General features: G+C 72.8%; 55 protein-coding genes (2 of these 55 cut by a window edge). 22 read left to right on the top strand and 33 right to left on the bottom strand.

The features are described from left to right. On the top strand, positions 1–505 hold the 3' portion of the coding sequence (locus CG747_RS30325; protein WP_100605036.1) for an aldehyde dehydrogenase family protein. It extends 356 nt beyond the left edge of the window; 505 of the gene's 861 nt are visible here — the last part of the coding sequence; the start codon falls outside the window, past its left edge; it ends in the stop codon at positions 503–505. Positions 506–623: 118 nt separating this feature from the next. Here CG747_RS30325 and CG747_RS30320 read toward each other — a convergent pair whose 3' ends face one another. After that, entirely contained in the window at positions 624–1,052 is a 429-nt protein-coding gene (locus CG747_RS30320) for a hypothetical protein (RefSeq protein WP_100605035.1), read from the bottom strand. Between the two features lie 180 nt (positions 1,053–1,232). Between CG747_RS30320 and CG747_RS30315 the strand changes: the two genes are divergently transcribed. Beyond that, positions 1,233–1,877: a uridine kinase gene (locus CG747_RS30315; protein WP_100605034.1), complete on the top strand. Its 645-nt coding sequence runs from the start codon at positions 1,233–1,235 to the stop codon at positions 1,875–1,877. Between the two features lie 164 nt (positions 1,878–2,041). Here CG747_RS30315 and CG747_RS30310 read toward each other — a convergent pair whose 3' ends face one another. Beyond that, on the bottom strand, positions 2,042–2,860 hold the full coding sequence (locus CG747_RS30310; protein ID WP_100605033.1) for a SigE family RNA polymerase sigma factor: 819 nt from the start codon (positions 2,858–2,860) through the stop codon (positions 2,042–2,044). Positions 2,861–3,119: 259 nt separating this feature from the next. Between CG747_RS30310 and afsQ1 the strand changes: the two genes are divergently transcribed. The 5 genes from afsQ1 to CG747_RS30285 all read left to right on the top strand — a co-directional run bounded on the left by afsQ1 (position 3,120) and on the right by CG747_RS30285 (position 7,043). After that, positions 3,120–3,797: a two-component system response regulator AfsQ1 gene (gene afsQ1, locus CG747_RS30305; protein ID WP_180985761.1), complete on the top strand. Its 678-nt coding sequence runs from the start codon at positions 3,120–3,122 to the stop codon at positions 3,795–3,797. Positions 3,798–3,910: 113 nt separating this feature from the next. Continuing rightward, on the top strand, positions 3,911–5,539 hold the full coding sequence (locus CG747_RS30300; protein ID WP_308303813.1) for a HAMP domain-containing sensor histidine kinase: 1,629 nt from the start codon (positions 3,911–3,913) through the stop codon (positions 5,537–5,539). Beyond that, positions 5,536–6,168 carry a hypothetical protein gene (locus tag CG747_RS30295; protein ID WP_100605030.1) on the top strand — a complete coding sequence of 211 codons (633 nt, stop codon included), beginning with the start codon at positions 5,536–5,538 and terminating at the stop codon, positions 6,166–6,168. The genes CG747_RS30300 and CG747_RS30295 overlap by 4 nt, the downstream gene beginning before the upstream one ends. A gap of 67 nt (positions 6,169–6,235) precedes the next feature. Beyond that, complete coding sequence (locus tag CG747_RS30290; protein ID WP_180985760.1) at positions 6,236–6,787, top strand: VanZ family protein; 552 nt, start codon at positions 6,236–6,238, stop codon at positions 6,785–6,787. A 46-nt stretch (positions 6,788–6,833) separates the two neighbouring features. Next, positions 6,834–7,043 (top strand): PspC domain-containing protein, encoded by a 210-nt coding sequence (locus CG747_RS30285; protein ID WP_100605028.1) that lies wholly within the window; start codon positions 6,834–6,836, stop codon positions 7,041–7,043. Between the two features lie 103 nt (positions 7,044–7,146). Here CG747_RS30285 and CG747_RS30280 read toward each other — a convergent pair whose 3' ends face one another. Both CG747_RS30280 and CG747_RS30275 read right to left on the bottom strand, forming a co-directional pair. Next, positions 7,147–7,431 carry a hypothetical protein gene (locus CG747_RS30280; RefSeq protein ID WP_100605027.1) on the bottom strand — a complete coding sequence of 95 codons (285 nt, stop codon included), beginning with the start codon at positions 7,429–7,431 and terminating at the stop codon, positions 7,147–7,149. 141 nt (positions 7,432–7,572) lie between these two features. Continuing rightward, positions 7,573–8,766: an adenosine deaminase gene (locus tag CG747_RS30275; RefSeq protein ID WP_100605026.1), complete on the bottom strand. Its 1,194-nt coding sequence runs from the start codon at positions 8,764–8,766 to the stop codon at positions 7,573–7,575. Positions 8,767–8,869: 103 nt separating this feature from the next. On the opposite strand from CG747_RS30275, the gene CG747_RS30270 reads away from it, so the two are divergent. After that, positions 8,870–9,637 carry an alpha/beta hydrolase gene (locus tag CG747_RS30270; protein WP_100605025.1) on the top strand — a complete coding sequence of 256 codons (768 nt, stop codon included), beginning with the start codon at positions 8,870–8,872 and terminating at the stop codon, positions 9,635–9,637. A gap of 39 nt (positions 9,638–9,676) precedes the next feature. On the opposite strand, the gene CG747_RS30265 is transcribed toward CG747_RS30270, so the two are convergent. Then, positions 9,677–10,693 (bottom strand): LysR family transcriptional regulator, encoded by a 1,017-nt coding sequence (locus tag CG747_RS30265; RefSeq protein WP_374701837.1) that lies wholly within the window; start codon positions 10,691–10,693, stop codon positions 9,677–9,679. A 63-nt stretch (positions 10,694–10,756) separates the two neighbouring features. On the opposite strand from CG747_RS30265, the gene CG747_RS30260 reads away from it, so the two are divergent. Next, on the top strand, positions 10,757–12,079 hold the full coding sequence (locus tag CG747_RS30260; RefSeq protein ID WP_100605024.1) for an MFS transporter: 1,323 nt from the start codon (positions 10,757–10,759) through the stop codon (positions 12,077–12,079). Positions 12,080–12,264: 185 nt separating this feature from the next. Here the strand turns inward: CG747_RS30260 and CG747_RS30255 are convergent, their stop codons facing one another. The 11 genes from CG747_RS30255 to CG747_RS30205 form a co-directional block, all read right to left on the bottom strand. Further along, on the bottom strand, positions 12,265–13,542 hold the full coding sequence (locus tag CG747_RS30255; protein WP_100605023.1) for a thymidine phosphorylase: 1,278 nt from the start codon (positions 13,540–13,542) through the stop codon (positions 12,265–12,267). A gap of 110 nt (positions 13,543–13,652) precedes the next feature. Beyond that, positions 13,653–14,054, bottom strand: a complete 402-nt coding sequence (locus CG747_RS30250; RefSeq protein ID WP_100605022.1) for a cytidine deaminase — start codon at positions 14,052–14,054, stop codon at positions 13,653–13,655. A 58-nt stretch (positions 14,055–14,112) separates the two neighbouring features. Next, the gene (locus CG747_RS30245; RefSeq protein ID WP_100605021.1) at positions 14,113–15,393 is read right to left on the bottom strand and encodes an ABC transporter permease; all 1,281 of its coding nucleotides are present in this window, start codon (positions 15,391–15,393) and stop codon (positions 14,113–14,115) included. Continuing rightward, the gene (locus tag CG747_RS30240; protein ID WP_257980850.1) at positions 15,390–16,571 is read right to left on the bottom strand and encodes an ABC transporter permease; all 1,182 of its coding nucleotides are present in this window, start codon (positions 16,569–16,571) and stop codon (positions 15,390–15,392) included. The genes CG747_RS30245 and CG747_RS30240 overlap by 4 nt, the downstream gene beginning before the upstream one ends. A gap of 50 nt (positions 16,572–16,621) precedes the next feature. Continuing rightward, positions 16,622–18,136 carry an ABC transporter ATP-binding protein gene (locus tag CG747_RS30235; protein ID WP_180985759.1) on the bottom strand — a complete coding sequence of 505 codons (1,515 nt, stop codon included), beginning with the start codon at positions 18,134–18,136 and terminating at the stop codon, positions 16,622–16,624. 181 nt (positions 18,137–18,317) lie between these two features. Further along, positions 18,318–19,355 carry a BMP family protein gene (locus CG747_RS30230; RefSeq protein ID WP_100605018.1) on the bottom strand — a complete coding sequence of 346 codons (1,038 nt, stop codon included), beginning with the start codon at positions 19,353–19,355 and terminating at the stop codon, positions 18,318–18,320. A gap of 204 nt (positions 19,356–19,559) precedes the next feature. Beyond that, on the bottom strand, positions 19,560–20,774 hold the full coding sequence (locus CG747_RS30225) for an amidohydrolase (protein WP_100605017.1): 1,215 nt from the start codon (positions 20,772–20,774) through the stop codon (positions 19,560–19,562). 204 nt (positions 20,775–20,978) lie between these two features. Next, the gene (locus CG747_RS30220) at positions 20,979–22,073 is read right to left on the bottom strand and encodes a hypothetical protein (protein ID WP_100605105.1); all 1,095 of its coding nucleotides are present in this window, start codon (positions 22,071–22,073) and stop codon (positions 20,979–20,981) included. A gap of 151 nt (positions 22,074–22,224) precedes the next feature. Further along, a complete protein-coding gene (locus CG747_RS30215) occupies positions 22,225–23,184 on the bottom strand; it encodes an N-acetylneuraminate synthase family protein (protein WP_100605016.1) in 960 nt (319 codons plus the stop codon). A 46-nt stretch (positions 23,185–23,230) separates the two neighbouring features. Further along, positions 23,231–24,466 carry an acylneuraminate cytidylyltransferase gene (locus tag CG747_RS30210; RefSeq protein WP_100605015.1) on the bottom strand — a complete coding sequence of 412 codons (1,236 nt, stop codon included), beginning with the start codon at positions 24,464–24,466 and terminating at the stop codon, positions 23,231–23,233. A gap of 104 nt (positions 24,467–24,570) precedes the next feature. Next, positions 24,571–25,887: a DUF6716 putative glycosyltransferase gene (locus tag CG747_RS30205; protein ID WP_100605014.1), complete on the bottom strand. Its 1,317-nt coding sequence runs from the start codon at positions 25,885–25,887 to the stop codon at positions 24,571–24,573. Positions 25,888–26,144: 257 nt separating this feature from the next. Here CG747_RS30205 and CG747_RS30200 point away from each other — a divergent pair, with 257 nt between their 5' ends. From CG747_RS30200 to CG747_RS30190, 3 genes are read left to right on the top strand one after another with little or no spacing between them, the layout of a single operon-like run. Beyond that, positions 26,145–27,122: a glycosyltransferase family 2 protein gene (locus tag CG747_RS30200; RefSeq protein WP_100605013.1), complete on the top strand. Its 978-nt coding sequence runs from the start codon at positions 26,145–26,147 to the stop codon at positions 27,120–27,122. After that, entirely contained in the window at positions 27,122–28,483 is a 1,362-nt protein-coding gene (locus CG747_RS30195; RefSeq protein WP_100605012.1) for a polysialyltransferase family glycosyltransferase, read from the top strand. The genes CG747_RS30200 and CG747_RS30195 overlap by 1 nt, the downstream gene beginning before the upstream one ends. Further along, positions 28,483–29,667 carry an acyltransferase gene (locus tag CG747_RS30190; RefSeq protein ID WP_100605011.1) on the top strand — a complete coding sequence of 395 codons (1,185 nt, stop codon included), beginning with the start codon at positions 28,483–28,485 and terminating at the stop codon, positions 29,665–29,667. Before CG747_RS30195 ends, CG747_RS30190 begins: the two co-directional genes overlap by 1 nt. 42 nt (positions 29,668–29,709) lie before the next feature. On the opposite strand, the gene CG747_RS30185 is transcribed toward CG747_RS30190, so the two are convergent. Next, the gene (locus CG747_RS30185) at positions 29,710–30,390 is read right to left on the bottom strand and encodes a TetR/AcrR family transcriptional regulator C-terminal domain-containing protein (RefSeq protein WP_100605010.1); all 681 of its coding nucleotides are present in this window, start codon (positions 30,388–30,390) and stop codon (positions 29,710–29,712) included. A 38-nt stretch (positions 30,391–30,428) separates the two neighbouring features. On the opposite strand from CG747_RS30185, the gene CG747_RS30180 reads away from it, so the two are divergent. Then, positions 30,429–32,027 (top strand): FAD-dependent monooxygenase, encoded by a 1,599-nt coding sequence (locus CG747_RS30180; RefSeq protein ID WP_100605009.1) that lies wholly within the window; start codon positions 30,429–30,431, stop codon positions 32,025–32,027. An 81-nt stretch (positions 32,028–32,108) separates the two neighbouring features. Here the strand turns inward: CG747_RS30180 and CG747_RS30175 are convergent, their stop codons facing one another. Together CG747_RS30175 and CG747_RS30170 are read right to left on the bottom strand one after the other, a co-directional pair. Next, positions 32,109–32,630: a hypothetical protein gene (locus CG747_RS30175; RefSeq protein WP_257980846.1), complete on the bottom strand. Its 522-nt coding sequence runs from the start codon at positions 32,628–32,630 to the stop codon at positions 32,109–32,111. A gap of 122 nt (positions 32,631–32,752) precedes the next feature. Further along, entirely contained in the window at positions 32,753–33,958 is a 1,206-nt protein-coding gene (locus CG747_RS30170) for a helix-turn-helix domain-containing protein (protein ID WP_100605007.1), read from the bottom strand. A 408-nt stretch (positions 33,959–34,366) separates the two neighbouring features. On the opposite strand from CG747_RS30170, the gene CG747_RS30165 reads away from it, so the two are divergent. Beyond that, positions 34,367–35,089 carry a GntR family transcriptional regulator gene (locus CG747_RS30165; protein ID WP_100605006.1) on the top strand — a complete coding sequence of 241 codons (723 nt, stop codon included), beginning with the start codon at positions 34,367–34,369 and terminating at the stop codon, positions 35,087–35,089. 119 nt (positions 35,090–35,208) lie between these two features. Here CG747_RS30165 and CG747_RS30160 read toward each other — a convergent pair whose 3' ends face one another. Both CG747_RS30160 and CG747_RS30155 read right to left on the bottom strand, forming a co-directional pair. Further along, complete coding sequence (locus CG747_RS30160) at positions 35,209–36,636, bottom strand: gluconate:H+ symporter (RefSeq protein WP_100605005.1); 1,428 nt, start codon at positions 36,634–36,636, stop codon at positions 35,209–35,211. A gap of 163 nt (positions 36,637–36,799) precedes the next feature. Next, positions 36,800–37,315, bottom strand: a complete 516-nt coding sequence (locus CG747_RS30155) for a gluconokinase (protein ID WP_100605004.1) — start codon at positions 37,313–37,315, stop codon at positions 36,800–36,802. A gap of 190 nt (positions 37,316–37,505) precedes the next feature. On the opposite strand from CG747_RS30155, the gene CG747_RS30150 reads away from it, so the two are divergent. Next, positions 37,506–38,216 carry a FadR/GntR family transcriptional regulator gene (locus tag CG747_RS30150; RefSeq protein WP_100605003.1) on the top strand — a complete coding sequence of 237 codons (711 nt, stop codon included), beginning with the start codon at positions 37,506–37,508 and terminating at the stop codon, positions 38,214–38,216. A gap of 21 nt (positions 38,217–38,237) precedes the next feature. On the opposite strand, the gene CG747_RS30145 is transcribed toward CG747_RS30150, so the two are convergent. Together CG747_RS30145 and CG747_RS30140 are read right to left on the bottom strand one after the other, a co-directional pair. Beyond that, positions 38,238–38,450 carry a hypothetical protein gene (locus CG747_RS30145; RefSeq protein WP_067347577.1) on the bottom strand — a complete coding sequence of 71 codons (213 nt, stop codon included), beginning with the start codon at positions 38,448–38,450 and terminating at the stop codon, positions 38,238–38,240. Positions 38,451–38,504: 54 nt separating this feature from the next. Then, complete coding sequence (locus CG747_RS30140; protein WP_100605002.1) at positions 38,505–40,085, bottom strand: methylmalonyl-CoA mutase; 1,581 nt, start codon at positions 40,083–40,085, stop codon at positions 38,505–38,507. A gap of 100 nt (positions 40,086–40,185) precedes the next feature. Here CG747_RS30140 and CG747_RS30135 point away from each other — a divergent pair, with 100 nt between their 5' ends. Continuing rightward, on the top strand, positions 40,186–40,527 hold the full coding sequence (locus CG747_RS30135) for a peptidoglycan-binding protein (RefSeq protein WP_100605001.1): 342 nt from the start codon (positions 40,186–40,188) through the stop codon (positions 40,525–40,527). 197 nt (positions 40,528–40,724) lie between these two features. On the opposite strand, the gene CG747_RS47485 is transcribed toward CG747_RS30135, so the two are convergent. The 3 genes from CG747_RS47485 to CG747_RS30120 all read right to left on the bottom strand — a co-directional run bounded on the left by CG747_RS47485 (position 40,725) and on the right by CG747_RS30120 (position 44,757). Then, entirely contained in the window at positions 40,725–41,789 is a 1,065-nt protein-coding gene (locus CG747_RS47485; protein WP_146022172.1) for a hypothetical protein, read from the bottom strand. Continuing rightward, positions 41,789–42,526 (bottom strand): RNA polymerase sigma factor, encoded by a 738-nt coding sequence (locus CG747_RS30125; RefSeq protein ID WP_100605000.1) that lies wholly within the window; start codon positions 42,524–42,526, stop codon positions 41,789–41,791. Before CG747_RS30125 ends, CG747_RS47485 begins: the two co-directional genes overlap by 1 nt. A gap of 521 nt (positions 42,527–43,047) precedes the next feature. Continuing rightward, positions 43,048–44,757 carry a glycoside hydrolase family 20 protein gene (locus tag CG747_RS30120; protein WP_100604999.1) on the bottom strand — a complete coding sequence of 570 codons (1,710 nt, stop codon included), beginning with the start codon at positions 44,755–44,757 and terminating at the stop codon, positions 43,048–43,050. Positions 44,758–44,961: 204 nt separating this feature from the next. On the opposite strand from CG747_RS30120, the gene CG747_RS30115 reads away from it, so the two are divergent. From CG747_RS30115 to CG747_RS30095, 5 genes are all read left to right on the top strand, one after another. Next, positions 44,962–45,723, top strand: a complete 762-nt coding sequence (locus CG747_RS30115; RefSeq protein ID WP_374701836.1) for a 2-oxo-4-hydroxy-4-carboxy-5-ureidoimidazoline decarboxylase — start codon at positions 44,962–44,964, stop codon at positions 45,721–45,723. A gap of 182 nt (positions 45,724–45,905) precedes the next feature. Then, the gene (sdhC, locus tag CG747_RS30110) at positions 45,906–46,286 is read left to right on the top strand and encodes a succinate dehydrogenase, cytochrome b556 subunit (protein ID WP_016574684.1); all 381 of its coding nucleotides are present in this window, start codon (positions 45,906–45,908) and stop codon (positions 46,284–46,286) included. A 6-nt stretch (positions 46,287–46,292) separates the two neighbouring features. Next, positions 46,293–46,769 (top strand): succinate dehydrogenase hydrophobic membrane anchor subunit, encoded by a 477-nt coding sequence (locus CG747_RS30105; protein ID WP_100604998.1) that lies wholly within the window; start codon positions 46,293–46,295, stop codon positions 46,767–46,769. 32 nt (positions 46,770–46,801) lie between these two features. Next, positions 46,802–48,556 carry a succinate dehydrogenase flavoprotein subunit gene (gene sdhA / locus CG747_RS30100; protein WP_100604997.1) on the top strand — a complete coding sequence of 585 codons (1,755 nt, stop codon included), beginning with the start codon at positions 46,802–46,804 and terminating at the stop codon, positions 48,554–48,556. Further along, complete coding sequence (locus CG747_RS30095; protein WP_100604996.1) at positions 48,556–49,329, top strand: succinate dehydrogenase iron-sulfur subunit; 774 nt, start codon at positions 48,556–48,558, stop codon at positions 49,327–49,329. The genes sdhA and CG747_RS30095 overlap by 1 nt, the downstream gene beginning before the upstream one ends. Before the next feature lie 103 nt (positions 49,330–49,432). On the opposite strand, the gene CG747_RS30090 is transcribed toward CG747_RS30095, so the two are convergent. After that, entirely contained in the window at positions 49,433–49,870 is a 438-nt protein-coding gene (locus CG747_RS30090; RefSeq protein WP_100604995.1) for a MerR family transcriptional regulator, read from the bottom strand. Positions 49,871–49,944: 74 nt separating this feature from the next. On the opposite strand from CG747_RS30090, the gene CG747_RS30085 reads away from it, so the two are divergent. Beyond that, on the top strand, positions 49,945–50,766 hold the full coding sequence (locus tag CG747_RS30085; protein ID WP_100605103.1) for an alpha/beta fold hydrolase: 822 nt from the start codon (positions 49,945–49,947) through the stop codon (positions 50,764–50,766). Positions 50,767–50,834: 68 nt separating this feature from the next. Here CG747_RS30085 and CG747_RS30080 read toward each other — a convergent pair whose 3' ends face one another. The 6 genes from CG747_RS30080 to CG747_RS30055 all read right to left on the bottom strand — a co-directional run. After that, entirely contained in the window at positions 50,835–51,344 is a 510-nt protein-coding gene (locus tag CG747_RS30080; RefSeq protein WP_100604994.1) for an FBP domain-containing protein, read from the bottom strand. A gap of 70 nt (positions 51,345–51,414) precedes the next feature. Then, positions 51,415–52,848: a hypothetical protein gene (locus CG747_RS30075; protein ID WP_100604993.1), complete on the bottom strand. Its 1,434-nt coding sequence runs from the start codon at positions 52,846–52,848 to the stop codon at positions 51,415–51,417. 62 nt (positions 52,849–52,910) lie between these two features. Further along, a complete protein-coding gene (locus CG747_RS30070; protein WP_100604992.1) occupies positions 52,911–53,222 on the bottom strand; it encodes a hypothetical protein in 312 nt (103 codons plus the stop codon). Between the two features lie 167 nt (positions 53,223–53,389). Continuing rightward, positions 53,390–54,148 (bottom strand): serine hydrolase, encoded by a 759-nt coding sequence (locus CG747_RS30065; RefSeq protein ID WP_100604991.1) that lies wholly within the window; start codon positions 54,146–54,148, stop codon positions 53,390–53,392. A 99-nt stretch (positions 54,149–54,247) separates the two neighbouring features. Continuing rightward, positions 54,248–54,991 carry an isocitrate lyase/phosphoenolpyruvate mutase family protein gene (locus CG747_RS30060; protein WP_100604990.1) on the bottom strand — a complete coding sequence of 248 codons (744 nt, stop codon included), beginning with the start codon at positions 54,989–54,991 and terminating at the stop codon, positions 54,248–54,250. Further along, a protein-coding gene (locus CG747_RS30055) for a carboxymuconolactone decarboxylase family protein (protein WP_100604989.1) crosses the window boundary here: on the bottom strand, positions 54,988–55,251 show its 3' portion. Its footprint extends 186 nt past the window's final position; the window shows 264 of its 450 coding nt (coding positions 187–450); its start codon lies off the right edge, out of view — the gene reads right to left on this strand; its stop codon occupies positions 54,988–54,990. The genes CG747_RS30060 and CG747_RS30055 overlap by 4 nt, the downstream gene beginning before the upstream one ends.

Here is a 55,251-nt window from a genome sequence, read left to right as displayed (position 1 = left end):
GGGCTGGTCCGACAAGGTCGCCCAGATCGCCGGGTCGTCGAACCCGGTGGCGGGGCCGTACTTCAACCTCTCCGCCCCGGAGCCGACCGGTGTGGTGGCCGTGGTGGCGCCGCAGGAGTCGTCGTTCCTGGGCCTGGTCTCGGTGCTCGCCCCGGTGATCGTCACCGGCAACACCGCCGTGGTCGTCGCCTCGGAGCGGGCCCCGCTGCCGGCGCTGTCGCTGGCCGAGGTGCTCGCCACCTCCGACCTGCCGGGCGGGGTGGTCAACCTCCTCTCGGGCCGGACCGCGGAACTGTCCGCTCCGCTCGCCGCCCACCAGGACGTCAACGCCCTCGACCTGACCGGCGCCGACGCCGGCCTGGCGACGGAGCTGGAGACCGCGGCGGCCGACAACCTCAAGCGGGTGCTGCGCCCGCGGGCCGCGGACTGGTCCGCCGACCCGGGCACCGAACGGCTGCTGGCCTTCCTGGAGACCAAGACGGTGTGGCACCCGATGGGTGTCTGACCCGACTCCGGGACGGACGAACGGCGCGGGACCTCGCCCTGGTGGGCGGGGTCCCGCGCCGTTGCGCGGGAACGGGCCGGGGGCGCGAGGTCGGCGGCCCCGTCAGCCGGTCGGCCGGTCAGCCGGGCAGCACCCGCATCGCGGTGCCGGTCACCGGCAGGTCCCGCAGCGCGCCGCCCTTGGTCACCGGGTCCGTGACCTGCGTGGTGCTCACCGGCTTGAAGTCGGCGACCTGGGTGCCGATGCCGTTGGCCAGCGGATCGACGCCGGTGTTGGCCATCGGGTCCAGCTTGAGGTCCTTGACGGGCCCGAGGCCGCGGCCGGTGGAGTCGGTCATCGCGTGGGCCAGCGCGTGCCCCACGACGCCGTCGTCCGCCACGGGCTGCCGCGGGGGCGTGCCGCCGGCCGTACCGCCGGGAGCGGGGGCGGCCGCGCCCGCCGCCGCCGCGCCGCCCGTGAGCGCGACGCCGGCCGCGGAGATCACCAGACCGGCGCGCAGCAGACCGCGGGGGACGCGGCTGGGCTTGGGACGTGCGTGGGAGGGCATGTGAGCCACCTGCCTGTGGATCGGAGCGGAGCGGAATTGCGTTTCGCCACCGGCTGCGCGGGCGGGACACGAACCCTCCGCGTAACCGTTTGACTCCGCAGCGTAGTTGAGCGGTGGCGGGGGTTCCACCTCGCGCGCCAGGGGTACCCCCCACGGCGCAATGCCCGACAATGAGTGCCCGTGAACTCCCATTCGCCCACCCGGCCATCGTCCGCCCGCGTCCTCCTGCTGACCGGCCCCTCCGGCTCCGGAAAGACGTCCCTGGCCACCGCGACCGGTCTGCCCGTGCTCAACCTCGACGACTTCTACAAGGAGGGCACGGACCCGACGCTGCCTCAGTTGCCGGACGGCGGCGGCGCGGACTGGGACTCCCCGCTGTCCTGGGACGCGGGCGCCGCGGTCGCGGCCATCGAGGAGCTGTGCCGTACGGGGCGGACCGCGGTGCCGGTGTACGACATCGCGACCAGCGCCCGGACCGGCGCCTCGGGGCTGGCGCTCGACGGGGCGCCGCTGTTCATCGCGGAGGGCATCTTCGCCGCCGACGTCATCGACCGGTGCCGGGCGGCGGGGCTGCTGGCCGATGCGCTGTGCCTGCGCGGGCGGCCCACCACCACCTTCCGGCGGCGCCTGTCCCGGGATCTGCGCGAGGGCCGCAAACCGGCGGTGTACCTGGTGCGGCGGGGGCTGCGGCTGCTGCGCGGCGAGCGGACGATCGTGGCCCGGCACACCGCGCTCGGCGCCCACCCGTGCGCGAGACCGGAGGCGCTGGCCCGGATAGCGGCGGCGCGGACCGGGCGCCCGGTGGAGGCCGCGGCGCGGCGCTGACGGACCCCTGCCGCACGGCGGACCGGCGCACCCGGCACACCCGGCGCAAACGGAAGAGCGGGTTCGGGCAGACCCCCCGGCCACCCGAACCCGCTCGTTTCCCCCGTATCCCCCGATATCCCCCGTGTTCCCCCCGTACCCCCCTCGGGCCTTACCCCCCGTCCTCAGGCGACCAGTGCGCCGAAGGACTCCTGCTCGTCACGGCCGAAGCTGAGGACCTCGTCCTCGCGCAGCCGGCGCAGCGAGCGCCAGATGCTGGACTTCACCGTGCCGACACTGATGTTGAGGATGTCCGCGATCTCCGGGTCCGTGCGGCCCTCGTAGTAGCGCAGCACCAGCATGGTGCGCTGCGCCTCGGGCAGCCGGGCCAGCGCCTGCCACAGGACGGCGCGCAGCTCGGTGCCGCGCATGGCGTCCGCGTCGGCGGCGGTCTCGGGCAGTTCCTCGGTCGGGTACTCGTTGAGCCTGCGCCGGCGCCAGGCGCTGATGTGCAGGTTCGTCATGGTGCGGCGCAGGTAGCCGCCGAGCGCCGCCTTGTCGCTGATCCGGTCCCAGGCCCGGTAGGTCGAGAACAGTGCGCTCTGCAGCAGGTCCTCGGCCTCGTAGCGGTCACCGGTCAGGTGGTAGGCGGTGGCGTACAGGGAGGCGCGGCGCTCCTGGACGTAGGCGGTGAAGGCCGCTTCGGCCTCGGCCGCTTCCACCGCGGTGCGCCGGTCCCCCGTCTCCCTGTACTCCGCTCCCCCGTCGGCGCTCTCCTGGCCCTTGTCTCCCCCGTCGGGCCCCGTGGGCACCACCATCGCGTCGATGGCCACCATGTACGGCGGCCGCTGACGCCCGGTGCGAGCGCACCCCCGCCCGCCCCCGAGCCCTCGGCTCCGCTCGGGCAGGGAGGTGCCCCCCTCGGCACCGGACTTCTCCCGCCCGATGTCGTGGAGGCGCGTGACGACTGCGCCGGAAGTGGTGCCGTGCAGTGTGTTCTTCATCGTGCTGCCCCCCGTCGGTCGAGCCAGTTCGTTCGGTGTGCCGCCGGTCGGGATCCCACCTCGGCGGTGTTGATCTCTCCCGGCTGCCCAAAAGACTGCCAACCCAGTTTCATCGCGTTGTCCGTCGTCTGTCACAGACGTGTCACAGGGGCGATCACGGCGCGGCGTGGCTCCGCCGGGACGGCCGGTCGGGCCCGTCGGGCGCCGTCGGACGGCCATCGGTCGATCTACCGGCATCCCATGCGCCAGAATGGCGGGTGTGCCTTTCCTGTTGCTGATCGAGGACGACGACGCCATCCGCACGGCCCTCGAACTCTCGCTGTCCCGCCAGGGTCACCGTGTGATGACCGCGGCGACGGGCGAGGACGGCCTGAAGTTGCTGCGCGAGCAGCGGCCGGACCTGATCGTGCTGGACGTGATGCTGCCGGGCATCGACGGTTTCGAGGTGTGCCGGCGGATCCGGCGGACGGACCAACTGCCGATCATCCTGCTCACCGCGCGCAGCGATGACATCGACGTGGTGGTGGGACTGGAGTCCGGTGCGGACGACTACGTCGTCAAGCCCGTGCAGGGCCGGGTGCTGGACGCCCGGATCCGGGCCGTGCTGCGGCGCGGGGAGCGGGAGTCCAGCGATTCGGCGACGTTCGGCTCGCTGATGATCGACCGGTCGGCGATGACCGTCACCAAGAACGGCCAGGACCTGCAACTGACACCGACCGAGTTGCGGTTGCTGCTGGAGCTGAGCCGGCGGCCCGGGCAGGCGCTGTCCCGGCAGCAGCTGCTGCGGCTGGTCTGGGAGCACGACTACCTCGGTGACTCGCGGCTGGTGGACGCCTGTGTCCAGCGGCTGCGCGCGAAGGTGGAGGACGTCCCGTCCTCGCCGACGCTGATCCGCACCGTCCGCGGGGTCGGCTACCGACTGGACGCGCCGCAGTGACGGCAGGTACCCCGCACGGCGGCGGGTCCGGGGAGGGCGAGCAGGGGACCGGGGGCGGTGGCACGTCCGGCGGCCGGCTGGTGCTGCGGCTGCTGCGCCGGGCCGCGGGCCTGCTGCGGCTGACGAGCCTGCGGCTGCGGCTGGTCGTGGTGTTCGCGCTGGTGGCGCTGACCGCGGCGGTCTCGGCGTCCGGTATCGCGTACTGGCTCAACCGCAACACGGTCCTGGACCGGACGCAGAACGCCGCCCTGAAGGACTTCCGCAAGTCGCTGGAGGACAGCACCCACTCGCTGCCGCTGCGCCCGCGCTGCTCCGAACTCCAGGACGCGGCCCGCCAGATGGCGGCCGGCCCGCAGAACTACACGGTGCTGCTGATCGGGGTGGACAGCGCGGGCAAGGAGTGCGCGGCCACCACCGACAAGAACCTGCTGACGCTGCAGACCATCCCGCAGTCGCTGCGCAACGCCGTCGACCAGGTGCGCCCGGTCGACGAGAACAACCCGTCCCCGCACCACCTGTACTGGCAGCGCAAGGAGGTGGGCGGCGTCCCGTACCTGGTCGCCGGGGCGCAGGTGATCGGCGGCGGACCGACCGGCTACATGATGAAGTCGCTGGCCACGGAGCGGCAGGACCTGACGTCGCTGGGCTGGTCGCTGGGGATCGCCACCGCGCTGGCGCTGGTCGGCTCGGCGCTGCTGGCGCAGGCCGCCGCGACGACCGTGCTGCGGCCGGTGCAGCGGCTCGGTTACGCGGCGCGGCAGCTGGGCGAGGGGCGGCTGGACACCCGGCTGCGGGTCACCGGCACCGACGAACTGGCCGACCTGTCGCGGACCTTCAACCGCACCGCGGAACGGCTCCAGCAGCGGGTCGAGGAGCTGAGCGGCCGGGAGGCGGCGTCCCGCCGGTTCGTCGCGGACATGTCGCACGAGCTGCGGACCCCGCTGACCGCGATCACCGCGGTCACCGAGGTGCTGGAAGAGGAGGCGGACTCCCTCGACCCGATGATCGCGCCGGCCGTGCAGCTGGTGGTCAGCGAGACCCGCCGGCTGAACGACCTCGTGGAGAACCTCATGGAGGTCACCCGCTTCGACGCGGGGACGGCCCGGCTGGTGCTGGACCACGTCGACGTCGCCGACCAGGTGACCGCCTGCATCGACGCCCGGGCCTGGCTGGACGCGGTGGAACTGGACGCCGACCGCGGCACCATGGTCCGTCTGGACCCGCGGCGGCTGGACGTGATCCTGGCGAACCTGATCGGCAACGCCCTCAAGCACGGCGGTTCGCCGGTGCGGGTGTCGGTCCGTACGGAGCCGGCGGAGCCGACGGCGGCGGTACCGGCCGCGGACGGCGTGGAGCCGGCGGAGCCGGTGGCGGAGGAGAGCGCGCCCGGCGGGGACGCCGACCCGTTCGAGCGGGGTCGGGAACCCGGCGGCGGGCAGCTGGTGATCCGAGTGCGGGACCACGGTCCGGGCATCCCGGAGGAGGTGCTGCCGCACGTCTTCGACCGCTTCTACAAGGCGAGCGCGTCCCGGCCGCGGTCGGAGGGCAGCGGTCTGGGCCTGTCGATCGCGCAGGAGAACGCGCACATCCACGGCGGCGGGATCAGCGCCGCCAACCACCCCGAGGGCGGCGCGGTGTTCACCCTGCGGCTGCCGATGGACGCCCCCCGGCCGGACGACGGCGACGAGCCGGCGGACGGCGGCGAGCGGCCGAAGGGCGAGGGCCCGGAGGGCCGGCGATGACCCGGCGCGTCCGGCCCGGGACGGGGCGGTACGCCACGGCGGTGGCGGTGCTGGCGCTGGCCGCCGCGGGCTGCGGGATCCGCGGCACGTCCGTACCGGTCGACGCGGGCGGCGCCCCGTCGCGGGTGGGCTGCCACGCGCCGGGGTCCGACGCGTCCCCGGGCACGGCGGGGACGGCGCGGGTCCCGGTGTATCTGGTGTGCGGATCGGCGCTGGTCCCGGTGGAGCGGGCGGTGCAGCCGCCGCAGGGCGCCCCGGGGGCCGCGGTCCGGCTGCCGGCGGCCCGTGCGCTGCTGGCCGAGTTGCAGAGGCCGCCGACGCCCGACGAGAGCCGGGCCGGGTTCAGCACCGCGCTGCCCGCGGCGCTGCGGGTGGCGGGGCCGCGCGCCGGGGACGCGCCGGAGGCCCTGCGGCTGTCGGTCGAGCCGGCCGACCTGCCGTCGTTCGCGCTGGCGCAGCTGGTGTGCACCTACGGCAGGAGCGGCGCCCTGGGGCGTACGGGGGGCGCGCTGCTGGGCGGACCGGGCCCGGCGGCGGCGCACCGCTACGACTGCTCGCCGGACGTGCAGGCCAACCCGGCCGTCGCCCAGCACGCGGGCTGGGGCGACCCGCAGTCCGAGGAGAGCTGAGCGCTTCCGGCCAAGACGGGCGCAACGGGGCGGAACCGAGGCCCCCGCTACCGGCGTCCTGGCCTGTGTGCAGCGTCATGGCCCCGGCAACACCGTCGCCCCCCGTTTGCGCGCCACCGGGTTTCTCCTCCTTGTGGCGCATCTGCTGATCGTCGGCTGGCTGATGCTGCGTCCCCGTACCGTGCCGTGGGTGCCGGCCGCGAATCTGGAGCCGCTGGCGTCGATCCACGCCGAGCTGGTGCGGGGCGGCTGGTCGGCGGTGTGGCACCTGGGCGCGCCGGTGCTGCTGCTGGCGCCGCTGGGGGTGCTGCTGCCGTTGGCCGGCGGGCGCCTGGACGTCTCCCCCCTGGGCTCGATGGCCCGTACGGTCTTCGCCGGGGCGATGATCTCGCTGACGATCGAACTGCTACAGACCGCGGTGCCGGGCCAGGTCCCGGACGTGGACACGGTGCTGCTGAATACGCTCGGGGTCGCACTGGCGCACCTCGCGGTCGTCCCTGGGGCGCGGTCCCGGCTCCGCCGCCGGGACGAGCGGCGTCAGGGTGCGACCCCGAGAATCTCCAGGGTCGGCCTGACCCCGCAGGCTGACGTTTTCTCCGGCGGCCGGACCTACTTTTGAGGCATCGGGGCAACCGCCTCGGATCGTCGAGAAGGAGTTGCCCGTCATGGCCGCCGCACTGGTCCGTCCCGCCAACAACCGCATGATCGCCGGTGTCTGCGCCGGCCTCGCCCGCCGCTTCGGGACGTCCCCGGCGACGATGCGGGTGATCTTCCTGGTCTCCTGCCTGCTGCCCGGCCCGCAGTTCCTGGTCTACCTGGCGCTGTGGGTCCTCCTCCCCTCGGAGGACAAGGCCCGCGACGCCGCGGCCTGGTAGCCCGGCGCGCCCCGGACACGGCGACGCCCCGGCCCGTACGGGATACCGCGTACGGACCGGGGCGGTCCTGGGGAGGTGTCCCCTGGGGGACGGCAGGGCCGGATCAGCCGCCGATGGGGAGGTTCTTGGCGACCGCGCCCGCGGGGATGCCGCCGAGCAGCTGGTTGCCCTTGTTGTTCATGTGGGTCTTGACGTCGCTGCCGCCGCCCTTGGTGTTGGTCGCCCCCGCGAGGGTGCTGGTGGCGCCCTTCACCGGCAGGCTGTGCAGCACACCGTTGGTGTCGATCGAGTTGCCCGCCGGGGCGGCGGAGGCCGCGCCCGCGGCGGTGGCGGCGATGGCGGCACCGAGCGCGACGGCGCCGAGAGTCTTGACCGTTCCCTGCTTCATTGCTTTACGTCCTCGTGATGGGGGCTTGACCGGCTAGGAAACCTAGTGATTCCGCCGGCGCTGCCGCAAACACCCCCGGCGAGCAGAGAAACGCCCGGTGGACAATCCACCGGGCGTTGCGCTAGACGCTCCGCGAAGCGCTCACTCTGCGTCAGACCCGCTGCTGGGAGCGGGAGTTGTGGCGGACTGGCGGAAGAGCCATTCCGAGCGCAATTCCGCGTAACCGGGCTTGATGACGTCATTGATCATGGCCAGACGTTCATCGAAAGGAAGGAAAGCAGACTTCATACCATTGACCGTGAACCACTGGAGATCGTCGAGCGAGTAGCGGAACGTCTTGACCAGGTGCTCGAATTCCCGGGTCATGCTGGTGTCGCTCATGAGGCGGTTGTCGGTGTTGACCGTGCAGCGGAACTGCAGCCGGCGCAGCAGGCCGATGGGGTGCTCCGCGTAGGAGGCGGCGGCCCCGGTCTGGAGGTTGGAGGTCGGGCACAGCTCCAGCGGGATGCGCTTGTCCCGGACGTAGGAGGCGAGCCGGCCGAGGGTGACGGAGCCGTCGTCGGCGACCTCGATGTCGTCGATGATGCGGACGCCGTGGCCGAGCCGGTCGGCGCCGCACCACTGGAGCGCCTGCCAGATGGACGGCAGACCGAAGGCCTCACCGGCGTGGATGGTGAAGTGGTTGTTCTCCCGCTTGAGGTACTCGAAGGCGTCGAGGTGGCGGGTGGGCGGGAAGCCCGCCTCGGCGCCCGCGATGTCGAAGCCGACCACGCCCAGGTCGCGGTAGCGGTTGGCGAGTTCGGCGATCTCCAGTGCCCGGGCGGCGTGCCGCATGGCAGTCAGCAGGGCGCCGACGCGGATCCGGTGGCCGCGTTCACGGGCCCGCCGTTCGCCTTCCCGGAAGCCCTCGTTGACGATCTCGACCACCTCTTCGAGGCGGAGCCCGCTCTCCAGGTGCTGCTCCGGCGCGTAGCGGACCTCGGCGTAGACGACGCCGTCCGCCGCCAGGTCCTCGGCGCACTCGGCGGCGACCCGGAACAGCCCCTCGCGGGTCTGCATGACGGCGCAGGTGTGCGCGAAGGTCTCCAGATAGCGTTCCAGCGAACCGGAGTCGGCGGCCTCGCGGAACCAGATCCCGAGCTTCTCGGGGTCGGTCTCGGGGAGTCCGGCGATGGGGGCACCGCCCACGCCGTTCAGGCCGTGGGGGACGATCTCGCGGGCCAGGTCGACGACGGTGCCGGGGCGCAGCCCGCCGTCGAGGTGGTCGTGGAGCAGCACCTTGGGTGCGCGACGGATCTGTTCGGCGGTCGGGAGGTTGATGAGCTCGCTCGTCATTTCCGCACTGTAGACCCTACGCGCGTAGATCTCGCCGAACGATACGTAACAGTGACCCGTCCACAGGGTGGACAGGGCGCCGCGTTCTGCCATCGTTCTCGTCATGGCTCAGCAAGCACTGCCGGTGCGCGAGGCCCGGCTGGGAAAACCGCTGGGAGCGGGCGGCCCGGACCGGACGGTGAACGCCGTCGCCCTCCTCCTCCCCGGGTGCGGCCCGAACGGACTGCGCCGGCCGTCGCCGGTGCCGGCCCTGACCGTGCGCCCGCTGGCCGCCCGGCTGGCCCGGGCCGGCCGCCCCGAAGGACTGACCGCCCACGTGGTCCACTACCGCTGCCGCGGCTGGAACGGCTCCGCGGCGCACCCGGCGCAGGACGCCGCCTGGGCGCTGGAGGAGGTGGTCCGGCGCTACGGCGACGTCCCGGTCGCGCTGGTCGGCACCGGCATGGGCGCCCGCGCGGCCCTGCACGCCGCCGGCCACCCGGCCGTGCACGCCGTCCTGGCGCTCGCCCCCTGGCTGGCCGACCCGCGCCAGTACGGCACCGACCCCGACCCGGTAAAACAACTGATCGGCCGCCAGGTCCTCCTGGTGCACGGCACCAACGACGAACGCGTCGACCCCGACCTCTCCTACCGCTACGCCCAGCGCGCCAAGAAGATCAACCGCGACACCTGCCGCTTCGAGGTCCACTCCGACGGCCACTCCCTGCACCAGCACCGCTCCGAGGTGCACGCCCTCGCCACCGACTTCGTCCTCGGCTCCCTCTTCACCCACGCCTACGCCCGCCCCGTCAAGGACGCCCTGGCCGCTCCCCCGCCCCTGGGCCTCCGCATGCCCCTGGCATCGGGCTTCGGGGCCTCGCTGCGGCACTGATCGGGTGGGCGAGTCCGGTGCGGGGGCGGGGTGTTCGACTCACGACAGCAACGCCCCCCGGCGGCTCAGGAGGAACTTCTTGAAGGCGGTCACCGGGGGTGTGTCCACGCGGCCGTCGAGCCAGGCGACGCCGATCTCGCGGACCGCGCGGGGGGCGGTGACGGACAGTTCGGCGACGCCGGGGCGGGGGACGGCGGGTGGCGGGAGGAGGGCGACGCCCAGGCCGGCGGCGACCAGGCCGCGGAGGGTTTCGGCTTCCTCGCCCTCGAAGGCGATGCGCGGGGTGAAGCCGGCCTCGGCGCACAGGGCGTCGGTGATCCGGCGGAGGCCGTAGCCCGGTTCGAGGGTGACGAAGAGTTCGCCGGCCGCCTCGGCGAGGCGGATCCGCTTGCGGCCGGCCAGCGGGTGGTCGTCCGGGACGACGAGGCGGAGCTTCTGCTCGTCGAGGCGGCGGGCCACCAGGTCCGGGTAGTCGGGGACCGGGGAGGTCAGGCAGAGGTCGAGGTCGCCGGCGCGGAGGCGTTCGATCATCGCCTCGCCGTAGTTCTGGACGAGTTGGAAGCGGATGCCGGGGTGGTCGGCGCGGAAGGTGCGGATCAGGCCGGGGACGGTCTCGGAGCCGAGGGTGTGCAGGAAGCCGAAGGCGACCTTGCCGGCGGCCGGGTCGGCGTCGGCGCGGACGGTTTCGGTGGCGCGTTCCAGGTCGGTCAGGGCGCGTTCGGCGGCGGCGCGGAAGGCGCGGCCGGCCGGGGTGAGGGAGAGGGTGCGGCCGTGCCGGGCGAAGAGGGCGACGCCGAGGTCGTCCTCCAGCCGCACCAGGGCGCGGCTGAGGGTCGGCTGGGGCATGCCGAGTTCGTGGGCGGCGCGGGTGACGTGCTCGTGGCGGGCGACGGCGGCGAACTGGGCGAGCCGCGGGGCGAGGGTCAGCGCCCAGGAGCCGGGGCCCAGCTCGGCGGCCTCGGGGGCGGTCGGCGGGACCGAGCGGAGGCGTTCCGGAATGTCTTTTCTGTTGCGGCCTTGCAACAGAGGAGGCGGTGAGCTGTGATCATGTTCCACGGTATCGATTATCGCGTTTTGATGCATTGGACGCATGAGGTGGCGTCCTTCTACCTTCGGAGCATGCCTCCCGCTGATACCGGGGCGTCCGTCACCGACCGTGCGGCCGCCTCTCCCCAGTCGTCCACAGACTTCCCTTCTCCTTCCGCCGCGGCGACCGACCCCGAGTCGGACAAGCTGCGGCCGGGCGGCCCCGGCTACCGCCGGATGAGCTTCGCCCTGTTCGCCGCCGGAGTGGCCACCTTCGCCCTCCTGTACTCCACCCAGGCACTGCTGCCGGCCATCTCCGCGGACCTCGACGTCGCGCCGGACCAGGCGAGTTGGACCGTCTCCGCGGCCACCTTCGGGCTGGCCCTCGGCGTGATCCCGCTCAGCGCGCTCTCCGAGCGGTTCGGCCGCCGCACCATGATGACGGCCTCCCTCACCGTCGCCGCGGTGATCGCGCTGCTGGTGCCGTTCGCCCCCTCCCTCGGCACGCTGATCGCGCTGCGCGCCGTCCAGGGCCTCGCGCTGGCCGGGCTGCCCGCGTCGGCGATGGCGTTCCTGGCCGAGGAGGTGCGCGCCAAGGCGCTGGTGGCGGCGATCGGCCTGTTCGTGGCCGGCAACAGTATCGGCGGGATGTCCGGGCGGATCGTCACCGGCTGGGTCGCCCAGGCGTGGGGCTGGCGGGCGGCGCTCGGCGCGGTGGGTGTGCTGGCCGTGGTGTGCGCGGTGGCGTTCCGGCTGCTGGTGCCGCGGGCCCGGCACTTCGCGGCGCGCTCGGTGGGCCCGCGGGCGCTGGCCCGTACGCTCGGCGGGCACCTCGCCGATCCGCTGCTGCGCCGCCTCTACGCCATCGGCGGGCTGTTCATGACGGTGTTCGGCGCGGTCTACACGGTGATCGGCTACCGCCTGGTCGCCGAGCCGTTCAACCTCCCGCAGGGCATCGTCGGCTCGATCTTCGTGGTCTACCTGGTCGGTACGGTCTCCTCGGCCGCGGCCGGGAAGCTGGTCGGCCGGGTCGGCCGGCGCGGTGCGCTCTACCTGGCCGTGGGCACCACCACCCTCGGGCTGCTGTGCACGCTGGCCTCGTCGGTCGGCGCGGTGCTGGCGGGTCTGATCCTGATCACCGCGGGCTTCTTCGCGGGCCATGCGGTGGCCTCGTCGTCGGTCAGCCGCACCGCCAAGACCGCCCGGGCCCAGGCGTCCGCGCTGTACCAGTGCGCGTACTACATCGGCAGCAGCCTGGGCGGTGCGCTCGGCGCCGCCGCCTTCCACGCCGCCGGCTGGTCGGGCACCGTCCTGCTCGGCCTGACCGCGATGGTCGGCGCCGCCGGCATCACCCTCTACGCGACCCGCAAGGCGAGCGCCGAGCGTCGCATGCTGAGCCTCCGGAAGGCCGTGTAACACCCCTTGGCGCGAAGGGCCCGCCCCACCACCTGTCCTGGTGGGGCGGGCCCTTCGTCGTCGGTCCGGTAGAGGGGCCTGCCGGACCGGACCGGCGGGATCGACGGGATCGACGGGATCTACCGGACCGGCGGGACCGGTGGCGGTCTCGTCGGTCCCGTTCGTGCGGAGGAGGGAGCCGCAGGTCAGGCGGTGCGTTCCAGGACGACCGGGCGGGCCTCGAAGGGGGTGTCCGACGGGCCGATCCCCACCCCGCCGTCCAGGGCTTCGAGCGCGTAGCCGAACTTCTCCGGGGTGTCGGTGTGCAGGGTGAGGAGGGGCTGGCCGGCGGTCACCGGGTCGCCGGGCTTGGCGTGGAGTTCGATGCCCGCGCCGGCCTGCACCGGGTCCTCCTTGCGGGCCCGGCCGGCGCCCAGGCGCCAGGCGGCGAGGCCGACGGCGTAGGCGTCGAGGGTGGTGAGGGTGCCGGTGGCGGCGGCGGTGACGGTGTGCTGTTCGCGGGCCACCGGGAGCGCGGCGTCCGGGTCGCCGCCCTGGGCGCTGATCATGCGGCGCCAGTGGTCCATGGCGGAGCCGTCGGCCAGTGCCTTGGCCGGGTCGGCGTCCTTGAGGCCGGCCGCGTCGAGCATCTCGCGGGCGAGGGCGAGGGTGAGGTCGACGACGTCGGACGGGCCGCCGCCGGCCAACACCTCGACGGATTCGCGGACTTCGAGGGCGTTGCCGGCCGTGCGGCCGAGGGGGGTGGCCATGTCGGTGAGGAGGGCGACCGTCCGGACGCCGTGGTCGGTGCCCAACCCGACCATCGTGGAGGCGAGTTCACGGGCGTCGTCGAGGTGCTTCATGAAGGCGCCGGAGCCGACCTTGACGTCGAGGACGAGGGAGCCGGTGCCCTCGGCGATCTTCTTGGACATGATGGAGGAGGCGATGAGCGGGATCGACTCGACGGTGCCGGTGACGTCGCGGAGGGCGTAGAGCTTCTTGTCGGCGGGGGCGAGGCCGTCGCCGGCGGCGCAGATGACCGAGCCGACGTCGCGCAGGACGTCCAGCATCTCGGCGTTGCTGAGCTGGGCGCGCCAGCCGGGGATGGACTCCAGCTTGTCGAGGGTGCCGCCGGTGTGGCCCAGGCCGCGGCCGGAGAGCTGCGGGACGGCGGCGCCGCAGGCGGCGACCAGCGGGGCGAGCGGGAGGGTGATCTTGTCGCCGACGCCGCCGGTGGAGTGCTTGTCGGCGGTGGGCCGGGGCAGCGAGGAGAAGTCCATCCGCTCGCCGGAGGCGATCATGGCGGCGGTCCAGCGGGCGATCTCCTTGCGGTTCATGCCGTTGAGGAAGATGGCCATGGCGAGGGACGACATCTGTTCGTGGGCGACGTCGCCGCGGGTGTAGGCGTCGATGACCCAGTCGATCTGTTCCGGGGTCAGCTCACCGCGGTCGCGCTTGGTGCGGATGACGGAGATGGCGTCCATGGACGGGTTCCTTTCGAACGGGTAGGTCCCGTTCTACACGCATAGACGCGCGGGCCGCCAGGACAGGCGGCGGGCGGCGCCACCCGCTGTGCGCGGGGCGCCGCCCGCCGTCATCGCGCCAGGTGGCCCGGACCGAACGCGTCCGGCAGCAGTTCCGCCAGCGGCCGGATCCCGGCCGCGGTGTCCACCAGCATCTCCGGTCCGCCGTGCTCGTGGAGGAGTTGCCGGCAGCGGCCGCACGGCACGAGCGGCTCGCCCTTGCCGTCGACGCAGGTGAACGCGGTCAGCCGGCCCCCGCCACTGGCGAACAGGGCGGAGACCAGGCCGCATTCGGCGCACAGCCCGAGGCCGTACGAGGCGTTCTCGACGTTGCAGCCGGTGACCGTGCGGCCGTCGTCCACCAGGGCGGCGGCGCCGACGGGAAAGCCGGAATAAGGGGCGTAGGCCCGGGACATCGCGTCCCGGGCCTGCGTCCGCAGTGCGGTCCAGTCGACCGGCACCTGGTGCGTCATGCGCGGTGTCTTCCTTCGTGTCGTGCTTCGCGCGGGGTGCGGGGAGGTGCTCCGCGTGTCAGTGGCCCTGGCCCCGGCGGTAGGGCTTGCCGATCGCCTTCGGGGCCCGCAGGCGCTGCGAGAAGAGCGCCAGGACCAGCAGCGTAGCGATGTACGGGCTGGCCTCGACCAGTTCCAGCGGGACGTTGTCGGAGAGGGCGTACCAGACCACCAGAACGGCGGCGGCCACCGCGGCGACCGCGGCCTGGGCCCGCTTGGCGGCCCGCAGCCGCACCAGCGCCAGCCCGGCGAGCAGCGCGGCCAGGCCCAGCAGCAGGGCGTGCACGGTCGGGCCGCCGCTGCGCAGCTGCATGGCGTCCATGAAGCCGAACAGGCCCGCGCCGAGGGCGACGCCGCCCGGCCGCCAGTTGCCGAAGATCATCGTGGCCAGGCCGATGTAGCCGCGGCCGCCGGTCTGGCCGTCCTGGTAGAAGTGCACGCTGATCGCCAGGAAGGCGCCGCCGAGGCCGGCCAGCGCGCCGGAGACCAGGATCGCCGCGTACTTGTAGCGGTAGACGTTGACGCCCAGCGTCTCGGCGGAGAGCGGGGCCTCGCCGCAGGACCGCAGCCGCAGGCCGAACGACGAGCGCCACAGCAGGAAGAAGGTGCCGACGAAGAGGCCGACGGTCAGCAGGGTCAGCCAGGAGACGCCGGTGACCGCGCCGCCCAGCACCCCGGCGAGGTCGGAGACCAGGAACCAGTGGTGGCTCTCGATCCCGTTCAGCCAGTCCGCGAGGCCGGGGACGGTGAAGGTCGGCATGTCGGGCATCGGCGGGGACTGCTTGTCGTTTCCGCCGGCCGCCATCGCGGCGCTGCCCTCCTGGCCGAACCACAGGGTGGCGAGGTACTGGGTGGCGCCCAGCGCCAGGATGTTGAGGGCGACACCGGAGACGATGTGGTCGACGCCGAAGGTGACGGTGGCCACCGCGTGCACCAGGCCGCCCAGCGCACCGCCGAGGACGCCGGCCAGCGCCGCCGCCCAGGGGCCGTGCTGCCAGCCGACCGCGCCGGCCGCGAACGAGCCGAGCATCATCATGCCTTCGAGGCCGATGTTGATCACGCCGGCCCGCTCGGACCACAGGCCGCCCAGACCGGCCAGCCCGATCGGCACGGCGGCGCTGAGCGCGGCCCCGAACTGGCCGCCGGAGGTGAGGTCCCCGGCACCGCTGACGGCCCGCAGGGCGGAGACCGCGACCAGCACGCCGGCGATGATCAGCAGCACCCAGGGGTAGGTCAGCTTCCGCCGCCCGCCCGTGCCGGGGGCCGCGGGCCGCGCCGCGGACTTGAGTTCGGTACTCACGCCGTCACCTCCGGCTTGTCACTGTTGTCGGTGCTGCCGGTGTTGTCGGCGCTGCCGGTGCTGCCGGTGCCGTCGGTGCTGCCGGTGCCGTCGCCGGTCCGGGCCAGCGCGGCCAGCTCCTCGCCGACCTTGCGCTGCTGGAGGCGCAGCCCGTAGCGGCGGACGACCTCGTAGGCGATGACCACGCAGAGCACGATGACGCCCTGGATGACGCCGACGATCTCCTGGGCGTAGCCCTCGAACTCCAGCCGGGAGCCGGTGCGGTCGAGGAACGCCCACAGCAGTGCGCCGAACGCCATGCCCACCGGGTGGTTGCGGCCGAGCAGCGCGATGGCGATACCGGTGAAGCCGATACCGGCCGGGAAGTCGGTGCCGTACTGGAACGATTCGCCGAGCAGGGTCGGCATCCCGACCAGGCCGGCCGCGGCACCGGACAGCAGCATGCTGATGACGATCATCCGCTTGACGCTGACGCCGCTGGCCTCGGCGGCCGACTCGGAGGCGCCCACCGCCCGCAGGTCGAAGCCGAAGCGGGTGCGGTTGATCAGGAACCAGTACAGGGCACCGGCCAGGACCGCGACCACCACGAAGCCCTCGACCGGCTTGGGGTGGGTGGGGAAGGCGAAGAAGTGGCTGGACTCCGGCAGGAACTTGGTGTGCAGGAGGTTGCCGTCCTTGATGGCGAGCCGGCCGTCCTGGAGGAAGTAGCCGATCACCGAGGCCGCGATGGAGTTCAGCATGATCGTGGTGATCACTTCGCTGACCCCGCGGGTGGTCTTCAGCAGTCCGGCGATGCCGGACCAGATCGCGCCCACCAGCATCGCGATGACGATGAGCAGGATGATCTGGAGGGCGCCGGGCAGGGCGACGGCGCCGCCGACCGCCGCCGCGGCGAAGGCGGCCAGTCGGTACTGCCCGTCGACCCCGATGTTGAAGAGGTTCATCCGGAAGCCGACGGCCACCGCGAGCGCCGAAAGGTAGTACGGCACCGCCTTGTTGACGATCCAGACCTGGCTGTCGCTGTAGTGGCCGTAATCGGCCATGATCCCGTAGGCCCGGAACGGGTTCTCGCCGGACGCCAGGAAGACCAGCGAGCTGATGACGACCGCGGCGACGATGGCCAGCACCGGTGCGGCGATGCCGAGCAGGACCTTGTCCCGGGCGGCGCTGCGCGCGATGGCGTCGACGGCCGGGTTCTTCGTGGCCGTCGGGGTGGCGGTGGGTGTGCTCACTTCTCGCCACCCCCTTGGGCGGCGGCGGTGTCGTCCGACGCGCTGAGGTGGCCGCTGGCGGCACCGGTCATGGCGGAGCCCAACTCCTCCGGGGTGATCACGGCGGGGTCCGCGTCCGCGACCAGCCGGCCCCGGTACATCACCCGCAGGGTGTCGGACAGCCCGATCAGCTCGTCCAGGTCGGCAGAGATCAGCAGGACCGCCAGGCCCTCGCGGCGCGCGGCGCGGATCTGCTCCCAGATCTGGGCCTGCGCGCCGACGTCGACCCCGCGGGTGGGGTGGGCGGCGATCAGCAGCTTGGGGTGGTGGCTCATCTCGCGGCCGACGATCAGCTTCTGCTGGTTGCCGCCGGAGAGCGAGGCCGCGGTGACCTCGATGCCGGGGGTGCGGACGTCGTACTCGGCGACGATCCGCTCGGTGTCCTTGCGGGCGCCGGCCAGGTCGAGGAGCCTGCCCTTGCTGTTGGGGCGCTCGGTGACGTGGCCGAGGATGCGGTTCTCCCACAGCGGGGCGTCCAGCAGCAGGCCGTGCCGGTGCCGGTCCTCGGGGATGTAGCCGATGCCGCCCTCGCGCCGGGCGCGGGTGGAGGACCGCGACAGGTCGGTGCCGTCGAGGGTGATGGTCCCGCCGTCGGGCGTACGGGTGCCCATGACGGCCTCGACCAGTTCGGCCTGGCCGTTGCCCTCGACGCCGGCGACGCCCAGCACCTCGCCCTTGCGGATGGTGAACGAGATGCCGTCCAGCACCGTGCGGACCACGCCGTCGGAGTCGGTGGCGGACAGCCGCACGTCGTCGACCCGCAGCATCTCCTCGTCCGTGACGGTGGACTCGCGGGTCTCCGGGGACGGCAGTTCGCTGCCGACCATGAGTTCGGCGAGTTGCTTGGGGGTGGTCCCGGCGGGCTCGACGGAGGCCACCGTCGTGCCGCGCCGGATGACGGTGATGTCGTCGGCGACCGACAGCACCTCGCCCAGCTTGTGCGAGATGAAGATGACGGTCAGGCCCTCGGACTTGAGCTCGCGGAGGTTGTCGAAGAGCGCGTCGACCTCCTGCGGGACGAGGACCGCGGTCGGCTCGTCGAGGATCAGCGTCCGGGCGCCCCGGTAGAGGACCTTGAGGATCTCCACCCGCTGCCGGTCGGCGACGCCCAGGTCCTCGACGAGCACGTCGGGCCGGATGTTCAGCCCGTAGGCGTCGGAGATCTCCCGTATCTTCGCGCGGGCGCCGGCGCCGATGCCGTGCAGTTTCTCCGCGCCGAGGACGGTGTTCTCCAGGACGGTGAGGTTGTCGGCGAGCATGAAGTGCTGGTGCACCATGCCGATGCCGCGGGCGATGGCGTCGCCCGGGGAGTGCAGGGAGACCTGTTCGCCGTCGAGCGCGATGGTGCCCTCGTCCGGCTTCTGCATGCCGTAGAGGATCTTCATCAGGGTCGATTTGCCGGCGCCGTTCTCGCCGCACAGGGCGTGGACGGTGCCGCGGCGGACCGTGAGGTGGATGTCGTGGTTGGCCACGACGCCGGGGAACCTTTTGGTGATCCCGCGGAGTTCTACAGCAGGGGCGTCCTGGCCGGGCGGGCTGCTGCTGGTGGGCGCTGCGTTGATGGCGCACTCCCCTCAGGGACGAAGGAGCGGAAGGAGATGGGGACGGAGCGGGGAGAAGGGGGGCGTGGGCCGGCGGCCCGGCCCCGGGAGGCTACGACTTCGGCGTCTCCTTGACCTTCACCTGACCCTCGATGATCTTCTTCCGGGCCGCGTCGATCTGCGGCTGGATGTCCGCGATGAAGCCGCCCGAGGTGGCGAGCGAGACACCGCCGTGCTTCAGGTCGTAGGTGTGGATGCCGGTCAGCGGCTTGTGCTGCTCGCAGCTCTTGATGAGGTCGAAGACCGCCACGTCCACGTTCTTCACCACGGAGGTCAGGATGTGGTCCTTGTAGCGGGCCAGTCCCGGCTGCCGGTACTGGTCGGAGTCCACCCCGATCGCCCAGGCGCCCTTGGCCTTGCTGATCGCCTCGATGGAGCCGGCGCCGGACTGGCCGGCCGCCGAGTAGATGATGTCGATGCCGCTGTCGAGCATGCCCTGGGCCTTGGCCTTGGCGGCGGCCGGGTCGTTGAACCCCTTGTCGTTGTTGGGGTACAGGTACTGCGAGACGACCTTGGCCTTCGGGTCGGTGTCGCGGACGCCCTGCTCGAAGCCGGCCTGGAACTTCTGGATCAGGGCGTTGTTCACGCCGCCGATGAAGCCCACCTTGTGGGTCTTGCTCTTGAGCGCGGCCGCGACCCCGGCGAGGTACGACCCCTCGTGCTCGGCGAACACCATCGCGTCGACGTTCTTGCCGGTCGGCACCGCGTCGACCACGCCGAAGGTGGTGTCCGGGAAGTCCTTGGCGACGTTCTGCACGGACTGGCTGTAGGCGAAGCCCACCCCGATCACCGGGTTGTACCCGGCCTCGGCGAACGACGTCAGCCGCTGCTCGCGGTCCGCCTCGGTCTCGCCGTTCTTCGCGGTGAGCATCTTGACCTTGATGCCCAGCTGCTTGCGGGCGTTCTCCGTACCGCGGGCGGCCGCCTCGTTGAACGAGTGGTCGTCCCGGCCGCCGATGTCGAAGGCCAGCCCGACACCCGCGTGGGTGGCGCGGTTGGCCTCGGCGAAGCTCTGTCCGCAGGCGGTGGCGGTGAGCGCGAGACACGCGGTGGCGGTGGCCGCGGCGACAACCCTGATAACCCGACGCACGGGGCCTTCCCTTCGCTGTAAGCGCCCCCAGTGGCGCTGGCTTGTCGGGAGATTAACGCGCGTAGACCTGGCGCAAAACCCTCCACTGCGTTGCCGTTATCGATTCGTCTCTCAGCGCGCGACCGGGAAACGCAACGGGCGGCCGGCGCGGGGCCGGCCGCCCGTACTGGCGGGGTGTGGCGTGATTTATGCGCTCCACGGGGCTCAGAGCAGTGCCGCCGCGGTGAAGAGCTCCACCCCGGCGGTGATCGCGTGCTCGTCGACGTCGAAGTCTCCGCGGTGCAGATCGAGGCTGCTCAGCTCGCCGGGCGGGCGGACGCCGAGCCGGGCCATGGCGCCCGGGACGTGTTCGAGGTACCAGGAGAAGTCCTCGCCGCCGAGGGACTGCTCGGTGTCCTCGACGGCGTCGACGCCGCGCCGGGCGACCATCGCGTCGTGCAGCAGCTGGACGCTGGCGGCCTCGTTGACCACCGGGGGGACGCCCCGGACGTAGTCGATCTGGGACTTGGCGCCGTGCAGGGTGGCGACCTCGTCGAGCGCGGCGTGGACCAGGTCCGGCGCCTGCCGCCAGGCGTTCAGGTCCAGGCAGCGCACGGTGCCGGAGAGCTCGGCCCGCTGCGGGATGACGTTGCAGGCGTGGCCGGTCTCCAGCCGGCCCCAGGTGATGGCGAGGCCGGCCCGGGCGTCGACCCGGCGGGCGATCAGCGCCGGCACGTCGACCGCGACCCGGGCCGCGGCGGTGACCATGTCGGTGGTCAGGTGCGGGCGGGCGGTGTGGCCGCCGGACCCTTCGAGGGTGACTTCCAGCCGGTCGCAGGCGGAGGTGATCGGGCCGGTGCGCAGGCCGATCCGGCCGGCGTCCACCCGCGGGTCGCAGTGCACGGCGAGGATCTGCCCGACGCCGTCCAGCACCCCGCACTCGACGGCCTCGGCGGCGCCGCCGGGCAGGACCTCCTCGGCGGGCTGGAAGAGCAGCCGCACCGGGCGGGGCAGCCGGCCCTGGCGGGCCAGCTCGGCGAGGACCAGGCCGGCGCCGAGCACCACGGTGGTGTGCACGTCGTGGCCGCAGGCGTGGGCGCGGCCGGGGACCGTGGAGGCGTAGTCGACGGTCTTGGTGTCGGGGATGGGGAGGGCGTCGATGTCCGCACGGAAGGCGAGCGACTCACCAACCGAGGTGCCCGGGGTGCCGTCGACCGTACCGATGTCGCAGACGAGGCCGGTGCCGGTGGCGAGGACCCGGGGGCGGAGCCCGGCCCGCTCCAGGCGGTCCTTGATCGCCGCGGTGGTCCGGAACTCCTGGTTGCCGAGCTCGGGGTGCATGTGCAAGTCGCGGCGGAACGCGACGAGTTCGGCGCGTAGTGCCTCGGGGAGCGTGCCGGGCAGGGCGGGGGCGAGCGGGTCGTCGGCGGGGTGGGACATCAGTTGGTTCACCCGTTGAAGGTTACGGGCCCCAACAGGGCAACTGGCCCTCGATCAACAAAAGTTCAGCCCGTCAGGGGAAGAAATTTTAGGCAGCTGGGTGCATGGACGGATTTTGAGAGGGGTATGAACGAGGGCTTTATCGCTCCCTGTCAGGTTCTGCTCTCAGGTTCTGCTCTCAGGTTCTGCCCTCGGGTTCTGGCCTCAGGTTCTGCCCTCAGGTTCCGCTGTCAGGTCCGGTCGTCCCGGTAGCCGTTGTACGTCCCGGGCGGTGCCGGTGACGTCGTCGAGGAAGCCCTGGGCGCGGGGCGAGGCGTGTGCGGTGAGCCAGGCGGGGTCGATGTCGCAGACCGCGACCTGCACTCCGGTGCCCTTCAAGGCCAGCGGCAGGGTGTGCACGACGGTGGAGGGGAAGCTGAGGACCAGTCGGCCGACCGGGCCGCGGCGGGCGATCAGCTCCAGCGGGAGGTCGGGGCGGACCACCTCCAGGCCGGTCTCGGTGGCCAGTCGGTGGAGCTTGCCGGTGCGTTCCCGGCGGTGGGCGAAGTAGCGGGTGGCGCCGTGCGTACGGGCCAGGCGGGCGACCGCGGCCAGGTAGCGGTCGGTGTCGACCACGCCGGTCTCGACGAGCGAGGTGCCGACGATGTCGGCGGTGCGGGTCAGGCGGGGCGGGCCGAAGCGGCCGCGGGTCCAGGCGAAGTCGTTGGCGGTGACCGCCATGCCCTCGGGCACCTCGACCGGCATCGAGCTGAAGAGGGCGACGGTGCGGCGGCGGGCGCCCTCGGGGCCGGGGGTCAGGCGGCGGCGGGCGGTGGCGGCGAACGGTGCGAAGAGCAGGTCGCGGGGGCGGCGCCCGGCGCCGTGCCGGTGCCAGCGCACCAGCCGTTCGCCGCGGGCGAGTTGGCCGATGAACTCCATGGTGGCGGTGCCGTCGTCGACCACGACCAGGTCGCGGGCCCGGGTCAGGGCCAGCAGGAGTTGGACGTAGCGGGAGAAGGGGTCGCCGAGGACGACCCGGCGGGCCCGGCGCAGGAGCGGGGTGAGGCCGCCGATGGTGCGCAGCGGGGCGGTGGCGCCGCCGCGGGCCTCCTCCCAGCGCACCGTGTGGCCTTCGTCGCGGGCGAGTTCGGCCATCCGGCGCAGCTGGCCGCGGGTCATCGGGTCGTGCGGGGAGAGCACGACGACGGTGAGGGCGGCGGCCCTGGCGCTGTGCGCCCATTCGAGGACGTTCAGCAGCTGCACCGGGCTCTCGACGAAGGCGAGGGTGCCGGTGTCGGTGTCGGTGGGGGCGGGTCTCATGTCGTCACCGCTGGGTTCGGTCCGGTTGCGCTGCCGGGGCACCCCGGGGAGGCGGCGGGCGGGAGTCCCCGCCGCCTCCCGGGGTGGGACCGCGGCGCCGGCGGCGCGGGTCCCTTCGGGTGAGTTCACGTCGCGAACTCCGCTCGGCCCGTCAGACGGCGGCCGGCGCGCGGTCGGCGGCGGTCTCGGCGTCCGCGTCCTGTGCGGCTTCGGCCTCGGCGATCACGCCGGTGACCCGGCGCAGCTTCTTCATCGGGCCGAGCTCGCTCTCGTAGACCTTCTTGACGCCGTCGCCGAGGGACTCCTCGATGGTGCGGATGTCGCGGACCAGGCGGGTCAGGCCCTGCGGCTCGACGGAGGCGGCCTGGTCGGAGCCCCACATGGCGCGGTCGAGGGTGATGTGCCGCTCGACGAAGGTGGCGCCGAGGGCGACCGCGGCGAGGGTGGTCTGCAGGCCGGTCTCGTGGCCGCTGTAGCCGATCGGGACGTTGGGGTACTCGGCCTGGAGGGTGTGGATCATGCGGAGGTTGAGCTCTTCGGCCTTGGCCGGGTAGGTGCTGGTGGCGTGGCAGAGCACGATGTTGTCGCTGCCCAGGACCTCGACGGCGTGGCGGATCTGCTTCGGGGTGGACATGCCGGTGGAGAGGATGACGGTGCGGCCGGTGGCGCGCAGGGCGCGCAGCAGCTCGTCGTCGGTGAGCGAGGCGGAGGCGACCTTGTAGCAGGGCACGTCGAACTTCTCCAGGAAGGCGACGGACTCGACGTCCCAGGGGGAGGCGAACCACGCGATGCCGCGCTTCTTGCAGTACTCGTCGATGGCGCGGTAGCCGTCCTCGTCGAACTCCACGCGGTGGCGGTAGTCGATGTAGGTCATCCGGCCCCAGGGGGTGTCGCGCTCGATGTCCCACTGGTCGCGCGGGGTGCAGATCTCCGGGGTCCGCTTCTGGAACTTGACCGCGTCGCAGCCGGCGTCCGCGGCGGCGTCGATCAGCGCGAAGGCGTTCTCCAGGTCGCCGTTGTGGTTGATACCGATCTCGCCGGTGACGTAGACGGGGCGGCCGGGGCCGACCGGGCGGTCGCCGAGGGAGCGGAAGCGGGAGTCGCTGCTCATGGGAGGTTCCTTCGTTCTGTTCGAGGGTGGTGGAACGGGGGGCGGATCAGGGGGTGAGGGACGGGCCCAGGAGCCAGCCGGCGATCTCGCGGATGGCGCCGCTGCCGCCGGGTGTGGCGGTGACCGCGCGGGCCGCGCCGCGCACCACGTCGTGGGCGGAGGCGACCGCCACCGGCCAGCCGACGAGGTCGAAGCAGGGCAGGTCGTTGACGTCGTTGCCGACGTAGAGCACCCGGTCGGGGGTGACCCCGGCCTCCTCGCACCACTGCTTGAGGGCGATGTCCTTGCGGTCGATGCCGTGCAGGACGGGCACCTTGAGCTTGCGGGCGCGGGCGGCGACCACCGGGTTCTGCTCGGTGGACAGGATCAGCAGGTCCAGCCCGGCGCGGCGGAGCGCGGCGATCCCCAGGCCGTCGCCGCGGTGCACGGCGACGGTCTCCCGGCCCTCGGCGTCGATCAGGACCCGGTCGTCGGTCTGGGTGCCGTCGAAGTCCAGGACGACGGCGTCGACGTCCTCGCGGGTCGGCAGGGCGCCGGGGCGCGTGGGGGTCCCCCCGGCGAAGCCAGGGGGAGCGTCGAGGAGCGGGGCGAGGGCGCGGGCGCGGGCCAGGTCGTGCGGGTCGTCGATCTCCAGCACCCGGGCCGGGTCGGTGCGGACCAGTTCGGTGCGGCCGAAGAAGCGGTGGCCACTGGTGCGGAAGCCGGCCGCGTCCATGGCGTAGGCGGCGCCGGTCTCCAGCAGGTCCTGCGGGCGGTCCTGGCGGCGCGGCCGGAAGGACTTGTCGTGGTTGACGCCGTGGCCGCCGTCGGCGGCGCTCTCCGCGGCGACCGCGGCATCGGCGTCGCGCCAGACGAAGCCGTGGAAGGGGGCGACGGTCAGTGCGCTGTCGGCGCCGGCTTCGACGACCGCGGCGGCCACCGCGTCGATGTCCTCGCTGGTGAGGAACGGGCTGGTGCACTGGACGAGCAGCACCGCGTCGACCGGGCGGCCCTGTTCGGCCTCGTAGGCGTCCATGGCGTGCCGGACCGCGGCCTCGCTGGTGGCGGTGTCGCCGGCGATCTCGCCGGGGCGGGCTATGACCACCGCGCCGGCGCCGCGGGCGGCGGCGGCGATCCCGGCGTCGTCGGTGGAGACGACCACGTCGGTGACGAGCCGGGCGGCCCGGCACTCGCGGATCGCGCGGGCCACCAGGGGCACGCCCCCGACGGCGGCGAGGTTCTTGGCGGGGACGCCCTTGGAGCCGCCGCGGGCGGGGATGACGGCCACAACGGTGGGGGGCATGGGGCTCTCCTTGGTCGGGCGGGGGGCGGTCGCGGTTCCTGGTCGGGTGCCGCTGCGCCGCGCGTCGCGCACGGTGCCGGGGCGTTCGCTTCTTCCGGCGTCGCTCACAGTTGCCCCCAGCGGCGGATGGCGGGTGCGACGCGTTGGACGCCGTGCCGGTAGGCGCCCCGGGCCGCCTCGCGCACCGTGTCGCGGGCGAACTTCCGCAGCCCGGCGGCCTCTTGGGCCGACTCGACGTGCCCGGCGAGCGGTGCGCCCTGCGGGTCCAGGCCGTAGCGGGCGAGGATGCCGGGCAGGTAGCCGGGGGCGGTGCGGGGCGTGTAGTACGGGGTGAGCGGCGGCAGGTGGTCGGCGGCGGCCAGGGCGGCGACCCGGTCGCGGGCGGCGTCGAAGGCGGTCGCGTATGTCCCGTCCGCGGCGACGCCCTGGCGGGCCAGCCACTCCGGACGGGGCTCCGGGCGGTGGCCGGCGTCGAGTTCGTCCCAGGAGGCCAGGCAGCCGGAGCCGAGGAAGTGGTGGTTGCCGAGCGCCTCGCGGATGCCTAGGTCGGTGAGGACGGCGGTGGGGATGCCGCGGTGCAGCGACTCCAGGGCGGCGGTGGAGCTGACCGTGACCATCAGGTCGGTGCGGTCCAGGACCTCGCCCATGTTGCCGTACACCAGGCGGCAGTTGGACGGCAGGCCGCCGGGGAGCCTGGCGGCGAGCTTCTGGTAGGGCAGTTCCTCGATGTGGGTGGTGTGCTCGCCGGGCTTGCTGCGGAGTTTGACCAGCACCTCGCGGTCGGGGTGCCGGCGGGCGTGCTCGACTGCCCTGCGCAGCAGGTACGTTCGCCCCTCGCGGTTCTCCGGGACGGAGGGCTGGGCGGCGAACACCACCGTGTACGGGGTGTTCGGGGCCTCGTAGGGGGCGCCGCCGAGGAAGGGCAGCGCGCACTCCACGACGCCGTCGTCCGGTGCGCCGACGCCCTGGTAGACGGCGCGGAACCGGTCCGCGTCGTGCCGGGAGTTGGCGAGCACCACGTCCGCGCCGTGCCGCAGCAGCAGCCCGTCGGCGAGCTTCTCGTAGACCACGCCGACGTAGCCGGTGACGACGACGGGGCGGCGGCCGCCGGCCGGGGCCTGGGCGCGCCAGGCGTGCCGCAGTCCGTGCAGCATCGCCTGGACGGCGCCGCCGACGCAGGCCAGCACCAGGACGTCGTAGCCGGTGCGGTCCCCGGTGTGCGCGCCGCGTTCCATCAGGTCGAGGAAGTCGACGCCCCGGATCTCCCGCAGCGAGTCCGCGCGGGCGCCGACCTCGCCGAGCTGGCGGACGGTGGGGGTGGCGCGACCGCGGAGCAGGTAGCCGTCGAGCCGGGCGTCCGGCTGGAGTCGGCGGGCGGTCAGGGCGCCCCACTTCCACCGGGTGTCCGAGTCGGCGAGCACCGCGACCCGCGGTGCGGAATGGGTACGTGATGGCACGTCGAAGACGCTAGGAAGGCGCGACGGTTGGCGGGCCAACTGAGGAGCAACAACGGGTTAACAGCCGACCGACGAATACCCAACCCACCCGGATACCGTTCGGATACCGCCCGGATACCGACCGGTCACCGGCCTGGTTAACCATCCCGCCATTCTTCGTTCACCGCCAAGTACGCGCCGCGTCAAGACGAATGCCGGGCGCCACCCCTAACGTCACGGGGGTGGTTAAGCTCTCCGTCGTCGTGCCGTTCTACAACGTGCAGACATACGCGCCCGATACTCTGAAAAGCCTGGCGGCGAACTCTCGCGAGGATTTCGAATTCCTGCTCGTCGACGACTGTTCACGCGACGGGACGCCGGAGATCCTCATGCGTGCCGCGGCGGACCTCCCGGGCGCCCGGGTGCTGCGGCACGAGAAGAACGGCGGCCTGGCCACCGCCCGGAACACCGGACTGGACGCGGCCCGCGGCGAATACCTCGCCTTCCTCGACGGGGACGACTGGCTGGCCCCCGGCTACCTCCCCGAACTCCTCTCCGTCATCGAGGAGTTGGGGTGCGACTTCGTCCGCACGGACCACGTCCAGTGCACCGCCCGGACGCGCACCGTGCACCGGGTCCCGCACGGCCGCCGGGGGGTGGTGATGGATCCGCGGAGCCTGATCCTGCCCGCCGACCGCTCCACCTCGGTGGACTACGCGTACGCCTGGGCCGGGATCTACCACCGCCGGCTCCTCGACGACGGGCTGCTGCACTTCACCGACGGGCTGCGCACCGCGGAGGACCGGCCGTGGATCTGGCGGCTGCACCGCGAGGCGAAATCCATGGCGGTGACCGGTCTGCTGGGGGTTTTCTACCGGCGCGGAGTGGCATCCTCGCTGACCCAGATCGGAGATGTCCGGCAATTGGACTTCATCCGTGCTTTCGATCAGGTGATCGAGGAAACGGCGCGGGACCGCGACGCGCATCTGCTGTTGCCGAAGGCGGTGCGCACGTATTGCGCGATCATTTCCCACCATCTCGGCTCGATCGAACGATTCGAGCCACCGGTCGCCCGTAAATTGCGGGCGATGAGCGCCGCGGCCATGAAACGCATGCCGCAGGACGTACTGAAGGAAGCCCTGGATTCCATGGATGTACAGCGCGCGTCCCGGCTGCGGCGGCTGCGCCGCCGCCCGTCCCCGGCGGAGGTCGCCGCCTGATGCCCGACCGGCCCCGTACCCAGATCTTTCTGGCGTCCACCCTCTACGGCGCGGCGACCCTGGCCGCCGCCCTGGACGCCGACCTGTTCGCACCGGCCGACCGCCGACTGCTGCTGATCAGCAACAACGCGACGACCCCGGAGACCACCCCGGCGCTGGACGCGATGCCCGGTTTCGCGCGGCTGCGCGACCGCTTCGACCGCGTGCTGTCCTGGAACGAGACGATCCGCCCGTTCCACCCCGGCGGCTGGTCCCCGCGCCCCGACGACGTCCCGCTGTGGGAGCGGCAGCTGCGGCTTCTGTGGGAACTGGGCGACGACGAGGTCGCGTTGGTCGTGGAGTCGATCCAGGTCAACCCGGCGCTGGCGCTGGCGCAGCTGTTCCCCGGCGCGCCCGTCGACGTCTACGCCGACGGGCTGATGAGCTACGGCCCGACCCGCAACAAGCTCGACCCGCTGGTCGGCACCCGGATCGACCGGCTGCTGCACCTGGACCTGGTGCCGGGCCTGAAGCCGCTGCTGCTCACCGAGTTCGGGGTCGAGCCGGTGACCGTGCCGACCGCCGCCTTCACCAAGGTGCTGGCCGAACTCGCCGACGACGAGGCGCCGGACGGTCCGGCCGACGTCCCTGAGGGCGCGGCACTGCTGCTCGGCCAGTACCTCTCGGCGCTGTCCATCCTCACCCCGCAGGAGGAAGAGGAGCTGCACGTCCGGATGGTGCGCGGGGCGGTCGAGCGGGGCCACCGCGAGATCGTCTTCAAACCGCACCCGTCGGCGCCGGCCCGCTGGTCGCGGCTGCTGGAGCGGGAGGCCGAGAAGCTGGAGGTCTCGCTGACCGTGCTGGACCGGCCGGTGCTCGCCGAGGTCCTCTACCAGCGGGCCCGGCCGGCGCTGGTGGTCGGCTGCTTCTCCACCGCGCTGCTGACCGCGTCCGTCTTCTACGGCCTGCCGGTGGCCCGGACCGGCACCGGGCTGCTGCTGGAGCGGCTGACGCCGTATCAGAACAGCAACCGGGTGCCGGTGACGCTGGTGGACGCGCTGGTGCCGGACCTCGCCGACCGCGGCGAGCGGCCGCGCACCGTCACCACCCCGAAGGACGTCGCCCCGCTGGTCACCGCCGTCGGCTACGCGATGCAGCACCAGATCTACCCGCATCTGCGACCGGCCGCCGAACGCTACTTGGCGGCGCATCTGAGCCCGCTCACCCGGCGCTACTTCAAGCGCCGCCGGCTCACCGCGCTGGCGCTGCCCGGCGCGCTCCCGTCCCAGCTGTCGTTCATCCCGCGCAATGCCGCGGTCCGCCGGGTGGCGCGCCGGGCCCGGGCCGTGCAGCGCCGACTGAAGAAGCGGACCGCCGCCTGATGACCACCACCTCACCGGCGGCCGGGGCGCCCCGCGTGGCGCCGGACCGCACCGCGGCCGGCGCGCCGGGCGCCGGTCCGGCCGCCGCCCGGGACACCGCGATACCGGGCCGCGGCCGGAGCGGTGGCGCCGCCCGGCTGCGCGCCCTGGACGGACTGCGGCTGCTCGCCGCCCTGATGGTCGCCGCGTACCACTACGGCGGCCGCAACGGCGACATCTCCCGGGCCTGGGGCGGCTCCCCGGCCCACCAGTTCCCCTACGCCTCCAGCGCGTTCGCCTACGGGTGCCTGGGCGTCCAGATCTTCTTCGTCATCAGCGGCTTCGTCATCTGCCTCAGCGGCTGGGGCCGGACCCTGCGGTCGTTCATCGCGAGCCGCGTCTCCCGCCTGTATCCCGCGTACTGGGTGGCGATCCTCCTGGTCACCGCGGTCTTCGCGCTCCCCTGGGTCGCCTTCAAGGCGCTCTCGCCGAGCGAGGTGCTGACGAACCTCACCATGCTCCAGTACCCGCTGGGCGTGCACCGGGTCCTCGGCGTCTGCTGGACCCTCTGGGCGGAGATGCGCTTCTACGCCCTCTTCGCGCTGTGCGTGGTGCTGCCGGGCGCCACCCGCGGCCGGGTCGTGCTGTTCTGCGCCGGCTGGACGCTGGCCGCGGCCCTGGCCCAGTCCGCCCACGACCCGTTCCTCAACACCGTCCTGATGCCGCAGTACGCCCCGTTCTTCATCGGCGGCGTGGGCCTGTACCTGCTGCACCGCTTCGGCCCCCGGGATCCGGTCGCCTGGACGATCGTGCTGGTCAGCTGGCTGATCGGCCAGCACTACGCGGTCGCCGGCCTGTGGCACGCGCCGTCCGCGCACGCCTTCTCCTACCGCTCGGCGACCGTGATCATCGCCATCGTGACCCTCGGCTTCACCGCGGTCGCCGCCGTCGCCCTGGGCGCACTCCGCTGGGCGAACTGGCGCTGGCTGACCGTCGCCGGGGCGCTGACCTACCCCTTCTACCTCGTCCACGAGCACCTGGGCTGGGTCGTGATCGGCGTGCTGCACCGCGGCGCCGGGCTCCCCTCGTACGCCACGTTCCTGCTGACCGTCGGCCTGATGCTGCTGCTGGCGTGGGTGCTCCACCGGTGGGTCGAGCGTCCGCTGACCCCGCGGCTGCGCCGCGCGATCGACCCGCGCCGCTGACCGCTCACCGGCGGGGCGGGCCCGGCCCGCCCCACACTCCCGTCAACGCCCCCGCGCCTGCACGTAGTCGGCCTCGATGCCGGCGACGATGATCCGGAGCCCGGCCTCGAACGCCTCCCCCAGGTCCGCGAAGAGCGTCCGCCCGGCCCGTGCGGCGAGCGGGTACTCCGCGCCCAGTCGGCGCTCCCGCTCGTCGAGGTCGTAGGACGGGTCGCGGACCTCCCGGTGCTCGGGGTCGGGGTGCACCGACTGCTCCTCGATGACCAGCCCGACCGTGTAGTTGTACGCGGTCCACCAGGCGCGGGCCGCCTCGGACAGGGTGAAGCCGGACGCGGTGAAGTGGCTGAGGAAGAGTTCCAGCGGGGCGGCGAAGCTGTCGTCCGTCATCCGCGTCCCGGCGATGACCTTGCCGCCGTCGCGGTAGGTGAGCAGCTCCCGGCGGAGCGCGGCGCAGGTGCGCACCACCATCTCCTGCCAGGACGGCCACCGGCCGTCCGCCCCGGGCCCGCCCTCGGGCAGTGTCGACCGGAACAGCCGCCGGAAGATCTCGGTCGCCATCTCGTCCAGCAGCTCCTGCTTGTTCTTGAAGTGCCAGTAGAGCGCCGGGGCCTGGACGTCGAGCTCCTTGGCGATCCGCCGGAGGGTCAGGCCGTCCAGCCCGCCCTCGTTCAGCAGCCGCAGGGCGGTCTCCACCACCAGTTTCCGGTCAATGCGCGAAGCCATGTTGACAACTTAACACCGTTAAGGGCAGCCTCAAAGGCATGGCACTTAACAGCGTTAAGGAAACCTTCGCCCACCTCACCGAGGGCACCTTCGAGGCCACCGCCGGGGACGCCACCGCGCCGCCCGTCGACGTCCTCGTCTCCGGCGCCGGCCCGACCGGCCTCGCGCTCGGCATCGACCTCGCCCGCCGGGGCGTGACCACCCTGATCGTCGAGCGGCAGACCACCCTCTCCCCCGGCGCCCGCGGCACCGGCGTCCAGCCGCGCACCCAGGAGGTCTACGACGACCTCGGCGTGCTCCCCGCCGCACGGGCCGCCGGCGGCGTCTACCCGCCCATGGCGCTGTGGGAGGACGGCCGGATCGTCCGCACCCACGAGATGGTCGAGCGGGTCGCCCCGACCCCCTCCACCCCCCACTCCGAGGGCCTGATGCTCCCCCAGTGGCGCAACGTCCGACTGCTCCACGACCGCCTGCGGGACCTCGGCGGCAGCGTCCGACTGGCCACCGCACTCACCGACTTCACCCAGGACGACGACGGCGTCACGGCCCGCCTGACCGGGCCCGACGCCGCCGTGCACACCGTCCGGGCCCGCTACCTGGTCGCCTGCGACGGCGGCGGCAGCACCGTCCGCAAGCAGCTCGGCGTCCGGATGACCGGGCCGGAGCTCGCCCCGGGCCACGCCGTCCTCGCCGACGTCCGCCTCGACGGCCTCGACCGCGACCACTGGCACCGCTGGACGCTGCCGAGCGGCGGTTTCCTCGGCCTCCTCCCGCTGGCCGGCACCGACGACTTCCAGATGCTCGCCGCCGCGGCCACCGCCGAGCCGGACACCTCCCACGAGGCGATCCGCGACCTGATCGCCACGCACACCCACCTCACCCGCGACCAGGTCCGCGAGGTGCTGTGGACGTCCGTCTACCGCCCCAAGGCCGGCATGGTCGACACCTACCGCCACGGCCGGGTGTTCCTGGCCGGCGACGCCGCGCACATCCACTCCCCGGCCGGCGGCCAGGGCCTGAACACCAGCGTCCAGGACGCCTACAACCTCGGCTGGAAGCTCGGCCAAGTGCTCCGGCACGGCGCCCCCGACGCCCTCCTCGACACCTACGAGACCGAGCGCCGCCCGATCGCCGCCGACATCCTCGCCACCAGCACCCGGCTGCACCGCTCCGGCAGCCTCCACCGCGGCCGCGAGCTGCACCAACTCGGCATCGGCTACCCGGACAGCCCGCTCACCCGCGAGCTCCGCACCGACCTGGCCGAGGGCGCCCGCACCGCCGGCGACCGCGCCCCCGACGCCCCCTGCACCACCGCCGACGGCACCCCCACCCACCTCTTCGACGTCTTCCGCGGCCCGCACTTCACCGTGCTCGCCCTCGACGCCCCGGACCTGGACACCACCGCCCTCACCGAGGCCGCCGGCACCACCCCCCTCCGCACCGTCCACGTCGGCGGCCCCACCCCCGACCTCCTCGACCCCGACGGCCACCTCCGCGCCGCCTACGGCACCACCCCCACCGTCTTCCTCATCCGCCCGGACGGCTACGTCGCGGTGGCGGCCCCGCCGGAGTCCGCGGCGGCGGCGATCACCGAGGCACTCCGGTCGCACTTCGGCGCGGCCCCCGTCGCGGTCTGAAACGGGCCGGACCGGGCCGCCCACACAACCGGTCCGGGTCCCGCCCTCCCCCGACACCGGGAAGAGCGGGACCCGCCTCCCTCACCGCGCGGACGACCCCCGCGCGGCACCCTTCAGGGGAGCGCCCGGGACGCTCCCCGCAGGACGGACCGGGGCCCCGAGCCGAGCCCGTGGGCTCGTGCGGGACGTGTGCCGCCCGCCCTCGGGACCGTTCCGGTCGGGGAAGTCCTCGGCGGGCGCGTAACCGCCACCCGCGTCATCCACACCGCCCTCGCCATCTTCGTCGCCCTCGTCGTCCCCGTCCCGCTCGCCCTCCCACTGGACCAACCGGGCGCCCCGACTCTCCGAGACCCGGTGAATCCTGGCCAGGTGAACGTTCAACTCCACGGCCAACAAGTGGAGTTCACCCGGAGTCCAGGCCCGCCCGGAGAGGACGTCACCGGCCTCCTCGATGCACTCGGCCGCCGCATCCATCTGCTCCGCCTCCACCCGGTCGGCGAGCCGGGAGACGTACCCGGTCCCGGTCCCGCCGATGAGGTAACACGGCTTTCCCTCCGGGCTGCTCCACGGCAACAGCCGTGCGGTGTCCATGGGATTCAGCACCTTCACGCTCCTCAACCAGCACGGGGCACACCCGAGGAGGTCGCACCAGTGCGTCCTCGCCCGGCCTTGTCCCTTCATGCTGGGCGCGGAGAAGCCCGGCGAGTTTCACGGCTCGTGAAACCTCAGGTGATGCCGAGCCAGGCCGCGAAACCAGACAGGGGCTCGCTGCCGTACCGCTGGAGGCGAATCAACGCGTGGACGGTTTCCCGCACTTGGGGATGGTTGCGGGTCTGCTCGGGTGCCACGCGGCGGGCAGCCTGGAGCGCGGTGAACGCCTTGTCACGATTGCCGTAGTCGAGCCAGCCCTTCGCCGCGTCCATGTACCAGCGGCCCGCCCGGACGGGTGCCACGTCGGTGGGCAGCCGGGTGCGCCGCATGAGGCGTCCGATCTCCGGCCCGTCGTGCAGTTCCACGGCCACCCCGAGCCGGTGCATGGCCACGTTGGTCGGCCCGAACTCCAGGCCGTAGTGGTTCGCGTCCCGCCCGAGCAGACGTGCGGTGTCGGCCGCGGCGTCGAGATGCGCGCGGGCGGTGGCCGCGTTCCCGTCCCGCGCGGCGAACATGGCCGAACGCAGGTGTACGGAACCGTGCATGCTCAGCTCGGGTGCCGCCATGCGGCCGATGTCCTCGCCCAGGTCGTGGCGCACACGGTCCAAGAGCCGCATCCCGCGGCCATACGCGGCCGCCTGTAGGAACAAGGTGGCGCGCTGCCACTGCGTACGTCCGACACGCAGGGGGTCGTGCGACTCCCGTGCTGCCCACTGCACCCGGTCCATGGCCTGCGAACGCAGATCGAAGTACCCCACGGTGTAGGCGATGGCGGTCACCCCGCTGTACGCCTCGGCGAGCAGCCCGAACAGCTTCTCCCGTTCGCCCCCGTCGGCCGAGTGGCAGGCGGCCGACAACTCGTCCAGCAGCGGCGGAAGCAGCGTGCCGAGCGTCGCGTAACGCGCCTTCCGCCCGAGCGCCGAGGCCCGTGCGACATCGGCGGCCAGGGCGTCGAAGGACCGGACCGGAAGGTCCTCTTCGGGCAGGTCCCACGACAGCATCGACGTCTGGATGTCCGGCACGGTCGCACGCACCCGCCCCCGGTGGGGGTCCTCGTACGGCTGCCCGGTGAGCTGTTCGAGACGGACCCCGAGAGCACGGGCGACGCCTGCGGTCAGGGACGGCGTGGCGGGCTTGTGGCCGCGCTCCACCTGGGCGATGAGCGACTTCGAGCACGGCACGCGCAGGGCGAGTTGCAGCTGCGTCAGACCACGCGCCTTGCGGGCCGCGGCGATGCGCTGTCCGATGCGCTCGCTGGCGTCGCCACTGGCGTAGGGCATCCGGAATTCCCTTCGGAGCTCGACCGGTCCGACGGTACTCCCGCCCCGGCCACACCGAAACGGAGATCGGTCGCCGTCACCCTTCGGAGGGTCGGTGGGGGGACCGCACGTGAACGGGCTGTCTGAGCAGCCGCCCCCGTTCGCTCGCCGACGACGCGCCTCGCCGCCCGCCCGTGAAGGCAGTCAGCAGGCGCTCGCCCAGGCCCTCCCCAGCGCCGTCGCCTCCACGACGCCCGCCACCCGACCAACGACAGCAACAGCACCCCGCACGCCCCCGCCACCGAGATCAACGTCTCCAACACGTGAACGAATTCAGCGTCGAGGCGGCCGAAGCACTCCGGCTGCGGTCCCGGGCGCCCTAATGTCGCTGAGCGACTTGCTACTCAACTCACTTGAGGAATAGGGAAGATGGCCGATCCGAAAACGTTTACGAAGATCGCGGATCACTTCCGCGAGCGCATCCTGTCGGGCGATCTGGAGCCAGGGGCGAAGCTGCCCACGAACCGGGAGATCTCGGGGCAGTGGCAGGTGGCCGCCGCGACGGTGTCCCGCGCTCTCCAGGCGCTCCAGGTCGAGGGGTACATCCGGACCACTCCGCGCGGCACGTACGTCGCCGACGACCCGGTGTGGACCCTGTCGGCGCGCGACCGGCTCGCCAGGGTGCAGCGCGTGAAGTCGTTCCTCGCCGACGGCGAGACGAGCCGGGTCACGGCGGCAGAGTTGGTTGCCCCTCCGCTGTACATCGCCGAGATCTTCGACCTGGACACGGGAGACCAGGTGGTGCGGCGGGAGTGGCTGGCGGGTCGGGGCAAGACCCGGACGGTGTTGGCGGTGACGTGGTACCCGGCACCGTTCGCCGCCCTCGTGCCCGACCTGCTGAACACCGCGCCGGAGCGCAACCACGGCTTGTCCGCGCGGGTGTTGGAGGCCACGGAGCGCACCATCGCGCACGCCAGGGACGACATGCACGCCCGGGCCGCGGACGCCCGCGAGGCCAGCGCCCTGGGCCTCCCCGTGGGCTCTCCGATCCTGGCGGGGGCACACCGCTGGTCGGACGCCGACGGTGTCATCGAATACGGCGAATGGTGCCTGCCGCCCCGCTTCACGATCGGGTACGAGTACCAGCCGTGAGGGCCGTCAGGGCGGACACCGGCTCCCCGCCCCGGTAGCCGCCGCCCCACGACAACGAGCCCCCGCCGACCCCCTTAGGGGCAGCCGGCGAAGGCTCGTTCCTGTCCGTGGGGGTGCCGCTACACCACCAGCGACAGCAGCAGCACCCCCACTATCCCGACGACCGAGATCAGCGTCTCCATCACCGACCAGGTCTTCAGGGTCTGGCCGACGTCCATGCCGAAGTACTCCTTGACCATCCAGAAGCCGGCGTCGTTGACGTGGCTGAAGAAGAGGGAGCCGGCGCCGATGGCGAGGACGAGGAGGGCGGTGTGGGTGGTGCTCATGTCGGCGGCGAGGGGGGCGACCAGGCCCGCGGCCGAGATGGTGGCGACGGTGGCGGAGCCGGTGGCGAGGCGGATGGTGACCGCGATCAGCCAGGCCAGCAGCAGCGTGGAGATGTTCCAGTCCTTGGAGATCTCCAGGATCATCTGGCCGACGCCGGAGTCCACCAGGGTCTGCTTGAAGCCGCCGCCGGCGCCGACGATCAGCAGCACGCCGGCGATCGGGCCGAGCGAGGACTCGACGGTGGACGCGATCCTGCCGCGGGTGAAGCCGGCCGAGCGGCCGAGCGTGAACATACCGACGACGACGGCGGTGAGCAGCGCGATCAGCGGGGAGCCGACGACGTCGAAGACCCGCTGGAGGGAGTCCTTGGGGTCGTCGACGACGACGTCCACGAGGGCCTTGGCCAGCATCATCACGACCGGCAGCAGGACGGTGGCGACGGTGATGCCGAAGCCGGGGCGCTTCTGAAGGTCGTCGGAGGTGCGCTGGGCCTGGGGGTCCGGGGTCTCCCCGGAGGAGAACAGCATCTTCTCGGGCGGGGCGATGTCGACCCAGCGGGCCGCGTAGCGGGAGAAGAGCGGGCCGGCGACGATCGCCGCGGGGATGGCGACGACGACGCCCAGCGCCAGCGTGACGCCGAGGTTGGCCTTGACCGCGTCGATCGCGGCCAGCGGCCCGGGGTGCGGGGGGATCAGCCCGTGCATCACGGAGAGGCCGGCCAGCGCCGGGATGCCGACGCGCATGAGGGAGAAGTTGCCGCGCTTGGCGACCAGCAGCACCACGGGGATCAGCAGCACGATGCCGACCTCGAAGAAGATCGGCAGTCCGACGATCCCGGCGATCAGCACCATCGCCCAGGGCATCGCCCGCCGTCCGGCCTTGGCCAGGATCGTGTCCACGATCTGGTCCGCGCCGCCGGAGTCGGCGAGCAGCTTGCCGAGGACGGCGCCCAGCGCGATCAGTACGCCGGTGCCCGCGACCGTGGTGCCCAGTCCGGTGGAGAAGCTGGCGATGGCCTTGTCGAGCGGCGCACCGGCCACCGCGCCGAGCACCAGCGAACCGATGATCAGCGACAGGAAGGCGTGCAGCTTGAACTTGGTGATCAGCAGGACGATGACGGCGATACCCGCCAGGACGGCGATGCCCAGCTGTGCGTGACCGGCCGAGGTGATCGGCGTGGTCGCGTCCGCTGCGAGCATCTCGACGCTGAGATGTGGCACGGCGATTCCCTTGGTTGGAGGGGCCCCTCCGCCGGAGGCCCGGCGATCGGAGGGCCCCTTTGTCGGAGGGGAGGGGGGAACGGGGGGAACGGTGAGGGGAGCCGGGCCCCTCGGGGGGGGAAGGGAGGGGCCCGGCGGTCTGCGGTTCGGCCTCGGCGCGGGGTTACGCGGCCGGGGCCGGGCGGCGCAGTGCGGCGGCCGCCCGGTCGGCGATCTGCTCCGGGGTGCCGGAGACGTCGACGACCACGCCCGCCTCGTCCGGACCGAGCGGTTCGAGCGTGGCGAACTGGGAGTCCAGCAGTGCGGTGGGCATGAAGTGGCCCTTGCGTTCGGCCATCCGCGCCTCGATGAGCGCGCGGTCGCCGGCGAGGTGGAGGAAGACGACGCCGGGGGCGGCGGCCCGCAGCCGGTCGCGGTAGGCGCGCTTGAGCGCGGAGCAGCTGACCACTCCGCCGCGGCCGGCCCGGCCGTGCGCCCAGGCGCCGATGGCGTCGAGCCAGGGGCCGCGGTCGGCGTCGTCCAGCGGGATGCCCGCCGACATCTTGGCGATGTTGGCCGGCGGGTGGAAGTCGTCGCCCTCGGCGTACGGGACGCACAGCGCGTCGGCCGCCAGGGGACCGATCGTCGTCTTGCCGGTCCCGGCCACACCCATCACGACGATGACGTCGGCGCTTCCCATCCCGAATACCTCGAAACTTCGTATACAGAACGCCTCGCGCCGACTCACCCATACCAGGGCGATCGGTACGACGCTGTCCTCTTCGACCTCGTGCGCCCCCACTGAAACTCATTAGGTACGACGTATTCAAGCCCCTGTGACGCAAACGTCATACTTAATTGGCCGGAAGGCGGGAACGTAGGCTTGGCCCATGGAAGCGACCGGGAACGGGGAGAAGGGGCTGCACGCCCGCGTGCTGGAGTCCCTGGGGCCCGCGATCACCGCGGGCGACCACCCTCCGGGCACGGTCCTGCGCACCGACGAGCTGGCCGAGCGGTTCGACGTCTCGCGCACGGTGATCCGCGAGGCGATCCGGGTCCTGGAGTCCATGCACCTGGTCGCCTCCCGGCGCCGGGTCGGGGTGACCGTCCGCCCGACCGAGGAGTGGAACGTCTACGACCCGCGGGTCATCGGCTGGCGGCTGGCCGGCCGGGACCGCCCCCGGCAGTTGCGCTCACTGACCGTGCTGCGCTCGGCCGTCGAGCCGGTGGCGGCCGGACTGGCCGCCCACCACGCCACCCCCGCCCAGTGCGCCGAACTCACCGAGCACGCCATGGGGATGGTCGCCACCTCGCGCGGCCAGCAGCTCGACGCCTACCTCGTCCACGACATGGCGTTCCACCGGGTGGTGCTGTCCGCCTCCGGCAACGAGATGTTCGCCCGCCTCGCCGAGGTCGTCGCCGCCGTGCTCACCGGCCGCACCCATCACCACGTGATGTTCACCGACCCCGACCCGTCCGCGGTCACCCTGCACGTCCAGGTCGCCGAGGCGATCCGCACCGGGGACGCGGCCCGCGCGGAGGCCCTCACCCGGGAGATCACCACCGGCGCGATGGCCGAACTCGACGTCCTGGCACCGTAGTTCGCCCCCGGGGGCGGTCCGTCAGAACAGCGGCTGCTGACCGGGCATCGGCGGTTCCTCGGGGTCGAAGAGCTTCTCCGCGGGGGCCATCATCGGCGCGGTCCGCCGCGACCCCGGGCAGGAGATCAACTCGATCCCGGTCCGCCGCCCCGGCGGGTCGTGGCGGGCGTACCGGCCGCCGACCACGGCGATCTCTCGGGTGCAGATGGGGCAACGGCGTCGGGGTGCGGACATGCCTCCAGTTTGGCGGACGCGTTCCGGGCGCCGCACCCGGCACCCGGAACGGCCTCAGAACGCGTCCGTCGGCACGTAGGTCCCCCACACCTCGCGCAGCGCGTCGCTCACCTCGCCGAGCGTCGCCCGGGCGCGCAGCGCCTCCCGCATCGGGTAGAGCACGTTGTCCGGGCCCTCGGCGGCCTTCCGGAGCGCGCCGAGCGCCGCGGTGACCGCGTTCCGGTTGCGGCGGGCGCGCAGCCGCGCCAGCCGCTCGGCCTGCTGCGCCTCGATGGCGGGGTCCACCCGCAGCGGCTCGTAGGGCTCCTCCTCGTCGGTGCGGAAGCGGTTGACGCCGACCACCACCCGCTCACCGGCGTCGGTCTCCTGGGCGATCCGGTAGGCGTTGCGCTCGATCTCGTCCTTCTGGAAGCCCCGTTCGATGGCGGCGACCGCACCGCCCAGATCCTCGACCCGCGCCATCAGCGCCAGCGCCTCCTCCTCGACGGCGTCCGTCAGCGACTCCACCGCGTACGAACCGGCGAACGGGTCGACGGTGGCGGTGACATCGGTCTCGTGGGCGAGCACCTGCTGCGTCCGCAGGGCAAGCCGGGCGGCCTTCTCGGTGGGCAGCGCGATCGCCTCGTCGAAGGAGTTGGTGTGCAGCGACTGGGTCCCGCCGAGCACCGCGGCCAGCCCCTGCACGGTCACCCGGGCGAGGTTCACCTCCGGCTGCTGGGCGGTCAGCTGCACCCCGGCCGTCTGCGTGTGGAAGCGCAGCATCTGCGACTTGGGGTTGCGCGCCCCGAACTCCTCCCGCATCAGCCGCGCCCAGATCCGCCGCGCGGCACGGAACTTGGCGACCTCCTCCAGCAGCGTGGTGCGGGCGACGAAGAAGAACGACAGCCGGGGCGCGAAGTCGTCGACGTCCATGCCGGCGGCGAGCGCGGTGCGGACGTAGGCGATGCCGTTGGCCAGCGTGAAGGCGATCTCCTGGGCGGGCGAGGCGCCGGCCTCCGCCATGTGGTAGCCGGAGATCGAGATGGTGTTCCAGCGGGGGATCTCGGCCCGGCAGTAGCGGAAGATGTCCGCGGTCAGCCGGAGCGACGGCTGCGGCGGGTAGATGTACGTGCCCCGCGCGATGTACTCCTTCAGCACGTCGTTCTGCACCGTGCCGTTGAGCTGATGTCCTTTCACCCCCTGCTGCTCGCCCACGAGTTGGTACATCAGCAGCAGCACGGCGGCCGGCGCGTTGATGGTCATCGACGTCGAGACCGACCCCAGCGGGATACCGCCGAACAGCGCCTCCATGTCCTCGACGGAGTCGATCGCCACGCCGACCTTGCCCACCTCGCCGGCGGCGATCGGGGTGTCGGAGTCGTGCCCCATCTGCGTCGGCAGGTCGAAGGCGACCGACAGCCCGGTCGTGCCGTGTTCGATCAGCTGCCGGTAGCGCGCGTTGGACTCCCGCGCCGTCCCGAACCCGGCGTACTGCCGCATCGTCCAGGCCCGCCCGGTGTACATGGTCGGGTAGATCCCCCGGGTGTACGGGTACCCGCCCGGCTCACCCAGTTCGGCGTCCGGGTCCCACCCCGCCAGCCCCGCCGGCCCGTACACCGGCTCGATGGGCAGCCCGCTCTCGCTGTACCGCACCATGTCCGCTACGCCTCCAAACAGGTGAACAGTGCAGGTTTGCACCGCCTTCACAGCATGCCTGGAGGTTCGCCCCACCGCACCGTTGGGAAGGGGGTGGGTCATGCGGCGGAACGGGAGAAGAGGACCGGCGGTGGCGATGGCGCTGGCTGCGCTGGCTTTGGCGGCGGCCTGCCACCCGGCGAAGGCCGCTCCCGTGCTGGCACCGGGCGCGCACGGCCCCGCGGTCCGCGATCTGCAGGCCCGTCTGGCCCAACTGGGCCTCTTCCGGCGCAACCCCACGGGCCGCTACGCCACCGAGACCGCAACGGCCGTCCGCACGTTCCAACACCAGGCCGGCCTCCCCACCACAGGGACCTACACCACAGCAGACCGCACAGCCCTAACGTCCCGCACCAGAAAGCCCCACCACAGCGCCCTTTTCCCTGACCGAAGCGACAATTGAGCCACCCCCACCCACAGCAACCACCTACGCGAAAGCGGCGCCGGTTCAGGCGCAAAGAGGGGGGCGCGGGCAGGGCCGGGGGAACGTGCCCCGCCCGCGCCATGTGCGCCGAGCCACGGGTACGGGGGGAACCCTGGCTCGTGCGCCGCCGATGACCAGTCGGCTCATTTCTTACTGCGTCACGGCGTCAAAAAACGTCACACCGGACCGGTAGGAAGGGTTCCGGTAGGGGTCGGCGCGGGCGTGCTGGGGTCCGGTGCGGGGGTGGTGCCGGCGGGCGGGGCGCTCGGGCTGGGCGGGGTGACGCCGGACGGGTCGCCCTCCTCGTCGCCGCCGCCACCGCCGTTGTGGCCGCCGCCGTCGCCGTTCCCGCCCTGGCCGCCGCCTCCGCCGCCCCGGCCGCCGCCTCCGCCATCGTTGTCACCCGAGCCGCCGCCCTGCTGTCCCGCCTGGGTGAGGTACTGGCGGCAGAAGGCGTGCACCTTGTTCGGGCCACCGGCCTTGGATTCGAGGCTCCGCAGGGTGTCGCGGTCCAGGTCGCCGCGCTTGCCGGACTCGTAGTCCTTGCAGAGCGCCAGCAGCAGCCGCTTCTTGTTCTTGCCGTCCTGGTCCTGCTGCGACTGGCTGTCGTCGCCGGGGGTGCCGGTGCCGGGCGTCCGGGTGCCGGGCGCCGGGCCGGCGCTCTGGCTGCTGCCGGGGCTGGGGGTGGGAGTGGCGCCGGGGCCGGTGGGCCGCCCGTCGGGCTGGGTGGCCGGAGTGCGACCGGTCTCGCCGGGGCTGGTGGCGGACTCCTGGGTCTCGAAGGTGCTGGGCGTCTCGGCGGCCGAGACGCTGGCCCCGGGCTGCGGTTCGCCGCCCCGGAACGGGGTGGGCAGGACGCCGGTGCCGGCGGCGACCGCGATACCGCCGATCGCGCAGACCGCGAGGGCGACCGCGAAGCCGCGTCTGAAGGGGCGGGCGAGCCCGTTGCGTTCGGCGACGCGGCTGCCGCGGCCGCCGCGCACGGCGGACAGCGCGGCGCCGCGACCGGCTTCGCGCGGGTGGGCGCCGGCGTCGTGACGGGTCTGCCGGAAGGCGGCCAGCGCGGCCTCCTCGCCGGGCAGCGCGGCGGTTTCGGGCAGGCCGGAGCCGGCCGCCGCGGCGGCCTTCAGCAGGTGTTCGAGTTCGCGTGCACCGTCGCCGACCTGGGAACCGGCGGGCTCACCACGCAGCAGTCGCTCCGCGGCGTCCTTGTCGAGCCAGCTATACCGGTCGTCGGCCATCACATGTCCTTCTGCGTTCGTGCGGCCGTTTCCGTCACACCTGGTACGTACGAATCCGCCACACCTTCAGGGTGTCTTCGGTCCGGTACGGGCAGCTCACCCACTGTGCCACCGTCCGTGCCCGGACCCGCGGACAGCCCCCGGGGCGCCCCGTCGCCCTCGTCGCCGCCACCGTCCTCGGTGAGCAGTTCGGCCAGCTTCTTCAGACCGCGGTGGGCGGCGGTGCGCACCGCGCCCGGCCGCTTGCCCAGGACCTGTGCCGCGCTCTTGGCGTCCAGGCCGACGACCACCCGCAGCGTCACCGCCTCGGCCTGGTCCTGCGGGAGCCGGCCTATCAGGCGGAAGGTGCGGCCGGTGCCCAGGGCCTCCAGCGCCTCGCCCGCGGTGTCGGACGCGGCGGGGGTGTCGGTGAGTTCGCTCTCGTCGCCCCCGACGGCCGGGCGGCGGCCGCGCATCCGGATGTGGTCCAGCGCCCGGTTACGGGCGATCCGGGCGGTCCAGCCGCGGAAGCGGTCCGCGTCGCCGCTGAAGCGGGCGAGGTCGCGGGTGATCTGGAGCCACGCCTCGGACGCCACGTCCTCGGCGTCCGCTTCGCCCACCAGGGTCCGGACGTAGCCGAGAAGCCGGGGCTGTATGGCGCGGTAGACGAGCCGGAACGCCGTCTCGTCGCCGTCCTGCGCCGCCTGTACGGCAACCGTCAGCCGTCCGTCGTCCGGCTGAATGTCGTCCCCTCGCACGGGTCCATCCTGTCGCACGCTGAATGTCCGCCGCCCGGTCCTTGCCGCTTCGTGCTGTCGCTGTTTCTTCGTTGCCGGCCGGTCGTCCGGCCCGCCGTGGTCACCGCCCGGCCGGTCCGCTCCTCCGCTGCGCCGGCGGTGGACCGTCCGGCCGCTCCTGCTGACCGTAACGGGTGAGACCCGGTGCCCGGCACCCGGGCCACCTCTTGGGACCGGCGGCGCGCCGGCACGACGTGTCCGCGTTTTCCACCGAACTCCCCGGTAACCAGCCGTTCTTCCCGGTCGCCGGGCCCCCCGCGACGCACCCGCCCACCGGCGCGTTCCGGCACGTTACGGGCCCTTCCCGGCCCGCGTCCAGACCACTGGCCGTGCCACCGCCCGTACCCCGTGTGACGCTTTCGGGCCCGTCGGCGCTGTATCGATTAGGAGCCCGTCACGGGCTCCTCGTGAGCGACGGCCGGGGCCTCTCCTGTGGGGGGTGGCGGCCCCGGCCGTCTCTCGCATCTATCCCGCCCGGCCGCTCAGAGCCGGTTCACCAGCGCCCTGAAGTCCGTCCAGGACAGCGCGGGGGTGCGCGGGTCCCAGGTCTTCTGCGCCAGCGCCGCGAGCGGCAGCCTGATCCCGGCCGCGATCTGCTGCGGGGTCTGCGCCTGCGCGTGGTCGCACCAGATCGCGAACCGCGCGCCCGGGATGCGGTCGGGCCCGGTCTGGCTCTCCGGTACGGACACCGGCGACGTGCCCCGCAGCACCCGCGGGGTCCAGCTCTTGTAGATCCGCTCGCCGGTCGGGTACGTGAAGTTGTTGGGCTCGCCGAGCACGTAGTAGAGGTACTCGTCGTTGAGGTTGAGCACCGTGCGGCCCTCGTGGAAGAACTCGGCGGGGTCGCGGGCGCCGATCTCCTTGCCGGTCCAGTAGGCGACCCTGCGGTTCTTGTCGGCGGCCACCTTGCCGCCGGCGAAGAAGCCGTCGTTCCAGGCTTCGATCCGGGTCTTGCCGGCGGCCTCCACGGTCTTCTGCCGGTCGTTCAGCCAGCCGGTCGCCAGGTCCTTGATGGTGGCGCCGGGGCCGTACTTGTCCCGGGCGGCCTTGGCCAGCTGCGGGTAGGACGCCTCGGGGTTCGAGGCCACCAGTGCCTGGTACTCGTCGCCGCCCAGGTGCCAGTACGGGCCGGGGAAGAGCTGCCCGAACTCCTTGAGCAGCGAGTCGATCAGCGCGCCGGCCTGCGGCTTGGAGATGTCGATGGCGCCGCGGAGCACCTTGCCGGAGGCGTTGCGCAGCTGGAGGTCGGGGTAGTGGTCGAGGACGGCGCCGAGGTGGCCGGGCGAGTCGATCTCCGGGACGAGGGCGACGTGCAGGCTCTGCCCGACCTTGATCAGGTGGCGGACCTGGGCCTTGGTCAGGTGGTCGGCCGAGACGATCTCGGGGTGGCTGTCGCTCTGGATGCGGAAGCCCTGGTCGTCGGAGAAGTGCAGTTGGAGCTGGTTGAGCTTGAGGTCGGCGAGCTGCCGGATGCGGGCCTCGATCCAGTCCGCGGTGAACGGCTTGCGGGCGTTGTCGAGCAGCATGCCGCGCTCGGGGCGGTCCGGGCGGTCCTCGATGGTGCCCTCGGGGAGGCCGCCGGCGTTGCGGACGGCCTGTTTGACGGTGCGGGTGCCGTTGAAGATCCCGGCGTCGGTGGGGGCCGTGAGGGTGAGCCGGGCCTCGCGGGCGGTCAGGGTGTAGGACTCGTCGGCGGTGCTGCCGACCGGGGCGTTGTCGGGGCGGTTGGCCCCGGCCGATCCGCTGAGCTTCACCTCGATGTCACCGGGCCGGACGTCCTGCTTTCCCCACACCACGGCCAGCCCGCCAAGATCTTTGGCCATAAGTTGCGCTTCATCGGCGACGGTGCTCTTCTCCCCGGCCGGTACCACGACCCGGGCGCCCTTGGTCGGCCGCCAGCCGTTTCCGTCCGCCGGGCGGAAGCCCCGTACGGCCGGGACGATGTGCGGTGGGCCGGTGACCTTGGCCCAGCTCGGGATGGGCGCGGCGGGGCTGGAAGAACTGGGAGCGGCCCCCGGGGGTTGGGAATCGGCCCCTTGTGAGCAGCCGCCCAGCACCAGCGCGCCGGCCAGTACCGGGGCGGCCAGCAGCGCGCGGCGGGCCGCCGGGCCGGGGGTCGGCACGGCCTGGAGCGGGGGCCGGAGGGAGGCCGAGGGCCGCGGGGAACGCGGCGGCCGCATCGGATTCGACATCGTGCAATCCTCACTTTTCGGGGCGAAGGTATTGCCAGGAGTGCGGAGAAAGTCGTCCACCGAGCGCGCGAAAGCTCTCTCATCCGGGTGAAAATCGCGCATCCGTCGGACAGTGGCAGGCGAGCGTCGTTAGCGTGGCCTCGCCGTCGCTCACTCCCTTCCGGGGCGCGTGGACCGCTGGAAATCCGCCGGGTGCCACCTCATGTGACGTATCACCACATCTGCCTCACATTCCGTACGTATCAGACTTTTCACCCGTTTCGCCCCACGTGCCGCTCGGTTTCCGCCAGTCGCCCGCCGTCCACCCGCCAACTGCTCCACATCGCCCCCGTCCCTTCTCGTCCGTTCTCATCCGTTCCGGCCCGATCCCGTCCGCCCGAGGAGCCCACGCTGTCCGGTGACACTCCGGCCGCCCGTCCGCCGGCGCGGCCCCACCTGCCCGCTCCGCGGTGCGGCATACCTTGGCAGAACCGGCTCACCCCGCCGTCGACGGCCGGCCTCGACCGCTTCAACGCACTCCCCCGCGACCGGGCCGTCGCCACCCTGCTGACCTGCTGCGGCTGCCTCCGCTGGGCCGAGCGGATCGCCGCCCACCGCCCGTATCCGGACCCGGAGTCCCTGCTGGCCGCCGGCGACGAGGCCGGCTACGACCTCAGCCCGGCCGAACAGGCCGAGGCGCTGGCCCAGGAGGCGCCCGCGGCGCTGCCGCCGGTCCGCCCCGGCCCCGGCACCCTCGCCGCCCACACCGCGCTGCGCGCCGCCCACGCCGCGTACGAACTCCGCTTCCGGCACGCCTTCGTGATCTGCCTGGACGGCTACCGCGACGACGAGCTGATGGACCAGACCCTGCACGCCATCCGCACCCGTCTGGCGCACGAACCGGACGAGGAGCGGTCGGTCGCCGCGGACCACTTACGGCGGCTGGCCCGCGTCAGGCTGGGGCAACTCGCGGCGAGTTGTCCCTGATGTGCGAGTTCGTGCTTGTGTGATAGCCCGTTGGTGCCTGTTTGATCACACCTAAGGACCCCCGCGCGAGGAACCGACAGCTCGTCGATACGATGACGAGCGGCCGGTGGACCGTACCCGGCCGGGCCCGACCGACAGAGAAGCCGGCGCGGCCCTAGTCCCCGCTCCCGGAGGGTTTTTCCGTGCCGGCTGGAACGCTGTACCGCGGCCGGGAAGGCATGTGGTCCTGGGTGGCTCATCGAGTCACTGGCGTCCTCATCTTCTTCTTCCTGTTCGTACACGTCCTCGACACCGCTCTCGTTCGTGTCTCCCCCGACGCGTACGACAACGTCGTTGCGACCTACAAGACGCCCATCGTCAACGTGATGGAGTACGGCCTGGTGGCCGCCATCCTCTTCCACGCGCTCAACGGCCTGCGGGTCATCGCGGTGGACTTCTGGTCCAAGGGCCCGAAGTACCAGAAGCAGATGCTCTGGACCGTTGTCGGCGTCTGGGTCGTGCTGATGGCCGGTGCCTTCTACCCCGTGCTGCAGCACACGCTGCGCACGCTGTTCGGGAGCTGACGCCTGATGTCTGCTGAATCCACCACCGCGGGCGCCGCCGCGGAGAACGTCGCGCTCTACGACGCGGACAACCCGGCACCGGTCATCGAGGCGCCCCGCAAGCGCACCGGGAAGACCCCCAAGACGACCCGCACCAACTTCGAGCTGTACGGCTGGCTGTTCATGCGGCTGTCCGGCATCGTCCTGGTCGTCCTGGTCCTCGGCCACCTGCTGATCCAGCTGGTGCTCGACGGCGGCGTCTCCAAGATCGGCTTCGCCTTCGTCGCCGGCCGCTGGGCCTCGCCCTTCTGGCAGGTCTGGGACCTGCTGATGCTGTGGCTGGCCATGCTGCACGGAGCCAACGGCCTGCGTACCGTCATCAACGACTACGCGCAGCGGGACAACACCCGCTTCTGGCTGAAGATGCTCCTCTACACCGCCACGGTGTTCACCGTCCTTCTGGGCACGCTGGTGATCTTCACCTTCGACCCGAACATCCGCTAGGCCCCGGGCTGAGGGACTGAGGTATTCCACCCATGCAGATCCACAAGTACGACACCGTCATCGTCGGCGCCGGCGGCGCGGGCATGCGTGCCGCCATCGAGGCGACCAAGCGCAGCCGGACCGCGGTCCTGACGAAGCTCTACCCCACCCGCTCCCACACCGGTGCCGCCCAGGGCGGCATGGCGGCGGCCCTCGCCAACGTCGAGGAGGACAACTGGGAGTGGCACACCTTCGACACGGTCAAGGGCGGTGACTACCTGGTCGACCAGGACGCCGCCGAGATCCTGGCGAAGGAGGCCATCGACTCGGTCCTCGACCTGGAGAAGATGGGCCTGCCCTTCAACCGCACGCCGGAGGGCCGGATCGACCAGCGCCGGTTCGGCGGTCACTCCCGCAACCACGGCGAGGCCCCGGTCCGCCGGTCCTGCTACGCCGCGGACCGCACCGGCCACATGATCCTCCAGACGCTTTACCAGAACTGCGTCAAGGAGGGCGTGGAGTTCTTCAACGAGTTCTACGTCCTGGACCAGCTGATCACCGAGGTCGACGGCGTCAAGAAGTCGGCCGGTGTGGTCGCCTACGAGCTGGCCACCGGCGAGATCCACATCTTCCAGGCCAAGTCGGTCATCTACGCCTCCGGCGGCACCGGCAAGTTCTTCAAGGTGACGTCGAACGCCCACACCCTGACCGGTGACGGCCAGGCCGCCGTGTACCGCCGCGGGCTGCCGCTGGAGGACATGGAGTTCTTCCAGTTCCACCCGACGGGCATCTGGCGGATGGGCATCCTGCTGACGGAGGGCGCCCGTGGTGAGGGCGGCATCCTCCGCAACAAGGACGGCGAGCGCTTCATGGAGAAGTACGCGCCCGTCATGAAGGACCTCGCCTCCCGCGACGTCGTCTCCCGCTCCATCTACACGGAGATCCGCGAGGGCCGCGGCTGCGGTCCCGAGGGCGACCACGTCTACCTGGACCTGACCCACCTGCCGCCGGAGCAGCTGGACGCCAAGCTCCCGGACATCACCGAGTTCGCGCGGACGTACCTCGGTATCGAGCCCTACACGGACCCGATCCCGATCCAGCCGACCGCGCACTACGCCATGGGCGGCATCCCGACCAACGTCGAGGGTGAGGTGCTGGTCGACAACACCACCGTCGTGCCGGGCCTGTACGCCGCCGGCGAGGTCGCCTGCGTCTCCGTGCACGGCGCCAACCGCCTGGGCACCAACTCGCTGCTGGACATCAACGTGTTCGGTCGCCGGGCCGGCATCGCCGCGGCGGAGTACTCGGCCACCGCGGACTTCGTCGAGCTGCCCGAGGACCCGGCGTCGCTGGTCGCCGAGCAGGTCGAGCGGCTGCGCAACGCCACCGGCGGCGAGCGGGTGGCCGAGCTGCGCAACGAGCTCCAGGAGACCATGGACGCCAACGTCATGGTCTTCCGCACAGAGCAGACGATCAAGACCGCGGTCGAGAAGATCGGCGAGCTGCGCGAGCGCTACCGCAACGTGTCCATCCAGGACAAGGGCAAGCGCTTCAACACGGACCTGCTGGAGGCCATCGAGCTGGGCAACCTGCTCGACCTGGCCGAGGTCATGGCGGTGTCGGCACTGGCCCGCAAGGAGTCCCGCGGCGGTCACTACCGCGAGGACTACCCCAACCGCGACGACGTCAACTTCATGCGGCACACCATGGCGTACCGCGAGGTGGGCGCCGACGGCTCCGAGTCGATCCGGCTCGACTACAAGCCGGTCGTGCAGACCCGCTACCAGCCGATGGAGCGTAAGTACTGATGAGCACCCCCACTCTCGACAAGCACTCCGCGGCTCTGGACGCGGCCGAGAACGACGCTTCCCACCTGATCAGTGTCACCTTCCGGATCCGCCGGTTCAACCCGGAGGTCTCCGAGGAGGCCCGCTGGGAGGACTTCCAGCTGGAGATCGATCCCAAGGAGCGCGTCCTGGACGCCCTCCACAAGATCAAGTGGGATCAGGACGGTTCGCTCACCTTCCGTCGCTCGTGCGCCCACGGCATCTGCGGCTCGGACGCCATGCGGATCAACGGTCGCAACCGGCTCGCCTGCAAGACCCTGATCAAGGACATCAACCCGGAGAAGCCGATCACCGTCGAGGCCATCAAGGGCCTGACGGTGCTGAAGGACCTTGTCGTCGACATGGACCCCTTCTTCCAGGCGTACCGGGACGTGATGCCGTTCCTGATCACCACCGGCAACGAGCCGACCCGCGAGCGCCTGCAGTCCGCCGAGGACCGCGAGCGCTTCGACGACACCACCAAGTGCATCCTGTGCGCGGCGTGCACCAGCTCGTGCCCCGTGTTCTGGAACGACGGCCAGTACTTCGGCCCGGCGGCGATCGTCAACGCGCACCGCTTCATCTTCGACTCGCGTGACGAGGGCGGCGAGCAGCGGCTGGAGATCCTCAACGACAAGGACGGCGTCTGGCGCTGCCGGACGACCTTCAACTGCACCGACGCCTGCCCGCGCGGTATCGAGGTCACCAAGGCGATCCAGGAGGTCAAGCGGGCCCTGATCACCCGGCGGTTCTGAGCCGCCGGGCCCGAACCGGGCCGCTTGCCACCTTCGAGGGCCCCGCTCCCGTACATACGGGGGCGGGGCCCTCGGCCGTGCCCGGCGGCGCCGTCCGGGCCGCTCAGCCCGACCGGAGCGCCATCGCGGCCAGTGCTTCGTCCTGGGCGCGGCGTTCCTGCATTCTCCGGGCGTAGGCGCCCAGGGCCGCCCGGCGCTGCTGCAACTCGGCTATCTCGGAGTCGAGTTGGGCCATCTGCCGCTCCACCACGCCGCATGAGAACGTGCACGGGTTCAGCCCCGGGCCGCCCTGGGCGCAGGGCAGCAGGTCGCGGATGGACTCGGTGTTCAGGCCGGTGGCGAGGAGTTCGCGGACGCGGGTGACGGTCTCGACGGCGCCGGTGTCGTAGGTGCGGTAGCCGTTGGCGTCGCGCCCGGCGCAGAGCAGACCGCGCTGCTCGTAATAGCGCAGGACGCGGGTGCTGACGCCGGTGCGGCGGGCGAGTTCGCCGATCCGCATCCGGCCTGCCGGGCGCGGCTCTGTGCGTGCCCCGTCCCCCATGTGGTGCTCCTCTCCCCGTTTCTCGCCGTTCCGGCTTGACCTTGACACCGGTGTCAGACGGCAACCTCGTGCGCATGACGCAGATTCCCGTAGCGCAGAACCGGTCCGTTTCCCTTCCGCCGCTCTCCACCGCCGTCGCGGGTCCGGCCGACGGCCCCGGCGTCCTGCTGGCGCACGGTGCGACCGGCAGTGTCCGCGACAACTACGGCACGCTGGTGCCGGCCCTGACCGCCACCGGCCACCGGGTGGTGGCGCCCGACTACCCGGGTTCGGGCGACTCCCCGCGCGCCACCGGCCCGTTGGAGCTGGACGCGCTGGCCGACGCACTGGTCGCCGAGGCCGTCGCGGCCGGGTCGGAGACCTTCACCGTGATCGGCTTCTCGTTGGGGACCGCGGTGGCCGTACGGGCCGCGGCCCGCCATCCGGAGCGGGTGCGCGGGCTGGTCCTGACCGCCGGGCTCGCCAAGGCGGACGCCCGTACCCAGATCTGGCTGGACCTGTGGCTGCGGCTCCTGGAACGCGGCGACTACCAGGGCTTCGCCCAGGCGCGGGCGCTCGGCGGGCTGTCGGCGGAGTACCTCGACGCGCTGCCGCCGGCCGAGTCGGCCGCCGTCCTGGACCCGGACCCGACGCTGCCGCCGGCCGGCTCGGCGGAGCAGGCGGCCCTGGTCAAGACCGTGGACACCACCGCCGACCTGCCGGGCATCGCGGTCCCGACGCTGGTCATCGCCACCACCGAGGACACGCTGCTGGCCCCGGCCAACTCCCGCTATCTGGCGGAGCACATCCCGGGTGCGGAGTACGCGGAGATCGCCACCGGGCATCTGCCGATGGTCGAACGGAACGCGGAGTGGCTGGCGTTGGTCGGGGACTTCCTGGCCGCGCGGGGGCTGTGACCGGACCGGACCGGATCGGCCGGGGAGGCGGCAGCCGGCGGGGGCGGGGCCGCCGCCGGGCCGGCGCCTCAGGCCGGTTCGCCGTCGAGGACCTTTTCCAGGAAGGCGTCCAGATTCCGCACGGTGCGCGCGATCCGGTCGGCCAGCGGGAGGGTCTCCTCGTGCCGGCCGGCCAGTTGGGACGTCTTGCGGCCGCGGACGTAGAGGGAGCAGGCGAGGTCGGCGCAGAGGTAGGTGCCGACGGTGTTGCCCTGCCGGCCCGCGGGTCCGGCGCGGCGGGCGGCGAGCAGGCTGACGCCGGAGCCCGGGTGCCCGGTCAGGCAGACCGAGCAGACCGTCGTCTTGGTGAAGCTGCGCCGTACGCCCTGCGGCACCCGGAGGGTCACGCCCATCAGGCCGTCGTCCCGCGGGGCGACCAGATAGCTGCGGTCCGGTGCGCCCGGGTCGCGCCACCCCAGGAAGTCGAGGTGCTCCCACGGCAACTCGGCCAGCCCCACGGGGAGGTGGAGCCGACTCGCCTCCCCCTTGGAGCAGTTCACGAAGGACGCGCGTATCTGTTTCTCACCGACCGGATCCATGATTCCGGACGCTAACAGCGGGCGGCGGGGCGCGTCGTGCGGTTTTTCCGCGCCCCGGCCCCGCGGTGCCTCACTCGATCACGGGCGGCGGGACGTCCCGGCGCGGGGGCGAGTCGATCTCGTCCTCGTCGAGGTACCGGGACCGCTGGGCTCCGGGGCGGCCCCGGCCGCCCTTGTCGGCCGGGGTGCCCTTGCCCTTCCCCTGGGCGGCCGTCGGGTCCGCCGGGGTGGCGCGGGCGCCGCCGCGGCTGCGGTGGAGTCCGGCGCCGCCCTGCCGGTTGCCGCCGGCCGGGCCGGTCGCCTGGCCGGTCGGCCGTGCGGCCGGGGCACCGGGGGTGTGCGGCGGCAGGGCCGCGCGGGCGGCGACCGCGTCGGGGTTGCCCGCGCCGCCGTTGGCGCTGCGGCGCGCCCCGCCGGTGCCGCGTGCCGCACCGCGTGCGCCGCCGGCGGGCATCCCGCCGCCCGTCACGCCGATGACGCCGGGCATGACCGTGCCGCCCGGGAAGCCGCCGCCCGCGGGGGCGGGGGCGCCCTGGCCGCCGGACGGCGCGGTGCCGCTGACGGTGTGGCCGGCGGGGGGCGCGGCGAGGGTGCCGCCACCCAGACTCTCCAGCCCGGTGGTCACCGGCCGGTCGGCCCGGGGGCTGTCGAAGCCGGCCGGTACCGCGCCGCCGCCCGCGCCGTTGGGCTGCTTGGCCGTGGGAGGCTGGTGCGGTTGGCGGCCGCCGGTCACCGCGGCGTCGACCGGCGGCGGGGCGGGGCTGCCGGTCGGGGCGACCGGCCAGTCCCCGGCGATGCCGGGCCCGGTGCCCTCCCGGAGCCGCTTTCCCTGCGCTTCGTAGTGGGCGGCGAGTTCGTCCATCACGACGACGGCTTCGAGCTGGCGCTCCTTGCTGGGCGGGAGGCTGCCGCGGTTGAGCTCCAGCGCCATCCGGGTGTCCAGCTTGGGGTTGGCCATGTCCCGTTTGAACTGGCTGTCGTCGCCGGTGGGTGCCACCGGGTCGGGGGCGCCCCCGGCGAGCCGGAGCGTCACCATGGCCTTCTTGGCCTCGCGGAGGTTGTGCGCGACGCCGACCTCCGGGCCCGAGGTGCGTGAACCGATCAGGGTGGACTCGACGTTCCGGGCGTGCTGGTAGCTGCGGTCGAGCTTCGACAGCACCTTGGCGGCCTCCCGGCGGAACGCCTGGGCGGCCGTGCCCTCCCAGTGCGCCGTGGCGTGGTCGACGGCGTCCTTGAACGCCTTGCGGATCCCGCCGTGGCCGTCGTCGCCGCCCAGCTGGTCGGCGGAGGTCCGCCAGTGCCGGCCGGAGGTCTCGATCGTCTCGGGGCTGGCGTGCTCGATCATCGCCTGGAGCGCGGCCAGGTCGCGCTTCTGGAAGTCGGAGGGGGACCGCGGGGTCAACCGGTGCCCCCGGAGCGATTTCAGCTGCTCCGCCCGTTCCTGTTCGGCCCTCCGGCGCGCCATCTCCTGGGCGCCGTCGCGCTCCTGTCCGGCCTCCGTCATACCGGTCCCCCTCCCTCGTCCTCGCCGTCGTCATGCCCGCCCGGTGCCGGGCGGTGGACCCGTCAGTCGTGCCGCGGCTGCCGGGCCGCGTGTTCCTCGTCCTCGTAGGCGCCGCGGCTGGCCTCGGTCTTCTCGCCGAAGGTGCCGAGGAGGTCCTGGAGCGCGCCGAGCACGTCCGCCAGGTACGCCTGCATGCCGTCGTGTGCGCCGGCGAGCTTCCCGGCCTCGATGAAGTCGACCCCGAAGGCCGACTTCGGGATCGACGCGCTGTATTTGACCGTCTGGCCGGGTTCGTCCATGTCGCGCTGCAGGCGTCGCAGCTGGCGCACGACGACGTCCAGCTCCTCCAGGTCAACCCTGAATTGCTCGGTCATGTACCGCTTCTCCCCGTTCCCCCGCGGGCCTTCACCACCAAGCTATCAAGCCCGCAGGGCTGCCCGTACGTCCGTTCTCCTGATACCCGCGACGGAGCGGCTTCTAGCGTGGCCCGGACGGCCCGGAGCAGGCAATTCGGCGAACGGAAAAGAAATCTGACGGTGCGTCAGGAATCGTGGGGCGCGAGGCGGTGGCGGCAGGCCCAGACGCGGGACGAGATGCCGGCCAGCAGGCGGGCCGCGGGGTCGCCGGTGTCCTGGCCGTTGGCGAGCGGGCCGGTGTAGCAGACGGCGAGGGCGTAGGGCGGGGCGTCGTGCGGGTGGACGACGGCGGCGCCGTGCCGGACCCCCGTGATCCAGCCGTTCTTGCTGGCCAGCCGGGTGCCGGGCGGGAGGCCGGCGGCCAGGTCGACGCGGTGCGCGTTGTGTTCCAGGCGGGCCAGGACCTCCGGTTCCAGCGACGTCAGCAGCCGGAGCAGGTCGCGGGCGGTGACGTGGTTGGTGAGGCCGGCGGCGCGGGCCGGGGCGTCCTCGATCCCGCGCGGGCTGCCGGAGGCGGCGGACGCCCCGGCCCGCCGCCACACCTCGGCCACCGCGGCCGGGCCCACCTCGGCCAGGCAGAGGCTGCTGGCCAGGTTGGAGGAGTGGCTGACCATCCGGTCGGCGAGCCAGCCGAGCGGCGCGGTGCGGCCCAGCAGCTCCCAGGGCTCCGGGTCGCCGTCGTCGGCGCGGGAGTGGGCGTAGCTGCCGCCGACCGCCGAGGGGAAGGCGTTGACGACCGGGACCTCCCGGTCGGGGTCGAGGCCGCTGCGGTGGACGGCGGCGAGCACCGCGATCTTCATGGTGCTGGCCGCGTAGTGCGGGACGTCGGCGTTCCGCAGGATCACCGGGGGGCGCTGCCAGGGGGCTACGGCGACGGAGAGCATGGCTCATCGTAGGGCGGCGGGGTGGCCGGGTCCGGGCGCGAACGCCCCCGTGCGCCCCGCACGGGCCCGGCCGCCCCGCCGGTACGTCCCACGGCTCCGTCAGTCGCCGCTTCCGGCCCGCAGCCGTTCCGCGACCGCGGCCAGGGCCGTCATCGCCTCGCGCTGGAGGCCGCCGCCGAAGGTGATCCGGGTCGCGCCCAGGGCGCCCAGTTCGCGCGGGGACGGGCCGCCGGCCCTCGCCAGGGCGTTGAGCGGGAGGGTGACCGCCGCGGCCAGTTCGGGCAGCAGCTCGGGCGGGGCGAAGATCGGGTAGAGGCAGTCGGCGCCGGCCTCGGTGTAGCGGCGGGCCCGCTCCAGGGCCGCGTCGAGGCCCGGCTCGCCGCGCAGGAAGGTGTCGATCCGGGCGTTGACGACCAGCGCGTCGCCCGCCTCGGCCCGCACCTCCGCCAGCCGGTCGGCCTGCTCCCGCGGGTCGCGGAGGGCGCCGGTGGTGTGGTCGGAGTCCTCCAGGTTGCAGCCGACCGCGCCGGCCTCGGCGAGCCGGCCGACCAGTTCCTTGCCGGACAGTCCGTACCCGGCCTCCACGTCCGCCGTCACCGGGACGTCCACGGCCCGCACGATCCGGGCGATCGCCGCGAACATCTCGTCGGCCGGGGTCTGCCCGTCCTCGTACCCCAGGGACGCCGCGATGCCCATGCTGGGGGTGGCCAGCGCCGGGAAGCCGGCGTCGGCGAAGACCCGGGCGGAGGCGGCGTCCCAGACGTTGGGGAGGATCAGCGGGTCGCCCGGCCGGCGGCCCTGGTGGAGGGCGCGCAGCGTCGCCGCGGGGCCGGTGGCGGTCACAGCTCCGACCCCGGGGGCTGGCGGACCGTGACGTTGACCCGGTTCCAGTTGTTGATGGCGACGATCACGGCCAGCAGGTGGGCGAGTTCGGTCTCGCTGAACTGGGCGGCGGCTCGGTCGTAGACGGCGTCCGGGACGGAGCCTTCGGTCAGCACGGTGACCGCCTCGGTGAAGGCCAGGGCCGCCCGCTCCCGCTCGGAGTAGAGGTCGCCGGCCTCCTCCCAGGCCGCCAGCAGGTCGATCCGCCGCTGTTCGACGCC

Origin of the sequence: Streptomyces sp. CB02959 (genome assembly GCF_002803155.1) — a bacterium.
Lineage (GTDB): Bacteria > Actinomycetota > Actinomycetes > Streptomycetales > Streptomycetaceae > Streptomyces.
This window is presented reverse-complemented; position numbering and strand designations above follow the sequence as displayed.

Excerpts from the sequence above, each read along its gene's own strand:
- CG747_RS30320 (WP_100605035.1), bottom strand. The coding sequence starts at position 1,052 with ATGCCCTCCCACGCACGTCCCAAGCCCAGCCGCGTCCCCCGCGGTCTG.
- CG747_RS30310 (WP_100605033.1), bottom strand. The coding sequence starts at position 2,860 with ATGAAGAACACACTGCACGGCACCACTTCCGGCGCAGTCGTCACGCGC.
- CG747_RS30295 (WP_100605030.1), top strand. The coding sequence starts at position 5,536 with ATGACCCGGCGCGTCCGGCCCGGGACGGGGCGGTACGCCACGGCGGTG.
- CG747_RS30285 (WP_100605028.1), top strand. The coding sequence starts at position 6,834 with ATGGCCGCCGCACTGGTCCGTCCCGCCAACAACCGCATGATCGCCGGT.
- CG747_RS30280 (WP_100605027.1), bottom strand. The coding sequence starts at position 7,431 with ATGAAGCAGGGAACGGTCAAGACTCTCGGCGCCGTCGCGCTCGGTGCC.
- CG747_RS30275 (WP_100605026.1), bottom strand. The coding sequence starts at position 8,766 with ATGACGAGCGAGCTCATCAACCTCCCGACCGCCGAACAGATCCGTCGC.
- CG747_RS30270 (WP_100605025.1), top strand. The coding sequence starts at position 8,870 with ATGGCTCAGCAAGCACTGCCGGTGCGCGAGGCCCGGCTGGGAAAACCG.
- CG747_RS30260 (WP_100605024.1), top strand. The coding sequence starts at position 10,757 with ATGCCTCCCGCTGATACCGGGGCGTCCGTCACCGACCGTGCGGCCGCC.
- CG747_RS30255 (WP_100605023.1), bottom strand. The coding sequence starts at position 13,542 with ATGGACGCCATCTCCGTCATCCGCACCAAGCGCGACCGCGGTGAGCTG.
- CG747_RS30250 (WP_100605022.1), bottom strand. The coding sequence starts at position 14,054 with ATGACGCACCAGGTGCCGGTCGACTGGACCGCACTGCGGACGCAGGCC.
- CG747_RS30225 (WP_100605017.1), bottom strand. The coding sequence starts at position 20,774 with ATGTCCCACCCCGCCGACGACCCGCTCGCCCCCGCCCTGCCCGGCACG.
- CG747_RS30220 (WP_100605105.1), bottom strand. The coding sequence starts at position 22,073 with ATGAGACCCGCCCCCACCGACACCGACACCGGCACCCTCGCCTTCGTC.
- CG747_RS30215 (WP_100605016.1), bottom strand. The coding sequence starts at position 23,184 with ATGAGCAGCGACTCCCGCTTCCGCTCCCTCGGCGACCGCCCGGTCGGC.
- CG747_RS30210 (WP_100605015.1), bottom strand. The coding sequence starts at position 24,466 with ATGCCCCCCACCGTTGTGGCCGTCATCCCCGCCCGCGGCGGCTCCAAG.
- CG747_RS30195 (WP_100605012.1), top strand. The coding sequence starts at position 27,122 with ATGCCCGACCGGCCCCGTACCCAGATCTTTCTGGCGTCCACCCTCTAC.
- CG747_RS30190 (WP_100605011.1), top strand. The coding sequence starts at position 28,483 with ATGACCACCACCTCACCGGCGGCCGGGGCGCCCCGCGTGGCGCCGGAC.
- CG747_RS30185 (WP_100605010.1), bottom strand. The coding sequence starts at position 30,390 with ATGGCTTCGCGCATTGACCGGAAACTGGTGGTGGAGACCGCCCTGCGG.
- CG747_RS30180 (WP_100605009.1), top strand. The coding sequence starts at position 30,429 with ATGGCACTTAACAGCGTTAAGGAAACCTTCGCCCACCTCACCGAGGGC.
- CG747_RS30170 (WP_100605007.1), bottom strand. The coding sequence starts at position 33,958 with ATGCCCTACGCCAGTGGCGACGCCAGCGAGCGCATCGGACAGCGCATC.
- CG747_RS30165 (WP_100605006.1), top strand. The coding sequence starts at position 34,367 with ATGGCCGATCCGAAAACGTTTACGAAGATCGCGGATCACTTCCGCGAG.
- CG747_RS30155 (WP_100605004.1), bottom strand. The coding sequence starts at position 37,315 with ATGGGAAGCGCCGACGTCATCGTCGTGATGGGTGTGGCCGGGACCGGC.
- CG747_RS30150 (WP_100605003.1), top strand. The coding sequence starts at position 37,506 with ATGGAAGCGACCGGGAACGGGGAGAAGGGGCTGCACGCCCGCGTGCTG.
- CG747_RS30145 (WP_067347577.1), bottom strand. The coding sequence starts at position 38,450 with ATGTCCGCACCCCGACGCCGTTGCCCCATCTGCACCCGAGAGATCGCC.
- CG747_RS30140 (WP_100605002.1), bottom strand. The coding sequence starts at position 40,085 with ATGGTGCGGTACAGCGAGAGCGGGCTGCCCATCGAGCCGGTGTACGGG.
- CG747_RS30135 (WP_100605001.1), top strand. The coding sequence starts at position 40,186 with ATGCGGCGGAACGGGAGAAGAGGACCGGCGGTGGCGATGGCGCTGGCT.
- CG747_RS47485 (WP_146022172.1), bottom strand. The coding sequence starts at position 41,789 with ATGGCCGACGACCGGTATAGCTGGCTCGACAAGGACGCCGCGGAGCGA.
- CG747_RS30120 (WP_100604999.1), bottom strand. The coding sequence starts at position 44,757 with ATGTCGAATCCGATGCGGCCGCCGCGTTCCCCGCGGCCCTCGGCCTCC.
- CG747_RS30105 (WP_100604998.1), top strand. The coding sequence starts at position 46,293 with ATGTCTGCTGAATCCACCACCGCGGGCGCCGCCGCGGAGAACGTCGCG.
- sdhA (WP_100604997.1), top strand. The coding sequence starts at position 46,802 with ATGCAGATCCACAAGTACGACACCGTCATCGTCGGCGCCGGCGGCGCG.
- CG747_RS30095 (WP_100604996.1), top strand. The coding sequence starts at position 48,556 with ATGAGCACCCCCACTCTCGACAAGCACTCCGCGGCTCTGGACGCGGCC.
- CG747_RS30090 (WP_100604995.1), bottom strand. The coding sequence starts at position 49,870 with ATGGGGGACGGGGCACGCACAGAGCCGCGCCCGGCAGGCCGGATGCGG.
- CG747_RS30085 (WP_100605103.1), top strand. The coding sequence starts at position 49,945 with ATGACGCAGATTCCCGTAGCGCAGAACCGGTCCGTTTCCCTTCCGCCG.
- CG747_RS30080 (WP_100604994.1), bottom strand. The coding sequence starts at position 51,344 with ATGGATCCGGTCGGTGAGAAACAGATACGCGCGTCCTTCGTGAACTGC.
- CG747_RS30075 (WP_100604993.1), bottom strand. The coding sequence starts at position 52,848 with ATGACGGAGGCCGGACAGGAGCGCGACGGCGCCCAGGAGATGGCGCGC.
- CG747_RS30070 (WP_100604992.1), bottom strand. The coding sequence starts at position 53,222 with ATGACCGAGCAATTCAGGGTTGACCTGGAGGAGCTGGACGTCGTCGTG.
- CG747_RS30065 (WP_100604991.1), bottom strand. The coding sequence starts at position 54,148 with ATGCTCTCCGTCGCCGTAGCCCCCTGGCAGCGCCCCCCGGTGATCCTG.